The 57,671-nt window shown below is 42.8% G+C and carries 61 protein-coding genes (1 of these 61 running past the window's edge); 27 read left to right on the forward strand and 34 right to left on the reverse strand.

The window, feature by feature from the left end; genetic code table 11:
- Nucleotides 1–17: 17 nt before the first annotated feature.
- Nucleotides 18–599, reverse strand: coding sequence for a carbon starvation CstA family protein (locus ACTNBR_RS01965; protein WP_441042656.1), 582 nt, complete (start codon nt 597–599; stop codon nt 18–20).
- A 355-nt stretch (nt 600–954) separates the two neighbouring features.
- Between ACTNBR_RS01965 and ACTNBR_RS01970 the strand changes: the two genes are divergently transcribed.
- Both ACTNBR_RS01970 and ACTNBR_RS01975 read left to right on the forward strand, forming a co-directional pair.
- Complete coding sequence (locus ACTNBR_RS01970) at nt 955–1,197, forward strand: hypothetical protein (protein ID WP_441015817.1); 243 nt, start codon at nt 955–957, stop codon at nt 1,195–1,197.
- Nucleotides 1,157–1,729: a hypothetical protein gene (locus tag ACTNBR_RS01975; RefSeq protein ID WP_441015814.1), complete on the forward strand. Its 573-nt coding sequence runs from the start codon at nt 1,157–1,159 to the stop codon at nt 1,727–1,729. The genes ACTNBR_RS01970 and ACTNBR_RS01975 overlap by 41 nt, the downstream gene beginning before the upstream one ends.
- 157 nt (nt 1,730–1,886) lie before the next feature.
- Here ACTNBR_RS01975 and ACTNBR_RS01980 read toward each other — a convergent pair whose 3' ends face one another.
- Nucleotides 1,887–2,201: an ADP-ribosylglycohydrolase family protein gene (locus ACTNBR_RS01980; protein ID WP_441042665.1), complete on the reverse strand. Its 315-nt coding sequence runs from the start codon at nt 2,199–2,201 to the stop codon at nt 1,887–1,889.
- Between the two features lie 444 nt (nt 2,202–2,645).
- Between ACTNBR_RS01980 and ACTNBR_RS01985 the strand changes: the two genes are divergently transcribed.
- Nucleotides 2,646–3,584: a hypothetical protein gene (locus ACTNBR_RS01985; RefSeq protein ID WP_320855396.1), complete on the forward strand. Its 939-nt coding sequence runs from the start codon at nt 2,646–2,648 to the stop codon at nt 3,582–3,584.
- Between the two features lie 142 nt (nt 3,585–3,726).
- Here the strand turns inward: ACTNBR_RS01985 and ACTNBR_RS01990 are convergent, their stop codons facing one another.
- A complete protein-coding gene (locus tag ACTNBR_RS01990; RefSeq protein ID WP_441042657.1) occupies nt 3,727–4,044 on the reverse strand; it encodes a GHKL domain-containing protein in 318 nt (105 codons plus the stop codon).
- Between the two features lie 52 nt (nt 4,045–4,096).
- On the opposite strand from ACTNBR_RS01990, the gene ACTNBR_RS01995 reads away from it, so the two are divergent.
- The 18 genes from ACTNBR_RS01995 (at nt 4,097) to rsfS (ending at nt 19,184) form a co-directional block, all read left to right on the forward strand.
- Nucleotides 4,097–4,534 (forward strand): hypothetical protein, encoded by a 438-nt coding sequence (locus tag ACTNBR_RS01995; RefSeq protein WP_320855398.1) that lies wholly within the window; start codon nt 4,097–4,099, stop codon nt 4,532–4,534.
- Nucleotides 4,535–4,537: 3 nt separating this feature from the next.
- Nucleotides 4,538–6,142 carry an ATP-binding cassette domain-containing protein gene (locus ACTNBR_RS02000; RefSeq protein WP_441042658.1) on the forward strand — a complete coding sequence of 535 codons (1,605 nt, stop codon included), beginning with the start codon at nt 4,538–4,540 and terminating at the stop codon, nt 6,140–6,142.
- Nucleotides 6,139–7,731 carry an ABC transporter ATP-binding protein gene (locus ACTNBR_RS02005; RefSeq protein WP_320855400.1) on the forward strand — a complete coding sequence of 531 codons (1,593 nt, stop codon included), beginning with the start codon at nt 6,139–6,141 and terminating at the stop codon, nt 7,729–7,731. The genes ACTNBR_RS02000 and ACTNBR_RS02005 overlap by 4 nt, the downstream gene beginning before the upstream one ends.
- A gap of 232 nt (nt 7,732–7,963) precedes the next feature.
- Complete coding sequence (locus ACTNBR_RS02010; RefSeq protein WP_320855401.1) at nt 7,964–8,491, forward strand: hypothetical protein; 528 nt, start codon at nt 7,964–7,966, stop codon at nt 8,489–8,491.
- A 227-nt stretch (nt 8,492–8,718) separates the two neighbouring features.
- On the forward strand, nt 8,719–10,584 hold the full coding sequence (locus ACTNBR_RS02015) for a TIGR03960 family B12-binding radical SAM protein (RefSeq protein ID WP_441015802.1): 1,866 nt from the start codon (nt 8,719–8,721) through the stop codon (nt 10,582–10,584).
- On the forward strand, nt 10,568–11,281 hold the full coding sequence (locus ACTNBR_RS02020) for a TIGR03936 family radical SAM-associated protein (RefSeq protein ID WP_427820322.1): 714 nt from the start codon (nt 10,568–10,570) through the stop codon (nt 11,279–11,281). Before ACTNBR_RS02015 ends, ACTNBR_RS02020 begins: the two co-directional genes overlap by 17 nt.
- Before the next feature lie 3 nt (nt 11,282–11,284).
- Nucleotides 11,285–12,475 (forward strand): ribonuclease E/G, encoded by a 1,191-nt coding sequence (locus ACTNBR_RS02025; RefSeq protein WP_441015799.1) that lies wholly within the window; start codon nt 11,285–11,287, stop codon nt 12,473–12,475.
- The gene (gene ybaK, locus ACTNBR_RS02030) at nt 12,468–12,950 is read left to right on the forward strand and encodes a Cys-tRNA(Pro) deacylase (protein ID WP_427805700.1); all 483 of its coding nucleotides are present in this window, start codon (nt 12,468–12,470) and stop codon (nt 12,948–12,950) included. The genes ACTNBR_RS02025 and ybaK overlap by 8 nt, the downstream gene beginning before the upstream one ends.
- Before the next feature lie 22 nt (nt 12,951–12,972).
- Complete coding sequence (locus tag ACTNBR_RS02035; protein WP_427820324.1) at nt 12,973–14,292, forward strand: aspartate kinase; 1,320 nt, start codon at nt 12,973–12,975, stop codon at nt 14,290–14,292.
- A 71-nt stretch (nt 14,293–14,363) separates the two neighbouring features.
- Nucleotides 14,364–14,801, forward strand: coding sequence for a CBS domain-containing protein (locus tag ACTNBR_RS02040; protein ID WP_427805702.1), 438 nt, complete (start codon nt 14,364–14,366; stop codon nt 14,799–14,801).
- 137 nt (nt 14,802–14,938) lie between these two features.
- Entirely contained in the window at nt 14,939–15,247 is a 309-nt protein-coding gene (gene rplU, locus ACTNBR_RS02045; RefSeq protein ID WP_427805703.1) for a 50S ribosomal protein L21, read from the forward strand.
- Nucleotides 15,248–15,259: 12 nt separating this feature from the next.
- Nucleotides 15,260–15,592: a ribosomal-processing cysteine protease Prp gene (locus tag ACTNBR_RS02050; RefSeq protein ID WP_427805704.1), complete on the forward strand. Its 333-nt coding sequence runs from the start codon at nt 15,260–15,262 to the stop codon at nt 15,590–15,592.
- 3 nt (nt 15,593–15,595) lie between these two features.
- Complete coding sequence (rpmA, locus tag ACTNBR_RS02055; protein ID WP_008975781.1) at nt 15,596–15,880, forward strand: 50S ribosomal protein L27; 285 nt, start codon at nt 15,596–15,598, stop codon at nt 15,878–15,880.
- Between the two features lie 67 nt (nt 15,881–15,947).
- Nucleotides 15,948–17,231, forward strand: coding sequence for a GTPase ObgE (gene obgE / locus ACTNBR_RS02060; RefSeq protein ID WP_427805705.1), 1,284 nt, complete (start codon nt 15,948–15,950; stop codon nt 17,229–17,231).
- Between the two features lie 33 nt (nt 17,232–17,264).
- On the forward strand, nt 17,265–17,555 hold the full coding sequence (yhbY, locus tag ACTNBR_RS02065; RefSeq protein ID WP_427805706.1) for a ribosome assembly RNA-binding protein YhbY: 291 nt from the start codon (nt 17,265–17,267) through the stop codon (nt 17,553–17,555).
- A 42-nt stretch (nt 17,556–17,597) separates the two neighbouring features.
- Nucleotides 17,598–18,239 (forward strand): nicotinate-nucleotide adenylyltransferase, encoded by a 642-nt coding sequence (gene nadD, locus ACTNBR_RS02070; protein WP_441015796.1) that lies wholly within the window; start codon nt 17,598–17,600, stop codon nt 18,237–18,239.
- A complete protein-coding gene (yqeK, locus tag ACTNBR_RS02075) occupies nt 18,211–18,825 on the forward strand; it encodes a bis(5'-nucleosyl)-tetraphosphatase (symmetrical) YqeK (RefSeq protein ID WP_441015793.1) in 615 nt (204 codons plus the stop codon). The genes nadD and yqeK overlap by 29 nt, the downstream gene beginning before the upstream one ends.
- Nucleotides 18,825–19,184: a ribosome silencing factor gene (rsfS, locus tag ACTNBR_RS02080; protein WP_427805709.1), complete on the forward strand. Its 360-nt coding sequence runs from the start codon at nt 18,825–18,827 to the stop codon at nt 19,182–19,184. Before yqeK ends, rsfS begins: the two co-directional genes overlap by 1 nt.
- An 86-nt stretch (nt 19,185–19,270) precedes the next feature.
- Here rsfS and lexA read toward each other — a convergent pair whose 3' ends face one another.
- Nucleotides 19,271–19,888, reverse strand: coding sequence for a transcriptional repressor LexA (lexA, locus tag ACTNBR_RS02085; protein WP_427805710.1), 618 nt, complete (start codon nt 19,886–19,888; stop codon nt 19,271–19,273).
- A 266-nt stretch (nt 19,889–20,154) separates the two neighbouring features.
- Between lexA and ACTNBR_RS02090 the strand changes: the two genes are divergently transcribed.
- The 4 genes from ACTNBR_RS02090 (at nt 20,155) to ACTNBR_RS02105 (ending at nt 23,475) form a co-directional block, all read left to right on the forward strand.
- Complete coding sequence (locus ACTNBR_RS02090) at nt 20,155–20,577, forward strand: LysM peptidoglycan-binding domain-containing protein (protein WP_427805711.1); 423 nt, start codon at nt 20,155–20,157, stop codon at nt 20,575–20,577.
- Nucleotides 20,578–20,722: 145 nt separating this feature from the next.
- Nucleotides 20,723–21,697, forward strand: coding sequence for a signal peptide peptidase SppA (gene sppA, locus ACTNBR_RS02095; protein ID WP_441015790.1), 975 nt, complete (start codon nt 20,723–20,725; stop codon nt 21,695–21,697).
- On the forward strand, nt 21,687–22,334 hold the full coding sequence (locus ACTNBR_RS02100; protein ID WP_441015787.1) for an RDD family protein: 648 nt from the start codon (nt 21,687–21,689) through the stop codon (nt 22,332–22,334). The genes sppA and ACTNBR_RS02100 overlap by 11 nt, the downstream gene beginning before the upstream one ends.
- Before the next feature lie 76 nt (nt 22,335–22,410).
- A complete protein-coding gene (locus tag ACTNBR_RS02105; protein WP_427805714.1) occupies nt 22,411–23,475 on the forward strand; it encodes a tyrosine-type recombinase/integrase in 1,065 nt (354 codons plus the stop codon).
- Nucleotides 23,476–23,584: 109 nt separating this feature from the next.
- Here ACTNBR_RS02105 and pepV read toward each other — a convergent pair whose 3' ends face one another.
- On the reverse strand, nt 23,585–24,949 hold the full coding sequence (pepV, locus tag ACTNBR_RS02110; protein ID WP_427805715.1) for a dipeptidase PepV: 1,365 nt from the start codon (nt 24,947–24,949) through the stop codon (nt 23,585–23,587).
- 49 nt (nt 24,950–24,998) lie between these two features.
- Nucleotides 24,999–25,448 (reverse strand): D-aminoacyl-tRNA deacylase, encoded by a 450-nt coding sequence (dtd, locus tag ACTNBR_RS02115; RefSeq protein ID WP_441015784.1) that lies wholly within the window; start codon nt 25,446–25,448, stop codon nt 24,999–25,001.
- A 203-nt stretch (nt 25,449–25,651) separates the two neighbouring features.
- Between dtd and ACTNBR_RS02120 the strand changes: the two genes are divergently transcribed.
- Entirely contained in the window at nt 25,652–26,386 is a 735-nt protein-coding gene (locus tag ACTNBR_RS02120; protein ID WP_427805717.1) for a tRNA 2-thiocytidine biosynthesis TtcA family protein, read from the forward strand.
- A gap of 52 nt (nt 26,387–26,438) precedes the next feature.
- Here ACTNBR_RS02120 and ACTNBR_RS02125 read toward each other — a convergent pair whose 3' ends face one another.
- The 9 genes from ACTNBR_RS02125 to ACTNBR_RS02165 all read right to left on the reverse strand — a co-directional run bounded on the left by ACTNBR_RS02125 (nt 26,439) and on the right by ACTNBR_RS02165 (nt 35,069).
- The gene (locus ACTNBR_RS02125) at nt 26,439–28,322 is read right to left on the reverse strand and encodes a fructose-1,6-bisphosphatase (protein ID WP_427805718.1); all 1,884 of its coding nucleotides are present in this window, start codon (nt 28,320–28,322) and stop codon (nt 26,439–26,441) included.
- Between the two features lie 30 nt (nt 28,323–28,352).
- A complete protein-coding gene (locus ACTNBR_RS02130) occupies nt 28,353–28,997 on the reverse strand; it encodes an AAA family ATPase (RefSeq protein WP_427805719.1) in 645 nt (214 codons plus the stop codon).
- A 62-nt stretch (nt 28,998–29,059) separates the two neighbouring features.
- On the reverse strand, nt 29,060–29,977 hold the full coding sequence (locus ACTNBR_RS02135; protein ID WP_427805720.1) for an RluA family pseudouridine synthase: 918 nt from the start codon (nt 29,975–29,977) through the stop codon (nt 29,060–29,062).
- 35 nt (nt 29,978–30,012) lie between these two features.
- Nucleotides 30,013–30,534, reverse strand: coding sequence for a signal peptidase II (gene lspA / locus ACTNBR_RS02140; protein ID WP_441015781.1), 522 nt, complete (start codon nt 30,532–30,534; stop codon nt 30,013–30,015).
- A 32-nt stretch (nt 30,535–30,566) separates the two neighbouring features.
- Nucleotides 30,567–31,343: an RNA-binding protein gene (locus ACTNBR_RS02145; protein WP_427805722.1), complete on the reverse strand. Its 777-nt coding sequence runs from the start codon at nt 31,341–31,343 to the stop codon at nt 30,567–30,569.
- An 18-nt stretch (nt 31,344–31,361) separates the two neighbouring features.
- The gene (locus ACTNBR_RS02150) at nt 31,362–31,904 is read right to left on the reverse strand and encodes a cell division protein SepF (RefSeq protein ID WP_427805723.1); all 543 of its coding nucleotides are present in this window, start codon (nt 31,902–31,904) and stop codon (nt 31,362–31,364) included.
- 30 nt (nt 31,905–31,934) lie between these two features.
- Complete coding sequence (locus tag ACTNBR_RS02155; protein ID WP_427805724.1) at nt 31,935–32,627, reverse strand: YggS family pyridoxal phosphate-dependent enzyme; 693 nt, start codon at nt 32,625–32,627, stop codon at nt 31,935–31,937.
- 13 nt (nt 32,628–32,640) lie between these two features.
- Nucleotides 32,641–34,065, reverse strand: coding sequence for an HlyD family efflux transporter periplasmic adaptor subunit (locus ACTNBR_RS02160; RefSeq protein WP_441015779.1), 1,425 nt, complete (start codon nt 34,063–34,065; stop codon nt 32,641–32,643).
- A gap of 32 nt (nt 34,066–34,097) precedes the next feature.
- Nucleotides 34,098–35,069, reverse strand: a complete 972-nt coding sequence (locus tag ACTNBR_RS02165) for a TIGR01212 family radical SAM protein (RefSeq protein WP_427805726.1) — start codon at nt 35,067–35,069, stop codon at nt 34,098–34,100.
- Nucleotides 35,070–35,179: 110 nt separating this feature from the next.
- Here ACTNBR_RS02165 and ACTNBR_RS02170 point away from each other — a divergent pair, with 110 nt between their 5' ends.
- Nucleotides 35,180–35,386, forward strand: a complete 207-nt coding sequence (locus tag ACTNBR_RS02170) for a DUF378 domain-containing protein (RefSeq protein WP_427805727.1) — start codon at nt 35,180–35,182, stop codon at nt 35,384–35,386.
- Nucleotides 35,387–35,423: 37 nt separating this feature from the next.
- On the opposite strand, the gene ACTNBR_RS02175 is transcribed toward ACTNBR_RS02170, so the two are convergent.
- The 19 genes from ACTNBR_RS02175 to ACTNBR_RS02265 all read right to left on the reverse strand — a co-directional run.
- The gene (locus tag ACTNBR_RS02175; protein ID WP_441042659.1) at nt 35,424–36,395 is read right to left on the reverse strand and encodes a D-alanyl-D-alanine carboxypeptidase family protein; all 972 of its coding nucleotides are present in this window, start codon (nt 36,393–36,395) and stop codon (nt 35,424–35,426) included.
- Nucleotides 36,379–36,774 (reverse strand): methylglyoxal synthase, encoded by a 396-nt coding sequence (locus ACTNBR_RS02180; RefSeq protein ID WP_427805729.1) that lies wholly within the window; start codon nt 36,772–36,774, stop codon nt 36,379–36,381. Before ACTNBR_RS02180 ends, ACTNBR_RS02175 begins: the two co-directional genes overlap by 17 nt.
- Before the next feature lie 13 nt (nt 36,775–36,787).
- Complete coding sequence (locus tag ACTNBR_RS02185) at nt 36,788–37,912, reverse strand: FtsW/RodA/SpoVE family cell cycle protein (protein ID WP_427805730.1); 1,125 nt, start codon at nt 37,910–37,912, stop codon at nt 36,788–36,790.
- Nucleotides 37,909–38,139, reverse strand: a complete 231-nt coding sequence (locus tag ACTNBR_RS02190) for a cell division topological specificity factor MinE (protein WP_427805731.1) — start codon at nt 38,137–38,139, stop codon at nt 37,909–37,911. The genes ACTNBR_RS02185 and ACTNBR_RS02190 overlap by 4 nt, the downstream gene beginning before the upstream one ends.
- Nucleotides 38,140–38,150: 11 nt before the next feature.
- On the reverse strand, nt 38,151–38,942 hold the full coding sequence (gene minD / locus ACTNBR_RS02195; protein WP_427805732.1) for a septum site-determining protein MinD: 792 nt from the start codon (nt 38,940–38,942) through the stop codon (nt 38,151–38,153).
- 11 nt (nt 38,943–38,953) lie between these two features.
- Entirely contained in the window at nt 38,954–39,610 is a 657-nt protein-coding gene (locus ACTNBR_RS02200; protein WP_427805733.1) for a septum site-determining protein MinC, read from the reverse strand.
- 5 nt (nt 39,611–39,615) lie between these two features.
- Nucleotides 39,616–42,486, reverse strand: coding sequence for a penicillin-binding transpeptidase domain-containing protein (locus tag ACTNBR_RS02205; protein WP_441015840.1), 2,871 nt, complete (start codon nt 42,484–42,486; stop codon nt 39,616–39,618).
- Between the two features lie 61 nt (nt 42,487–42,547).
- Nucleotides 42,548–43,075, reverse strand: a complete 528-nt coding sequence (gene mreD, locus ACTNBR_RS02210; RefSeq protein WP_441015773.1) for a rod shape-determining protein MreD — start codon at nt 43,073–43,075, stop codon at nt 42,548–42,550.
- A gap of 2 nt (nt 43,076–43,077) precedes the next feature.
- Complete coding sequence (gene mreC, locus ACTNBR_RS02215) at nt 43,078–43,938, reverse strand: rod shape-determining protein MreC (protein ID WP_427805735.1); 861 nt, start codon at nt 43,936–43,938, stop codon at nt 43,078–43,080.
- Nucleotides 43,939–44,961, reverse strand: a complete 1,023-nt coding sequence (locus ACTNBR_RS02220) for a rod shape-determining protein (protein WP_427805736.1) — start codon at nt 44,959–44,961, stop codon at nt 43,939–43,941.
- 20 nt (nt 44,962–44,981) lie between these two features.
- A complete protein-coding gene (gene radC / locus ACTNBR_RS02225; protein WP_427805737.1) occupies nt 44,982–45,692 on the reverse strand; it encodes a RadC family protein in 711 nt (236 codons plus the stop codon).
- A 70-nt stretch (nt 45,693–45,762) separates the two neighbouring features.
- A complete protein-coding gene (locus ACTNBR_RS02230; RefSeq protein ID WP_427805738.1) occupies nt 45,763–46,023 on the reverse strand; it encodes a DUF4321 domain-containing protein in 261 nt (86 codons plus the stop codon).
- Between the two features lie 81 nt (nt 46,024–46,104).
- A complete protein-coding gene (locus ACTNBR_RS02235) occupies nt 46,105–47,796 on the reverse strand; it encodes an NAD(P)/FAD-dependent oxidoreductase (protein WP_441015837.1) in 1,692 nt (563 codons plus the stop codon).
- Nucleotides 47,789–49,027, reverse strand: coding sequence for an NAD(P)/FAD-dependent oxidoreductase (locus ACTNBR_RS02240; RefSeq protein WP_441015770.1), 1,239 nt, complete (start codon nt 49,025–49,027; stop codon nt 47,789–47,791). The genes ACTNBR_RS02235 and ACTNBR_RS02240 overlap by 8 nt, the downstream gene beginning before the upstream one ends.
- A complete protein-coding gene (locus tag ACTNBR_RS02245; RefSeq protein WP_427805866.1) occupies nt 49,027–50,286 on the reverse strand; it encodes an aminotransferase class I/II-fold pyridoxal phosphate-dependent enzyme in 1,260 nt (419 codons plus the stop codon). The genes ACTNBR_RS02240 and ACTNBR_RS02245 overlap by 1 nt, the downstream gene beginning before the upstream one ends.
- A gap of 35 nt (nt 50,287–50,321) precedes the next feature.
- Nucleotides 50,322–51,305: a tRNA (adenosine(37)-N6)-dimethylallyltransferase MiaA gene (gene miaA / locus ACTNBR_RS02250; protein ID WP_441015767.1), complete on the reverse strand. Its 984-nt coding sequence runs from the start codon at nt 51,303–51,305 to the stop codon at nt 50,322–50,324.
- A gap of 49 nt (nt 51,306–51,354) precedes the next feature.
- Nucleotides 51,355–53,493, reverse strand: a complete 2,139-nt coding sequence (gene mutL / locus ACTNBR_RS02255) for a DNA mismatch repair endonuclease MutL (RefSeq protein ID WP_441015764.1) — start codon at nt 53,491–53,493, stop codon at nt 51,355–51,357.
- A gap of 34 nt (nt 53,494–53,527) precedes the next feature.
- A complete protein-coding gene (mutS, locus tag ACTNBR_RS02260; protein WP_441015761.1) occupies nt 53,528–56,197 on the reverse strand; it encodes a DNA mismatch repair protein MutS in 2,670 nt (889 codons plus the stop codon).
- A gap of 237 nt (nt 56,198–56,434) precedes the next feature.
- Nucleotides 56,435–57,671, reverse strand: the 3' portion of a protein-coding gene (locus tag ACTNBR_RS02265; RefSeq protein ID WP_441015758.1) for a hypothetical protein. The gene runs 668 nt beyond the window's last position; the window shows 1,237 of its 1,905 coding nt (coding positions 669–1,905); its start codon lies off the right edge, out of view; the stop codon is at nt 56,435–56,437.

Here is a 57,671-nt window from a genome sequence, read left to right on the forward strand (position 1 = left end):
AAAAAAGCGCGCCGTAATTACAGGCACGTACAAAGAGACATCATTATGGAACTGATATAATAATTCGCTGTTTTTGTGCAGGAGACAGGAACTTTATTTTGCGAGACGACAATAAACAATACCAGCAGTATAACAGCGATACTGACACCAAGATATTTTGAAATAGGAGGGAAGAAGGAAATTCTTCCCAGATACAATTCGCTGTTTAACACGAAAGAAAGGGTGACTGCGGTCATAAATGCTGCGGGCACAGCGCAGATGTATGCATTCTTTCCCTCATGAGTCAGATACATGGCAGCAGTCCACAGGACAATGGCAGCCAGAATCTGGTTCGTAGAGGCAAAATAGTTACAGATGGAAGTATAGTCCAACTGAGAGACCAGAACACCAAGAGCCAGCAGAGGAATGGTCACCAGCAGGCGATTCCTGTAACTCTTCTGATCCAGTTTAAGAGCATCAGCAATGGTCAGACGAGCTGAGCGGAATGCGGTATCACCGGAGGAAATAGGGCAGGCTATAACCCCCAACATAGCCAGAATGACACCCAAAACCGCCCATGGTAGTGGAACAGATGTTATAAACACAGCTGGACTGACCAACGGCCATAGCTTCCTTAAGACCGGTCATGAGTCCCCCTTCGACAGGGAATAGTGCGCAGGATGCAGCGGCCCAGACCAAAGCGATGATCCCTTCACATACCATGGCACCACAAGCCACAGAGATAAACATGGCCGGGAATATGGTTGTTCCATCGGGATGCATATTGCGCAAAGGCAGAATTTCGGGGATCACATAGCCTTTCCCGATCGTTCCGATGCCGACACCAATCGCCATCTGTTCTGCCATGGCAGCAACAAACGTATTTCCGGCTTTTGCCGCAGATTTGGCACATAAGTATACCTATCAGGGTGCAAATGGAACTATGCAGGATGTCTTGATACAAATGGCGTGTTTTTGGCTGCATCCAAAGATCCGTCGCAAGGACAGGATTCTTTCCATGTGATCGCAGACATGAATGACCTGTTCAATTATCCGGCATACCACCGGAACGATGTAAATGGCGGCGGCGGTATTTATCAGGTAATCGAATATAGTGGTGCCCTTTACGTAGTGATCTGCACGGGTACGCCAGAAACCAAAAAGCGAATCAGGAACTTTGCAGACTTTTGCTATCGTAAAAGGCGTCTGCAATGGTGATGTTACAGATAAAGATGCATGGTCATGGTCCGTACTTGCAGGCGATAAAGAGGACGAGGCAAAATATCCGTTCGGTTTGGGTGAAGAGAGAATCAGTGCCGTCGCGTGCACGTTGCAGGAATATGACGGATATTTATATATCGGTGAATATAACGATGTGTCCAGTGCACTTCGGAAGTTTGCACTTAGAAAAGATTTCACGACCCAGGCGACCAATTTGGAGCAGTCCATCAATCTTTATCGTATGGATGCGGACGAACATATTGAAAAGGTAGTCGGCGATCCGACGGAAGCATTTCCGACCATTTTAACAGGGCTTGGATCTGGATATACATCGTCAAACGGCGAAAAACTTGGCACTCATATGAACCAGTATACCTGGCAGACGACAGTCTACAATGATAAATTATATGTTGGCACCATGGATACCACAACGCCTCTGGAACCGATTGCCCAGTTCACGAATGGGGACCTTCTGGATATGAACGCAGAGGAACGGACTTTTTCAGCTTCGATATGGCGAATGAATTGATTGATATAAACGAATCTGTAAGCGAGGTAAAAGATTGTATCGACTCAAAAGACAGAGCCGGATTAGAGGAATCTTACAAGGAACTGTTTGAACAGTATCAGGAGTTGAAAGATCAGCTTCCGGAAAATATTTCTTCCAAATATGATGTATTACTGAACTATGCAACGAAAGCCGTGTTAGTAGAAACACCCATATCGAACACTTCGTCTATTGCGGTGTACGCGGCCTTTGTTTTCCAGGCGCAGAACTTACTCATGATATCATCATAATCGATGCCTGCAGTAAGGCTGTCCAGCGTAGCAATAGCCATGCTCGTATCGTCAGACCATGTGCCTGCAGGAACAGGATGTGTACCATAACCCGTCATGTCCTTCACGGGATTTGACTTCAGCTCCTGCCGGGACTTAAACTCAACAGGGACGCCGAGAGCATCTGCAATAGCGTGTCTAATGATGAGAGAATCAGCAGAAATTTATACAGATTTATGGGGGAGCATGTAAAAGATTACATGCCTCACGGAGTGACGGAGAATGAATTTCTGGAAAGATTAAATCCAAAAGAATTAGAGAATATTCAGCAAAATATTGTAATTTGTGCTAGTATGCAATGTGGATAACTCAAGACATTTTCGCATGAAATATTGAAGATAGGCATTTCACAGAAATGGCAGGCTGTAAAATGAATTTACCTTTCAATGCTGGTCGTATGAAATAGAAATTGTATTTTGTGGTGACGTGTGCTAAAATACATACAAAGCATTTAGTTCTATTTGTCTAAACGAAAGCGTCTGATTTCATTTCATACATCAAAAATTATTAGAATTCTCAATGCTTGATTACCCAAAAACAGGCAGAGGATTTCTAAGTAGGTACGATAGCGAGAGACCCTCTGCACTATTTTAAACAGGAGGTCTTTTATGAAGAAGAGAAGAACAAAACGCAAGAAAGCAGTCAGGACAACTGCACCCAATCGTACTTACAAAGCCCGCATTTTCGAAATGGTATTCAGTGACAAAAAGGAATTACTTGCACTTTATAATGCAATCAACAAGACCAAGTATGATGATCCGGAGCTTCTGGAAATCAATACATTGGAAAATGCAATCTATATGTCAATGAAGAATGATGTGTCCTTTATCATTGATTCCAGATTGTCCTTGTATGAGCATCAATCTACTTACAGTCCGAATCTTCCAATACGATATTTGTTGTATGTTGCAGATATTTATGCGAATGTTACCCAAAATGAGAATCTGTACGGAACAAAGAAAGTTATGATACCACCGCCTAGATTCTTAATCTTTTACAATGGGAGAGCCCCTTATCCAGAACGAAAAGTCTTAAAACTATCGGAGTTGTATGTGGTAGAGGAAGAAGAAGTCTCTCTGGAATTGACTGCATTACAGCTGAATATTAATCCAGGGTACAATGAAGAACTGATGAATACGTGTAAGACCTTGCGTGACTATTCTGAGTATACGGAACGAGTACGAAGGTACGCAGAGACTATGAAACTGGAAGAAGCAGTGGAACGAGCGATAACAGAGTGTATTAGGGAAGGAATTCTATCAGAATTCCTGTCAAAAAACAGAGCGGAGGCGAAGCGGATGAGTATATATGAATATGATGAAGAAAGACATATGCGCCAGACCCGCGCGGAAGGATATGAAGATGGCGAAGCCGCTGGAAGAAAAATCGGCGAAGAGATTGGAAGGCAACAGGGCGAGGAAATCGGAACAAATCGGATAAATCAATTGACCATCATTCTTGCAAAGGAAAATCGGACAGAGGATATCATAAAGGCGGCGAGTGATCCGAAATATCAGAAGAAATTATTGGAGGAGTTTTCCTTATAAAGATTTTGCTGAAAGAATAGCACATATCTTTTTCGGATATTGTAATCTGGTGAAGCATTACAATATCCGAATAGTGTAACTATAATCACACCGATTCAAGCATATTTCAATTTTTACAGCAGAGAAATTCTATATGATTCTTTTATGATTGAAAGCTGATTTTAACAGTAAACCACTGTTCGTCGTATTCATAATCTAAACATCCGTCATGCCGCTCAACAATCTCTTTTACAATCTTAAGCCCTAGTCCTTTGTGCCCCTCCTTTGTTGATTTGATGGTTCCATCAGCTATCACAATTGGATTTGGCAAATTATTTTTCAAATTTATGACAATATAGTCCTGATGCCGGTGGATTCTTAGTATTATCTTTTTGAGAGTCTTACCTTCATAGCCTTCGCATGCTTCTATTGCATTATCAAGAAGATTGGAAAATAGTGAAGTAATTTCGATATCTGTCATGAATGTCCAGTTTATCTCTTGAATCAAAATCTGCAGGTCAATTCCGAATCGTTTGGGAGGTGAAGGCGTAAAAAGTCTTGATTTACTCCATGCAACCACTGGAAAACAATTAATTAGAGATCACATTAAATATATAGATAAATTGAAAATCAGGTGCGATAATACTATCTCAGAAAGAAATATAGGATTAGGTCATCAAATGTGTTATGCATCATATAAAAATGGTTTTATTATTAGAGCCAGCGGTAAAGTTGAAAAATGTACAGTTGCACTAGATAAACCGCAAAATGAAGTGGGGTATTTGGATATAAATGGTAATTTGAATGTATATTGTGAAAAAAATAAAGAATGGAGCGAGAGAGCTATGCATAACAAATGTTATTCTTGCAATAAAGTTTTTTCGTGTTTAAATAAAATGTGTCCATACAAAAGCGTAATGAATAGAAATTATGTCTGTGAAAATTACCGAAATTTTGGAAATGAGGGATAAAGATTGAAAGCTTTTATGAACCACTACAAATTTGAAAATTTCATAATATTTCTGGAACTGTTATTTCAAAATTTGCTTCTTCTGGGAAGCACGCTTATTACTATGCATATGGCAAAGCTTGTTATGGAGGGAGATTTACAAGGAATTCTAATCTGTTCGGCTGGAATTATTATCCTCTATCTGACACTTCATCTTTTGTTTTGGAGTTATGACGTTCATCTCGCGAAAGTCACTGCTAAAATCAATCAAGAAATGCGTGAGCGCCTGAACCTTCAAATGTGGGGAAAAACCACAGAAGAGATGAAAAAAGGTGATTCGGGAGAATATGTATCCTGGTATATTAACGATTTAAAAGAGGCGGAGGAAAAAGGCATTCTTAGTTTCTACGATGTCATGGATAACGTTATCAAACTGGTGCTGGGAATTGTTGTACTGGGCGTGATGAAATGGCAACTTTTACTTTGTACATTGCTTACAACGGGAGCAGTTTATGTACTGTCTCGACGTTTTGGTGATAACGTGGAACAAGAGGCTGGGAACGTCTCTATGTCATGGGAAAAATTTACACAGGCAGTAAAAGAGCAGATAGGCGGAGTGAGAGTCCTCAAGTATTTCGGGTATCAGGATCGGTTTGAAAGTCAGATCAATGAGAAATCGAAAGAGTTAGAAGAGCAAAGATGTATCTATGTGAAAACACAAGGAAAAGAGGCACTAAGGATAAAAGCGGTTAATTCGATGGCAAGTTTTATCAATAATATGGCGTTATTCGGAATGTGTGCGCTTCGTGTGATTCCGGCAGAAATATTTTTTGGAGGAGGAAATTTGACCAATCAGGTAAAAAATTCCATTCTCGAACTTTCTGAACTGCGGCTTGTCATGCGTGGTGCCAGACCATATTTTGAAAAAATAAACAGAATTGCAGAGGAAAAGAAAAGAAGAAAAGAACTTCCGGTTATTGCAAATGAAATTGAACTACGAAATTTAAGCTTTTCATATCCAGAACATCCGGTGTTTGAAAATTTGAATTTGAAATTTAAAGTAGATGGAAAATATGCCATCATAGGAAAAAGCGGAAGTGGTAAAACAACCTTATTAAAAATTCTTTTAGGCCAATTAACTTCGTACAGTGGAGAACTACTTTTTGACGGTGTAAATGCTGCTGTGTATGATACAGAATCGTTTTACCGCCATATGGCGTATATTGAACAAAACGTATTTTTATTTCACACAACAATTCGGGAGAATATCACGCTTGGAGAGGTGTTTAAAGAGGAAGAATTAGAAGAGGCATTGCGAAACAGTGCCCTATATGAAGAGCTAAACTCATTTCCACAAGGGCTTGATACGGATGTGGGAGAAAACGGAGAATATCTTTCCGGAGGACAAAAACAAAGAGTTGCAGTGGCGAGAGCGCTTATTCATAACCGGAAGATCCTAATTGTGGATGAGGGGACTTCGGCTCTTGACAAAACAAATGCAAAGAAGATAGAAGAGGCTCTTTTAAAGTCCAAAGATGTGACCTTGTTGTTTGTAAGCCATCATTTGGAAGAAAAAGATATGCAGCAATATACAAATGTATACTGTTTGGGAGAGAAGGTGGCACGATGAAAAAGTATCTGTTACGCTATAAAAAAGAAAATGCTATATTACTCTTCTTGTTGATTTTTATAAATGGAATAGAGACAAGTTCCGCATTTTTGCAGATGTACATAGGAAAGCAGGTCATGGAGAGCAAATTTGAAAAGGTGCTAGTTGCTGTGGCCTTTAGCTCGGCTCTTATGTACATTTTAAATGTTCTTTTATATATACGGAAGAATTACCAGACCCATCTTATTGCCCGTATGAATACGGATTTCCGAAATGATATTAGTAAAAAGATCCTGCGGGAATCTTTTGAAACGAATGCAGGAACGGATACCGGCGAGTATTTATCCTGGTATACAAACGATGTCAGAGAAGCTGAAAATCAAGGATTCCAAGTATTTTACAGCTGCATGAATACCGCACTTAGTCTTTTGATGGGATCCATTTCTCTGATTTTTATTAAGTGGGAATTATTGGCAGTGACGCTGACCGTATCCAGTATTTCTATGTATGTAAGTACAAGATTCAGTGATAAGGTGGAAAAATATGCAGGTAAAGTATCGGTGGCAATGGAACGGTATACGGACAAAGTGAAAGAGCAGATTGCAGGTATCGGCGTATTAAAAGCCTTTGGAAATCCGAATAAATTTCATAAAGAAATCATGGATGCAGGAGAAGCGTTTGAGAAAGAAAAGTGTGATTTTGCAAAGAATAAGGGAAAAGAAAATTATAAATCAACGGTAATCAGTATCTTGGGAATCAATGTAATTAATATCCTGACTTTTGTTCTTTGCGTACTGAGGATCATCTCACCTGAAATCATTTTCGGAAGTCTGAATCTCACAAATCAAGTAGGAAATGCTTTTGATCAGCTGATTCAAGCAAGATTACAAATTGCAGGTTCAAGACCATATTTTGCAAAAGTTGAATGTGAAAATATTTTAGCAGAAAAAAGGTACAAGCAAAAGCTTCCTGCACTCGAGAAGGAAATTGTCCTTGAAAAGTTAACTTTTTCCTATGGGGAGAAAAAGGTATTCGAAAATATCAATTATACATTTGAAAAGAATGGGAAATATGCCCTTGTAGGGAAAAGTGGAAGCGGAAAAACTACACTTATGAAGATTTTGCTCGGGCAGCTGGGAAATTATCAAGGAAAAGTCTACTATGACGGAGTAGAAATGTCTTCTTTTGATGTAGATACTTATTATGAGCAGATAGCATATATCGAACAGGATGTATATCTTTTTGATTGTTCCATAAGGGAGAATATTACCCTTGGAAGTGATTTCCCAGAAGAAAAAATGCAGGAAGTCTTAAAAATGAGTGCATTGCAGAATGATATGAATGCATTTCCGGACGGATTGGATACGAAAGTAGGAGAGAACGGTAAAAACTTGTCCGGAGGGCAGAAACAGAGAGTTGCCATAGCACGGGCATTGATTCATAATCGAACCATTCTCTTTGTAGATGAAGGAACATCGGCATTAGATAAAGAAAACGCTGCCGTCGTGGAGGAAGCTTTACTGGCGTGTCCGACACTTACACTGATTCTAATTACCCATCATTTGAAAAAAGACACTATTCCTTTATATGATAAAGTTTACAGCCTTTAGCCGAGGGGACGATCCTTCCGTCACGACCATCGCCCATTGGTTTGAGCTACAGCGATACAGGAATTATATGACGTCAACTATATTCTGGGTGGAATTGGGGCAGCATTCTATGATACAATAAAAATGGTATTAAACTATTTTATTTTGGCGATAGAAAATTATTGCACAGCCATTATAATGGCTCTTTATAGTATTGATATCTATTTGCAATCTTGGATTTGAGGGATATTCAATGGAAGAAATGTGTGTAAATAAAAAATCATTTAAAATTATCAAATTATTAGGTCATGGGAAAGGGGGATATTCCTATCTTGTAACAGATGGGAAAAAAGAATATGTACTAAAACAAATTCACCATGAACCATGTGACTATTATCAGTTTGGAAACAAAATCGAATCGGAAATAAAGGATTATGAGCGTTTAAAAGAGATTGGAATCCGAATGCCAACGATGTTGGATGTTGACATCGAAAAGGAACGAATTTTGAAAGAGTACATAAAGGGAGACACCATATTTGATTATATACTACGAAATGAGATGAAACCGGATTTTATAGAGCAGATGAAAGAAATGTGCGCATGTTTGTATGCAGCAAATACGAATATTGATTATTTTCCAACTAATTTTGTGGTACAGGAAGATAAATTATACTATATTGATTACGAATGTAATGATTATATGGAAGAATGGAATTTCGAAAATTGGGGAATAAAATATTGGTCACAAACAAAGGAATTTTTGGAATATGTTAATAAGTAGAAAGATTAAGGGCAGATTTCACTACTTCTCTCGGAGTCATTCCCATTCGGATTGCAGATGACTATGCATTTCTCTGACATCTGAGGAAAGATTCATATTTACAATATTGCTTTTTCTATAGTACAATTTATCAGAATGAAGTATTCTAATATTGACTTTGCAATAAGTGTAAGATATATTGGAAGACAATTGGATTACGAATTGTATAAATATGAGGTATTTAAACCATGAGAAAACTAGCTTTAAGCGATGATATTTTATTAAAAGTGGACAAACCCGCAAGATACATCGGAAACGAAGTGAATTCTGTAGTGAAGAATCCGGATGAAGTTACAATTAGGTTCGCCTTTTGCTTTCCAGAGGTTTACGAAATAGGCATGTCACACCTCGGTCTTCAGATCCTCTATGACATGTTCAACCATCGTGATGACGTCTGGTGTGAGCGTGTCTTTTCGCCGTGGGTGGATCTTGACAAGATCATGCGGAAGGAACATATTCCGCTTTTTGCTCTGGAATCCCAGGATCCTGTGAAAGACTTTGATTTTCTTGGCTTTACACTCCAGTTCGAGATGTGCTATACTAACATTTTACAGGTGCTGGATCTTTCCGGGATCCCGCTTCACACCGAAGAACGTACTCTGGATGATCCTTTTGTCATCGGAGGCGGTCCCTGCGCCTATAATCCGGAGCCGCTGGCGGATTTCTTCGACATGTTCTACATCGGAGAAGGAGAAGTGGTTTATGATGAGCTTTTTGATGCATATAAGGAATGGAAACATTCCGGCAAGGACCGGACTTCATTTCTGGAAATGGCTGCGGAGATTGAGGGGATCTATGTGCCTTCTTTCTACCGTACCGACTACAATCCGGATGGAACAATCGCTGCATTTACACCGGTAAATGCACATGCGAAGGAGAGAATCCGCCGTCAGGTAGCGGCAGATATGAGTACAACAACCTACCCGCTGAAGCCCATCGTACCATTTATCAAGGTAACACAGGACCGGGCGGTTCTTGAGATTCAGAGAGGATGTATCCGAGGATGCCGTTTCTGTCAGGCAGGCATGGTGTATCGTCCGACGAGACCGCGGGATATCAACATGCTGAAAGAGACCGCAAAAGCGATGCTCCGCAATACGGGACATGAAGAAATCACTCTGAGTTCATTAAGCTCCAGTGATTATAATGAATTAGAAGAAATCGTTAATTTCCTGATTGATGAATTCCATGGGCAGGGTGTGAATATTTCCCTTCCTTCCCTTCGAATTGATGCCTTTTCGCTGGATGTCATGAGCAAAGTTCAGGATATTCGCAAGAGCAGTCTTACGTTTGCCCCGGAAGCCGGTACGCAGCGGATGCGAAATGTGATCAATAAAGGTCTTACGGAAGAAGAAATTCTGGAAGGAGCGGGACAGGCCTTTGAAGGCGGCTGGAATAAGGTGAAGCTTTATTTCATGCTGGGGCTGCCCACCGAGACAGAGGAAGATATGGAAGGAATCGCGGTCCTTTCTGATAAAGTTGCCCGCAGATATTACGAGATTCCGAAGGAACAGCGCAATGGGAAATGCCAGATCACGGCCAGCAGTTCGTTCTTTGTACCAAAGCCGTTTTCTCCGCTTCAGTGGGCTCAGATGTGTCCTGCCGACGAATATGTTCGCCGAGCTGGAATCGTTCAGGAAGCGATGCGCAACCAGCTGAACCGGAAAAGCCTGCGCTATAACTGGCACACGGCTGAGCTCACGGTGCTGGAAGGCGTATTTGCCCGCGGGGACCGGAAGATGGGCACGGTTCTGGAAGAGGCCTACCGTCTTGGATGTATTTACGATTCCTGGAATGAATATTTCCGCTATGATCTGTGGATGCAGGCGTTTGAAACTACAGGAATCGATCCGGATTTCTACAATCTGCGCAAACGGGAAGCGGACGAGATCTTCCCATGGGATTTTATCGATTGTGGCGTGACCAAGTCCTTCCTCAGAAAAGAGTGGGAGAGAGCCATGAACGGGGAAGTGACCCCGAACTGCCGCAGACAGTGTTCCGGCTGCGGCGCTGCAAGCTATGGAGGAGGTGTCTGCTATGAAGGCAAGAATTAAATTCCGCAAAAACGGTATCATGAAATTCATCGGACATCTGGACATTATGCGCTATTTTCAGAAAGCGATCCGCCGTGCACAGATACCGATCGCATTTACCGGAGGCTACAGTCCGCATATGATCATGTCCTTTGCAAATCCGCTCGGCGTCGGTCTTACAAGTGACGGAGAATACTTTGACATCGAGCTCACCGAACCGATCGCCAGCAAAGAAGCCATCCGCCGTCTGAATGAGCAGATGGTAGAAGGTATGGAAGTGACCGGCTTTGTGGAAATTCCGGATGACAAGAAAAGCAAAGGGATGACGATCGTTGCCGGGGCAGACTACCTTTCAATAGTAAAAAAAGGCGTTCTTCCGGAAGGATGGCAGAAGCATCTCGAACACTTTTATGCGCAGGATGAAATCTTTATCCTTAAAATAACAAAGAAAAGCGAAAAGGAAGTCAACATACGTCCCATCATTTATGATCTTCATCCTCAGGGTGAAGGAATCTACATGCGGGTTGCGGCCGGAAGTGTGCAGAATCTGAAACCGGAACCTGTTCTGGAAGCCTTCCTTGAATATATGAATATGCTCGGTGAAGAAACGGATGGGATTGAATTTGCCCATCATCGGCTGGAAACGCTGGCCAATACCGGAAGTGAAGAATATCCGGACTTTGTGCCGCTTTCTGCTCTTGGAACGGAGATTATCTGACCAATGGAACGAAAATTATTGATAACCGAATGTCGGGGACACATCCTGACCGCACTTCAGGAGGACGGGAAAATTGCAGAATTGCATTACAGTCCCTTACGTGATACAAAAGCATGCAGAATCGGTGAGATCTATATCGGAAAAGTCCGGAAGATTCTTCCGAATATCAACGGTGCATTTATCGAAATAAAAAATGGTGTAGAGTGCTACTATTCACTCGAAGAAAAAGCAGAGCCGTATTTTACGGACAAACATGGCAAAAAGAACCTGAATGTGGGAGATGAGCTTCTGGTTCAGGTGCGCAAAGAGGCAGTCAAGACAAAGCAGCCTACGGTGAGCGGCGATCTGAATTTTGTCGGGAAATATGTAATCCTCAGTTCCGGGAACCGTCAGATCGGCGTTTCCGCAAAGCTTTCCCGGGATCAGAGAGAACGGCTGCTTGCACTTGGTCAATCATTTGCCGACAAGGATTATGGAATGATTTTTCGAACCAATGCCGGCGAGGCACCGGATGACAGGATTCTTTCGGAAATACAGATGCTGGAAGAAGAGTTTCACCGCGTTCTTACATATGGTAAAAACCGTACCTGTTTCAGTTGTGTTTCCCATGTGCCGGATGATTGGCTTTTATCGCTTAAGAATCTTTATCGACAGGGGCTTACGGAAATCCTTGTCGATGCCGTTACCCAAAATGGACTGCTTTACAATAAGACAGAAGCATTTCTTACGCAGGAACAGCCGGAAGACCTGAAGCTTCTTCGCGCGTATACGGATGCGTCCTATCCACTATGCAAGTGTTACAGTCTCGAGAAAGTGACTGATGACGCGCTTTCGGAAAAAGTATGGATGCCCTCCGGAGCCTATCTGGTGATCCAGCCAACGGAGGCACTTACTGTGATCGATGTGAATTCCGGGAAATGCCTGAAAAAGAAAAAACTATTTGCAGACATCAACCGGGAGGCTGCAAAAGAAGCCGCAAAACAGATCCGGCTTCGCAATCTGTCCGGTATCATTCTCATAGATTTCATCAACATGGACACGGAAGCGGAAAAAAATGAATTATTACACGAACTGCAGATGCTCCTTTCCATGGATCCGAATCCCGGTCATGTAGTGGAAATGACTAAACTGCAGCTCGTTGAGATTACACGAAAAAAAATCAGGAAAACACTGAAGGAGAGTTTATATGGCTAAGAAAGAAATTAAAACGAATGCGATGCGTATTCTGGACCGAATGAAGATTCCATATAAGTTCCAGGCGTATGAGTGTGATGAATTTACAGACGGGATCGAGACGGCGGACAAACTGAATCTTCCCCATGAACAGGTATATAAAACCATCGTCACGACCGGCAAAAGCGGACAGCATTATGTCTTCGTACTTCCAATCGAGAAGGAAATTGACTTTAAAAAAGCGGCCAAAACCGTTGGCGAAAAATCTCTGGAAATGTTACATTTAAAAGAGCTGACACCCCTGACCGGCTATGTCAGAGGCGGATGCACCGCAATCGGTATGAAGAAACAGTTTCCAGTTGTTATAGATGAAACGGCATGTGCTTTTGAGGAAATTTATGTAAGTGCAGGCCGGATCGGTGCACAGCTCACCCTTGCGCCGGAAGGATTAAGAAAAGCGGCAAATGCAAAATTTGCAGATGTCATTCATACATAAGAGGAAAAGGAGGAAACCTTCAATGAAAAAGGTTGTAAAATTCGGTGGAAGCTCATTGGCTGATGCCGCACAATTCAAGAAAGTCGGTCAGATTATTCATGAGGATGAATCCAGACGATACGTGATCCCTTCTGCACCGGGTAAACGTTTCCCGGAAGATGTGAAGGTCACTGATATGCTTTATAAATGTTACGGTGCTGCGGTGCGTGAGAAAAACTTTACCAAACAGCTGGAAGAAATTCAACAGCGTTATCAGGGAATCATCGATGGCCTCGGGTTGGACCTTTCTCTGGATAAAGAGTTTGAAATTATCCGACAGAACTTCGGTCAGAAAGCAGGAAGAGAGTACGCCGCTTCCCGCGGTGAATACCTGAACGGTATTATTATGGCACACTATCTTGGATTTGAATTTATCGATGCGGCGGAAGTAATCGCCTTTGACGAAAACGGCAGTCTTCTTGTGGATCAAACGAATGACCTTTTGTCCGAACGTCTTTCGCATACTGAAAAAGCTGTTATTCCGGGATTTTATGGTGCAGATCCGAACGGTAATGTAAAAACCTTCAGCCGCGGAGGCTCAGATGTAACCGGCTCCCTTGTTGCAAAAGCGATCCATGCGGATATGTATGAGAACTGGACTGACGTTTCCGGATTCCTGATCGCAGATCCCCGTATCATCAAGAACCCAAAAGGGATTGAGACAATCACCTATAAAGAATTACGAGAGCTTTCCTATATGGGTGCGACCGTACTTCACGAGGATGCGATCTTCCCGGTACGAAAGGAGGGTATTCCGATCAATATCCGTAATACCAATGCACCGGAAGAAAAGGGGACGCTGATTGTAGAGGGCACCTGCCGCAAACCGAAATACACGATTACCGGTATAGCCGGAAAACGTGGTTTTGCTTCCATAACGATTGAAAAAGCAATGATGAACTCGGAAGTGGGATTCGGAAGAAAAGTCCTGGAGGTATTTGAAAACGAGGGAATCTCATTTGAACACATGCCTTCCGGAATTGATACCATGACGATTTTTGTTCAGCAGGATGAATTCGAAGAACATGAGCAGCGTGTCATTTCCGGAATACACCGTGCAGTAGAGCCGGATGATGTTGAACTTGAATCCGATCTTGCGCTGATCGCAGTTGTTGGAAGAGGAATGAAACAGACCAGAGGAACAGCCGGGCGTATTTTCTCTGCACTGGCTCACGCACACGTAAATGTGAAAATGATCGACCAGGGTTCCAGTGAGCTGAATATCATTATTGGCGTGAGAGAGCATGACTTTGAAGCAGCTATTCAGGCAATTTATGATATTTTTGTTAACACTCAAATCTAAATCTACAATTTTCTTGTAAAATATGCTATTCTTATTTCAGATAATATTTCTGGATAAGAAAGGATTTACAAATGAATATATTATTTTTTTTGAAACCAAAAGCAGAGCTTGCATTCGTCTATGATTATCATACACTCAGACAGGTAATGGAGATCATGGAATACCACAAATATTCGTCCATACCGATGATCAATCGGGACGGAAAATACATAGGCACCATTACAGAAGGAGATCTTCTCTGGGGAACGAAGTCCTTGAAACTTATGAATATCAAGGAAGCGGAGACCATCGCTATTACAAAGATTCATCGCAGACTTGACTACCGTCCTGTTCGGGCAGACTCGGATATGGAAGATCTGATCGAGCGTGCCATGGAACAGAACTTTGTTCCTGTTGTTGATGATCAGGATAATTTCATCGGTATCATAACCCGGAAGGATATCATCGGTTTCTGTTATGATAAATTAAAGGCATGCAGGATTGCTCTTTCTGAAAAAGCAGAACAGTAAATTTAGTATTTTTTCTAAAAACACTTGACTTTGTGCGGCATACTGGTATATAATTTACCAGTATGCCGCACAACGAGGTTAAAGCCCTGATTTTTCAGGCACCGTAGTTGGCGAGTAATGATAATAGGAGGTGCCATATGTACGCAATTATAGCAACAGGTGGTAAACAGTACAAAGTAGCCGAAGGCGATATCATTAAAGTAGAAAAGCTTGGTGTGGAAGCCGGACAGACTTATACATTTGACCAGGTTCTTGCAGTAAGCGGTGATGAGATGAAAGTCGGAACACCAGTCGTAGAAGGAGCAACAGTAGAAGCATCCGTAATCGGCGATGGAAAGGCTAAAAAGGTAATCGTTTACAAGTATAAGAGAAAATCAGGTTACCACAAGAAAAATGGTCACAGACAGCAGTACACAGCAGTTAAGATCGAAAAGATCAATGCTTAATTCTTATCTGTCATGATCAAAACAACAATTTATAAAAACAAGAGAAATGAATGCGTTGGTTTTAAGACATTCGACCATGCAGGAGCCGGAGACAGCGGACAGGATATCGTCTGTGCAGCCGTTTCCATGCTCGTAATCAATACCATGAATTCCATCGAAAGGTTTACGGATGCCCAGACATCCCAGGTTTCGGATGATACGAAGGGCATCATCGAATACAGACTGCTGAGCCGTCCGACGGAAGAGACAGAATTACTTCTGAATTCCATGATTCTTGGTCTTCAAAGCCTGGAAGATGACTCTGATTATACCACGTATATTGATTTAATATTTGAGGAGGTGTAAACCATGATGAAATTAAACCTTCAGTTTTTTGCTCATAAAAAGGGAGTTGGTTCTACAAAGAACGGACGTGACTCTGAGTCCAAGAGACTTGGTGCCAAAAGAGCAGACGGACAATTTGTAAAAGCCGGAAATATTCTTTACAGACAGCGCGGGACAAAGATTCACCCGGGTGTGAACGTTGGACGCGGTGGAGACGATACATTATTTGCATTAGTTGATGGTGTGGTTCGTTTCGAAAGAAAAGGAAGAGATAAGAAGCAGGTTTCTATCTATCCGGTAGCTGAATAAGCAGATTTTACATGAGGCTTCAAACTTTTGGGTTTGAGGCCTTGTTTTGAATTGGAAAGGAGTATTTATGTTTGCAGACAGAGCTAAAATATATATCCGGTCGGGAAAAGGCGGAGACGGACATGCCAGCTTTCGACGGGAATTATATGTTCCGAACGGCGGTCCCGACGGCGGCGATGGCGGACGCGGCGGGGACGTAATCTTTGAAGTAGACAAAGGATTAAACACCCTTGCAGACTTCCGTCACAAAAGAAAATTTACAGCTCAGGACGGAGAACCGGGCGGCAAGAGACGCTGCCATGGAAAAGATGCGAAAGACATCGTTTTAAAAGTACCTGAAGGGACGATCATTCGCGAAGCTGAGACCAATAAGATCATTGCGGATATGTCTGGCGATAACACACGCCAGATCGTACTGAAGGGCGGCAAGGGCGGTCTTGGAAATATGCATTTTGCCACCGCCACAATGCAGGTTCCCAAATATGCGCAGCCGGGAAAACCGGCACAGGAGCTTTGGGTGAATCTGGAACTGAAAGTCATCGCAGATGTAGGACTGGTCGGATTTCCGAATGTCGGAAAATCAACCTTTCTTTCCCGCGTGACAAATGCACAGCCTAAGATCGCCAATTATCATTTTACAACGCTGACTCCGAATCTTGGTGTTGTGGATCTGGAAGGCGCAAAGGGATTCGTAATCGCCGATATTCCAGGTCTGATCGAAGGTGCATCCGAGGGTGTTGGACTTGGACATGAGTTTCTCCGCCATGTAGAGCGTACCAAGCTGATGATTCATGTCGTGGATGCCGCGGGAACCGAAGGACGTGACCCGGTGGATGATATTTATAAGATCAATGCGGAATTGAAAGCATATAATGAAGAAATTGCCTCCCGCCCACAGGTAATTGCAGCGAACAAGATCGATCTGATCTATTCGGAAGATGAAGATCCTATAGAACGTCTTCGCAGCGAATTCGAGCCACAGGGAATCAAAGTATTCCCTATCTCCGGTGTAACCGGCGAGGGCTTAAGCGACCTTTTGTATTATGTGAGCAGCGAACTCCAGAATATGGACGAGAAACCCATCGTATTTGAACAGGAATACTTCCCGGAGGAAGAGCTGATTCATATCGATCTTCCATATACTGTCGAAATAATTGATGATATGTACGTTGTTGAAGGTCCAAAAATAGAGAAGATGCTGGGTTATACAAATCTGGATTCTGAAAAGGGATTTGCATTCTTCCAGAAATTCCTGAAAGAAGCCGGCATCCTTGAAAAGCTGGAAGAAGCCGGTATCCAGGAAGGTGACACGGTTAAAATGTACGGGCTTCAGTTTGAATATTATCGTTAAATTTCGTTGACTTTATTAAGAAAGGGGATTACTATGACATCTAAGCAAAGAGCATATTTAAAAAGTCTTGCCATGACAATGGATCCGATTCTTCAGATCGGGAAATCCAGTGTAACGCCGGAAGTGACTGCATCTGTGGCAGAAGCACTGGAAGCTCGTGAACTGATCAAAATTCATGTACTGCAGAACTGTGCAGATGATGTTCGTCAGCTCGCCGAGATTCTTGCAGAACGTACCCATTCTCAGGTAGTTCAGGTAATTGGCAAAAAAATCGTATTGTATAAAGAAGGCAAGGACGAAAAAAAGAAGATCGTTCTTCCTTAATTGTATGTTTATAAAATGATGAATGCAATGGAGAAATAAAGTATGAAGATAGGGATAATGGGTGGGACTTTTGATCCGATTCATAATGGTCATCTAATGCTGGGAGAGTACGCATATCGTGATTATGAGCTGGATGAAGTATGGTTTCTTCCGAACGGGAACCCGCCTCACAAAAATAATCCGGCAATTTTAAAAAGCACAGATGATCGTGTAAAAATGACAGAACTTGCAATTGCAAATGTGCCGTATTTCCGCATCAGCACCTATGAAACTGACCGGACGGAACCTTCCTATTCCTATCAGACAATGGAGCATTTCCGTAGTGTTTACCCACAACATGAATTCTATTTTATTTTAGGCGCGGATTCTCTGTTCGACATTGAAAAATGGAGGAATCCAGATCAGTTTCTGAAGCTTGCAACCATACTTGCTGCTTACCGTGATGATGCGGATAACAGCCGGAAATTGAATGGAAAGATTGAATATCTGAATCGAAAATACGGAGCCGATATTCGTCTTCTCCGAACTCCATTACTGCATGTTTCCTCCCATGAAATCAGAGAAGCAATAAGAAATGGTAATATGAAAAATATTCCTGTTCCGAAAGCAGTACTGAATTATATAGAGGATCAACATTTATACCAGGGTGATGAATATGACAGAAACATTAATGAAAATGAGTAAAAAACTTAAAGGAGATTTGGATAAAGAGCGTTATGAACACACGATCGGCGTGATGCATACAGCTGGATGTCTTGCAATGCGTTATGGATGTGATTTAGACCAGGCACTCACGGCAGGTTTATTACATGACTGTGCCAAATGCATTCCAAATGAAAAAAAGATTGAAATGTGCAAAAAATATCACTTGCAGATTTCCGCTGCCGAACTTGCGAATCCCGGACTTCTTCATGCAAAACTCGGTGCATATGTCGCATGGAAAAAATTTCAGATTGAAGATGAGGAAATTCTGCGCGCAATTGCTTCGCACACAACAGGTCGTCCCGCTATGAGCCTGTTGGATAAAATCATATACATTGCAGATTTCATTGAGCCCGGACGTACAGAAGCACCGAATCTGCCGGCAGTAAGAAAACTGGCTTTTTGTGATATAGACGCATGCCTTTACAGAATATTGGAAGATTCTCTCTCATATCTGGAGAATAAAGGTGTAACCGTAGACCCTATGACTGAAAAGACTTTTTTATATTACAGAGATTTAAATAAAGGTGAATCTTCTGATGATTCGCCGGAAAGGATGGAAAACTGATGCAACAGAAAGATATATCCAGAAATATGGCGAAAATTGCCTGTAATGCGATTTCAGATAAAAAAGGAGAGGATATCCGTGTAATCGACATCTCACAGATATCCGTGCTCGCTGATTACTTCATTATTTCAAATGGTTCCAATGAAAGCCAGGTCCGTGCAATCGTTGATAACGTAGAAGAACAGATGTATAAAGCAGGGTATCAGATCAGGCAGAGAGAAGGATATGGGAGCGGAGGATGGGTTCTTCTTGACTTCGGCGATATTATCGTCCATGTCTTTGATAAAGAAAACCGTCTGTTCTATGATCTGGAACGAATCTGGCGTGACGGAAAGCAGATCAGTGTAGATGATCTATAGACAATAAATATATATCATATATATAGAAAAGAGCTGGCTCCCGGCGGAATAAAGCCCGGATCCAGCTCTTTTTCAAACATTTCTTATTATTTCATAAACCGCATAACGGCAATTACTTTTCCAAGGATCTCAACATCCTTTAAGATAAATGGCTCCATATTATCATTCTCCGGCTGGAGACGAATCACACCTTCTTCTCTGTAAAATGTCTTGACCGTAGCACCGTCATCTACTAAGGCTACAACCATATCTCCGTTAGAAGCAGTGTTCTTTTTCTCGACAACAACATAATCACCGCTCAGGATTCCTGCATTGATCATACTTTCCCCGCGAACCTCCAGCATGAACACCTCATTATTCGGCATACGTTCGACCGGAAGCGGGAAGTAGTCCTCAATATTCTCCTGTGCAAGAAGCGGCTCCCCTGCAGCCACACGTCCCAGAATCGGCACCTGTACCATCTCACGTCTGGTAAGATTGAAATTCTCATCCAGTATCTCAATTGCTCTCGGTTTTGTAGGATCTCGCCGAATATAACCGTTCTTCTCAAGGGTTTCGAGATGAGAATGAACGGAAGAAGTGGACTTTAGTCCCACTGCATCACAAATTTCACGGACTGAAGGCGGAAAACCGCGTACAAGTATCTGCGATTTGATATATTCCAAAATCTCCTCCTGTTTCTTCGTTATTCTACCATTACCCATATGTAAACCTCCTTAAATCCGTCACTCATTTGTAAGTTCAAGTACGCCTCAGCAATCCGCCGGAGGCTTTGTCTTCTTACATGATAAATAAATAATAACATATTCTCCGCCAAAAAGCAAACAAATGTTTTGAGAAAATATGTTCGATTAATTATTGACAAACATTTGTTCATGCGATATATTATTTACAGAACTTCTGTTCGGAACGTATTTTCGTATCAATAGACAAATAATGGAGTATAAGATTAGATCAGGGGGAATTTCAGATGAGCAGATATCAGGAAAAGCAGAATAGCGGAGCAGAAAGAAAAAAAGTCACCAACAGCCATAAGAAAGTTGCAGTCTCAAGAGGCAGAAGATCAAGGAACAGTGCCGGACGGTTCATGGTTGGAGTCATTGCCGTTTTGCTGATACTGGCATGCAGTTTTTCGTTCGGAAGCTTCTTTTCCAGTGCGCATGATGTGCAGGCGGAGACGGGTTCGGATCTGAAGTATTTCAAAAGTGTCCGGATTGAAAAAGGAGATACCCTCTGGACCATCGCTCAGACCTACTGCACAAGGGAAGAGGATTCCATCTATGATTATATGAATGAATTGGCACAGATCAATGGAATTGATTCTGCTTCCATGGATTATCTGCGGGAAGGAGATTATCTTACAATCGTATACTATGAAGCAAATCCGCTTTAATTTATAGACAAAAGATTGACAAGCTGCCATAATCAATCCTATACTGTTATGTATACAAATTTCGTTGGTTTAATATAGAAAAATACATGTATTATTTTATATCATGCATTGATTCAGATTTATCGAAGCAAAGGAGAAATTCATCATGAAGAAAAAACAAATCATAGCACTGGCAGTGGCAGCCGCTTTGTTCATCGTGACAGGTGCTGCAAGCGTTCTTACTCATGCGGCGGCAGGTCAGTTATTCGACAATTCTATAACAGATATGATTTTTAACACAGAAGACATGGGGTATGATTTCCCTGCCGAATCATTTATTGCTGTTGTTCGTGTTGAGGGGACAATTGAAGAACAGACAGAGACAAGTGCATTTGAAGCGTCTCAATCCTACCAGCATCTTACCACACTGGATTACATTGATGAACTGATGTATGATCCGGATAATGCCGGCGTCATGCTTTACGTAGATTCCCCGGGAGGAACTGCATATGAGTCCTCCGAACTACACGACAAATTAAAGGAGTATTCCGATACAACAGGACGTCCTATATGGGCTTATATGGCTCATATGGCGGCTTCTGGCGGTTATATGGCATCAGTGGCCGCAGATTATATTGCAGCCAACCAGGAGACGATGACAGGCTCTATCGGAGTAATCATATCAACATATGACATGACCGGACTTTATGAGAAACTCGGGATCCGTTATATCAGTATCACGAGTGGTCCAATGAAAGACAGCACAAAGATGACCGATGAGCAGATTCAGATGTATCAGTCCATCGTTGACGAATCCTATAACAGTTTTGTCGATAAAGTTGCTGAGGGACGTAACATGGCCCGTGAGGATGTTCTCACTCTTGCTGACGGAAGAATCTATTCAGCTGCTCAAGCTCTCGATAACGGCCTGATTGACGCAATAGATACCTATGACAATACACTAGACCGGATGATGGAAGAAATGGATTGTGAGATGATTTACGAGCTTCCAGAAGAATCTGATATGTTAGCAGGACTTTTTGCAAGAATCGAATCTCTAATACCGAAATCAGAAGCACAGACACTCAATGAGATAGCAGCGGAGAAAGAAAGTGGGGTATTGATGTATTATGCAGAATAAAAATACCGATTTCTCTGGAACAGATCAGGAATATGTCTACGCTGGTTTCTGGGTACGCTTTGCAGCATTTACGCTGGACAGCCTGATTCTTTTTGCCGGAACTTTGATTATCAAATTATTATTTTCTTTGATTTCATTGCTTACCGGCACATCTATATTTGATACGGAAATATTGTTTTCGTATACATTAAAGGACATCATAGTTTATGGATGCCATGCCACATACTTTGTACTTTTGACCTATTATACCGGAGCAACTCTTGGAAAAAAAGCTTTCAATTTAAAAGTAATTCCTTGTCGTTCTTTAAAAGACGAAAATAATGTTGATGATAATAATACAAATGAACAGCTTACACTGATCAATGTGGTTTACCGTGAAACAATCGGCAGATATCTTTCCGGAATCATTCTATATATTGGTTATCTACTTGCCGGATTAGATCAGGAAAAACGAGCTTTACATGATATTCTCTGTGATACACGTGTGATCTATACTAAAAAAGTAAAAATCTATCCTGAATATCAGCCACCGATTATGCCTGACCCCGGTTACAACATATCAAGTCAACAACCACTTGTAAATACAAGTGAATATGATAATTTTGATTATGATATTAATAACAGACCACACGAGTAGGGTGTGGTTTTGCGGGATCAATCTATACGACAAATACCGATTTTTCCAAAAGATTAAGATAAGGAGGAACCTATTTATGGCATCAGAGCCAAAAACATACCAGGATCAGCTCTATATAGATAATACTTTGCGTCTGCGTGAAATATTGCAGACAATGCCAGAATTTGCAAAGGATTATTTCCGTGCTGTAGAGCCAACAACATCACCTAAAACAAGGATTTCCTATGCTTATGATATCCGTGTTTTCTTTCAGTTTCTTCTGGACGAGAATCCGGCTTTTAAGAATTATAGTATGAAGGATTTTACACTTAGTGATCTGGATCGACTTACACCGATGGATATCGAGGAATACCAGGAATATCTGAAGGTTTATCGTCCCAAAGACGGGCGACGCATCACGAACGCTGAGAAAGGCCTTTCACGCAAAATGTCGGCGCTCAGAAGCTTCTACGGATATTATTTTAAACGGCAAATGATCAGTAATAATCCGACTTTATTAGTCGATATGCCTAAACTCCATGAGAAGGCAATCATTCGTCTGGATACAGATGAAGTTGCTTCCCTTCTGGATTATGTGGAATCCTGCGGCGTGAAGCTGACCGGCCAGGCCCGTGTTTATTATGAAAAGACAAAGGAGCGTGATCTTGCCATTCTTACCTTATTGTTAGGTACCGGAATACGTGTTTCGGAATGTGTTGGTCTTGATCTGGGCGATGTGGATTTTAAGAATAATGGAATCACAGTAACCAGAAAAGGCGGAAACCAGATGGTGATTTATTTTGGCGAGGAAGTGGAAAAAGCCCTGCGTACTTATATGGAATCCAGCAGGAAAGCCGTTAATCCTCTGCCAGGACACGAAAATGCCCTCTTCCTCTCCACTCAGCGGAAAAGGATGGGTGTACAGTCTGTGGAGAATATGGTCAAAAAGTATGCCCGTCAGGTAACACCGAATAAGAAGATTACCCCTCACAAGCTCAGAAGCACCTATGGAACCGCTTTATACAAAGAAACAGGCGATATTTATCTGGTTGCTGATGTACTTGGCCATAAGGATGTAAATACGACGAAAAAGCATTATGCGGCCATTGACGAAGACCGGCGCCGAAGTGCTGCTGACATCGTGAAGCTCAGAGAGCCGTAATGTTGTATTACACAAAAAATTCTTCCCAAATTACGTGAAAAAAAACAGCACCACTCCTGTTTCCAGGAATGATGCTGTTTTTTTTTCACGAAAGTCCCAAAATCAATGATTATTTCTTAGCCAGTTCATACATTGCAGCTGCTGTAACCTGTGCTGCACGGATCAGCTGCTCAACGGCAACTCTTTCGTTCGGCTGATGGATCACATCCGGTTCTCCCGGGAATACTGGTCCAAAGGCAACCATATTCGGAAATTCTTTCGCGTAGGTACCGCCTCCGATGGCGATCGGTTCTCTTTTATCTCCTGTTTGTGCCTCGTAAACTTTCACCAGTTTTGAAACAAGCTCTGAGTCCTTCGGAACATATAATAATTTATTGTTTGTTTTTTTCAGAACATCAAAGTTGTAACTGTTGATCCGATTGATTACTTTATCGTCGATCACTTCGGCATCTCCGTTTTTCGGATAACGGATATCCAAAGTAAAGGACATTTCTTCCCCATCATATTTTACAACACCAAGATTGACTGTCGTTTCACCGGTTTCCTCATCCTGATACAGAATATCGAGTGATTTTCCATTTGTTTCATTTCCGATTTCTTCTAAAATAAAATTAACAAGCTGCTGGAAATCACCTCCAAAGTCATTTTCTTTGACTGCATTCAATAATTTTACTACAGCATTAACACCAAGTTCAGGTGTACTTCCATGTGCACTGAAACCGGTAGCTTCCACGATCGTCTTTCCGTTTTCTTCTGTGACAGTAATTCCTTCCTCAGGAGTAACTTTCAGCGGGCCATTTACAATCAGCTTGCATACCGGCGGAACAACGTTTGCGGCAACTCCGCCGCCAAAATATTCAACATCAATCTCGCCTTTGTTGTAAATCTTCGTTCCTGCAAGGAAATTGGACGTGCCTTTTTCACAGAAAATTGCCGGGAACTGCGCATCCGGCGTGAAACCGATCGTTGGCATTTCATAACCATTTTCTACATAGTATTTCACGCAGGAAGAACCACATTCTTCGTCAGAGCCAAATAACACACGGATTCTGCGGTCAATTGGAAGATTCAAATCACGAATTGCTTTTAGCGCATAGACAGCCATGATGACCGGTCCTTTATCATCCAGACATCCTCTGCCCCAGAGAACGCCGTCATGGATCTCTGCACCAAATGCCGGATGAGTCCATCCGTCTCCGGCAGGTACGACATCCACATGTCCGAGGATACCAACCATCTCTTCGCCTTCCCCATACTCAATCCATCCGACTCTGTTATCAGCCTGTCCTGTACGAAATCCCAATTTTTCACCGAGCGCCAGCACATCATCAAGGGCAGCCTTCGGTCCTTCTCCATAAGGAGCACCGGGAGCTGATTCTCCTCTCACACTCTCAATTCTCATATTCTGCTGGATAGACGCAATCATATCGTCCTTTAATTCCAGTACTTTCGCATTCAATGTTTCATAACTCATTGCAATATCCCTCTCTTTCATTCTTTCTTATTTTACCACATTTCTTATTTTACGCAAGCTGGGCTGAATCCAGAATTATTGTAAACGGTCCATCATTTATGAGGCTTACTTTCATATCCGCTCCAAACTGTCCTCTTTCAACGACGGGAACTACTTTTTTACATTCTTCTATGATATATTCATACATCTCATTCGCTTTATCCGGAGCGCCCGCCTCGATAAAGCTTGGACGATTTCCCTTCCGGCAGTTTGCGTACAATGTAAACTGCGAAATAAGAAGCATCTGTCCGCCCACATCTGCCAGAGACAGATTCGTCTTCCCATTCTCGTCCTCGAAAATACGAAGTCCGGTCATCTTCTTAACCATCTTATCCGCTATTTCTCTGGTATCATCTTCACCGACTCCGATCAGAACCATGAAGCCTTTGCCGATCTCGCCGATGATCTCACCATCCACTTTTACATTCGCTTCCGTCACTCTTTGAATTACGAATTTCATCTTGCTATCCTCTCATTATTTGTACTTGGCTGACTTTTAGAACTTCAGTCTATAGCTCTATCTTAACACGCCCGACTTGTTCAGGCAATCCTTCTTTCAAAAGAATTTCCCAAAGAATTTAGCACGCATTTATACTTGTAATTCTTTTATAAATGCGGTAACATTAGGGCGATATGTTTATGAAAATAAGGTGGTGATTGACAATGAAATTACAACAATTACTGAGTTATACAAGGAAAGCTGTTGACGAATATGATATGATCCAGGAAGGCGACCACATTGCAGTAGGGATCTCTGGCGGGAAGGACAGTCTCACACTCCTTTACGCAATGCAGGGACTTAGAAGATTCTATCCGAAACATTTTGAACTGAGCGCAATTACTGTGGATCTCGGATATGAGAAATGCGATTTCTCGCAGGTAACGGAACTGTGCAAAGAACTTGATGTTCCATATCAGATCGTGAAGACAGACATTGCCCGCATTTTGTTCGATGAGCGTAAGGAGTCCAACCCCTGTTCGCTCTGTGCAAAAATGCGGAAGGGTGCTTTAAACGAAGCGGTAAAAAAGATGGGATGCAATAAAGTTGCCTACGCGCATCACAAGGATGATATCATTGAGACGATGCTGCTCTCCCTCATTTTTGAAGGAAGGTTCCATTCCTTCTCTCCGAAGACTTATCTGGACCGAATGGATTTAAGCGTCATCCGCCCGATGATGTTTGTGGATGAGATGGATGTGATCGGTTTTCAGCATAAATACAATCTGCCTGTTGTAAAAAGCCGATGCCCGGTCGACGGATTTACCAAGCGTCAATATGCAAAAGATCTGGTTCGAGAACTGAATCAGGCTCATCCGGGTGCGAAGAATCGCATGTTTACGGCGATTCTAAACGGAAATATTGAAGGATGGCCGCCGCGAACGCCGCATACCCGTTAATCTTTAAAGAGGAACCTCTCACAGTGTGTGAAATGTTCCTCTTTGTAGATTTTTAGAATAATTCTTTTTTCCCTTTTTTGTACGATTCCAGAAGATGTGTCAAAACCTGAATATCTTCCTTGATCTTCTTTCCGTCATCCGTGTCTCCCACGAGGAGCCGGTGCGGTTCAGTCTCAAACATCTTGGATGTAGACTCGATATCTTTGTTCTCCTCCAGAACCTTCTCCACACTTTCAAACGGTTGATGTGCCTTGATTCGCATTCCATGAGAATTATAGATCAAAGTATATCCTGCAATACCGGTCGTTTTATGATAAGCTTTGCTGAATCCTCCGTCAATCACGATCAGCTTGCCGTTCGCGCGTACAGGCTTCTCTCCTTTTTCTGTCTTAACCGGTGTATGTCCGTTAATGATATGCGAAATGTCGGAATACAAGTGAAATTCACGCAGGATCATATTGCAGGTCTTTTCGCTATAATAATGCTTATAGTATGGATTCGTCTCCTCATGCCATGCTTCCTTATCGGCAATAAACGTACGCTCAAAGGTTTTTACATTTCTGCCTGATAGAGGAGATTTTCTTCCGCACCACAGGTACCACATGAAATCAAGGTCCCACTGGGATGCCTGTGCTGACCAGGCCTTTCTGGCAATCTTTTCTGCGTAATCCAGATAGGATTTGCCGGTATAAATGCAGCCTCCGAATTTGACTCCATCAAAGTTTCCCTCTTCATCCAGAGGAATGCATCCGTGGTAGAGCAGGTTTCCGTTGTAACATTTGTACATGCATCCTTTGTCATATAAAAATTTCACATGCTCATGCAGGCGGTGGCTGTTTACGAAAGCAAACCTTAGATTATCCATGACTTCCTGTTCTGCCTCTGAAAGCACATATGCGTTTGTCGGGTCGACAGTCGGAAAGAAGGTATCCTTCATTTGATAGACCGTTCCCTCACTTTCAATCGTCCCATTCTCATAATTTATTTTATCAAGAAGCAGGCGTCCCTCCATCTCATATTCCGGACGGCGCATGATGATCTGGCCCTCCAGCTTAAACAGAATCACCGAAATCGCCTTCAGTGCAGCTTCCATCGGCGGCAGATCAGGATAAGTCTTCTCCGCGAATAAAGTCAGCGATCTCAGACTAATCCCATATCCGTTCTCCAACGTTTCAATACAACTGTATTTGATATTATTCCGTACAACAGATGCAATGCAGGCATCGCTTCCACAGGCTGCACCCATCCAAAGAATATCATGATTGCCCCATTCCAGATCAAGCGAATGATACTTCATGAGCAGATCCAGAATCTTATCTGCATTCTCTCCTCTGTCAAAGATGTCGCCTACGATGTGCAGATGATCTACCGCAAGACGTTTGATCAGTTCTGCAAGAGCAATAATAAATTCTTCCGAGCTCTCAATTCCGATAATGGTATCCAGTATTTTTTTGTGATACAGGATCTGGTTGTTGTCTTCATCCGGCATAAAATGCAGAAGTTCATCAATAATATATCCAAATTCCTCCGGAAGTGCTTTACGTACTTTCGAGCGCGTATATTTGGAAGAAACCACTTTTGCCAGCTCAATCAGGTAGTTCAGCATCAGGCGGTACCAGTCTTCCGTAATTCTTCCCTCCCGCTTCATACGGTTCATCTTCTCACGGGGATAATAGATTAATGTGCAGATCTCATCGCGCTCTTTCAAGCTGAGCGAATCTGCCCAGAGTGCATCAACCTTTTCGCGTATGACCCCGGAACAATTATTTAAAATATGGAGAAACGCTTCGTATTCGCCGTGCAGATCACTCATGAAATGCTCCGTACCCTTTGGCAGATTAATGATTGCATTCAGGTTAATAATTTCACGACAGACCGCCTGCCTGGTCGGATATTTTTCTTGTAAAAGATTTTTAAACAAATTCTCTGTTTCCATTCTCACTCCTATATGTATATTTGATCTCAATCAGATTCTTGGATCTGTTACGGATTCTCGAAGCTCGATCAATGCTTCAAGTGCTTTCACAGTTCCTTCAATTCCTAATTCAGAGCTGCAGATACTGATGTCATAGCTTTCTGCATCTCCCCATTTTTTATTCGTAAAATAATTATAGTAACTTGCACGCTTTTTATCTGCTTTCAGAATCATATCCTTGGCTTTTGCATCCGTGATGTCATACATTTTGGCAATTCTCCGGACTCTGCTTGTTAAGTCCGCATGAATGAAAACACTCATGACATTATCATAAGATTCCAAAGCATAATCTGCACATCTTCCAACAAGGACACATGGCCCTTCATCTGCAATCTTCTTGATTGCTTCAAATTGTGCTAAGAACACTTTATGATTCAGCGGCATATCTGCAAAAGCTCCTGTTGCATAGCCTCCAGAATAAGTATCCATTACCAGCGAATACAAAAAACTGTTCGTCGGTTTTTCATCATGAGTCTCAAAGAGTTCCTGACAGATTCCGCTTTCCTTTGCAGCAATATCCAGCATCTCTTTATCATAAAGCTTTACTCCAAGATCTTCTGCCAGACGTGTACCAATCTCTTTACCGCCACTTCCAAACTGTCTTCCGATTGTAATAATTGTATTCAGGTTTTTCATATCAGTCACACTCCTTTTCTTATGCATATTATATAACAAAGTGCGAATATTGTATAGACATTTTATCTATTTTGACGCATTCGTCCGAGTAAATCTTCAAAATATTCCGGAAGCGGCGCGTCAAATTCCATATATTCACCGGTTGTAGGATGTGTAATGCCCAGAATCTTTGCATGCAGCGTCTGTCCCTGCAGCTTAAAGGGACACTTCTGTGGACCGTATACGTTATCTCCGAGCAATGGATGCCGGATACTGGCCATATGAACACGGATCTGATGTGTTCTGCCAGTCTCAAGTCGGCAGGAAATATAGGTATAGTCTCCAAAGCGCTCGAGAACCTGATAATGCGTGACAGCCTCTCGTCCGTTCTGGTAATTAATACTCATCTTTTTCCGATCGACCGGATGTCTCCCGATAGGCGCGTCAATCGTACCGCTGTCTTCCTTCAGATTCCCGCAGACAATAGCATGATAGACCCGCTTGATCGAATGCACTTTTAATTGCTCTGCAAGTTTCTGATGAGCCTGATCATTTTTACAGACAAGAAGGGATCCGGTTGTGTCCATATCGATCCGGTGTACGATTCCGGGACGCATAACTCCGTTGATCCCTGAAAGGCTCTCGCCGCAGTGATACATCAACGCATTAACCAGTGTTCCGCTATAATGTCCTGCAGCCGGATGGACTACCATCCCTTTAGGCTTATTTACGATCAATATGTCATCGTCCTCGTAGAGAATATCAAGAGGAATATTCTCAGGAACAATATCAGGCTCAACTAGATCCGGGATTTCCACAGTGATCATATCGTCATAAGCCAGCTTATAATTTGCTTTCACTGCTTTTCCATTTACGTATACATGTCCATCTTTCATTAGTTTCTGAATATAAGAACGGGAAAAGCCGCTCATCTCATTTGAGAGATATTTATCGATTCTTTCCCCGTTTTCTGTTTCAATTTGAAATTCTTCTAACCGCATTTAAAAATCCTGCTTTCTCTGAATGAGATTCTTTTCTATATCTGATGTTCTTTCCGATATTGCCTTGAATAAATCATCAAATCTTCTTCCTTATAATAGAAAAAGATCAACAATACCAGTACAAAAAATGTGACGGTTACATAAATGTCGGCAACATTAAAAATCGGAAAATCGATCAGTGAAAAATAAAAGAAATCCACAACATATCCGCGCAGTAACCGGTCGATAAAATTCCCCGCCGCACCGGCTGCAAGGAAAACCATACAGAGCCTGAGCGGAAGATACCGACGTGTGACAGGTGTAAGGCTGTACAGATACACCATGATTCCAAGCACAACGACCGTAATAATCAGGAAAAAAAATCTCTGGTTCTGCATCATTCCAAACGCCGCACCTCTGTTTTCCAGATACTGCAGTTCAAAAACACCTTTCAAGATAACAACTGCCGGCTGATCTTTCAAAAATCGAAGTGCCAGAATCTTCGTATATTGATCCAAAAGCAGAAGTGCCAGAACACCGACCGCGGCACTGATATATTTTTTGAGTTTCTGATTCATGATGATGCTCCTTTTCCATTTACAAAATATAGCTATATATATTTATATACCAGGACATAGCATCTGCCCTTTTTCGTCTCTGAAATCATCCCCATATACCGGAATCTTCCCATCCCTCTTACGGAAATGATGTCGTTTTCTCTGACATGATATCCATTGCTTGTTATCAGCTTCCCGTTGACATATACACGAGCCTCTTCTATCAGAGGGGCCATTTTACTTCTGGAAGAATTCCACGCCAGGCTCAACAGTGAATCCAGACGCACGGATGCAACCGTACCTCTGATTTCCTCGTACCTTGGTTCATAATCAAATTCCTCTCTCTCGATCCGGACAGCCTGGACCGTTGTATGCCTGACACGAGTCAGTTCATTACAAATAAAATCTACCATACCGTCACAAGCAAAAAGATACGCCATTTTCTCTTGAATCAGAATATCTCCCAGCTTAGAACGTTCAATACCCAGATTCAACAATGCTCCAAGATAATCGCGATGCCCCAGATCTTCGGCAAATTTCCCGTTTAATGGAGAGATCTGTATTACGCTCATGGGATATTTTTCCAATATTTCGTCTTCATCAGTATACAAATAAAAAGCATCAGGTAGAAATGCAGCCATCTGACGCTCAGCAAATGCATAACCGCCAAAGGTTCTGAAGGGAACAGCCAACAAATTCTTTGGCGTTGTATGCAAAATATTTAATTCATTCAAATTCAGGAAATCGGTATACATTACGATTCCCCTTTGAAATGCCTGATTGGAAAGTTCCAAAAAACGTTTGCGAAGTAATTCTTCTTCCTTGTCCATTTCCATAATTCCTATGTATTAATAGCGATTCTGAATCGGAACATCAAAAGATGAGGTGTTCAGAATATCCTGAAGATCTCCGGAAATATCTACATTCGCCGGTGTGACAAGGAATATGAAGTTTGAGATCTTCTGAAGATTTCCATCAATTGCAAAAGTTGATCCTGATGTGAAATCTATGATTCTCTGAGCGACCTCAAGATCCATGCCTTCAAGATTCAAAATAACTGTACGTCCACCAAGAAGCGTCTCAGTAATCTCTCTGGTGTCTTCCATGTTGTTCGGTTTGATTACGCATACTTCCATAGCAGGTGCACTTTTTCTTGATGGCTGACGCATTGGAGTTACTTTATTATTGGTCGGACGAGAAGATCTTCTAGGTTCAAATTCTTCTTCCTCTTCATAAGAAGTATTGGCTTTTTCTTTCTTAAAAATTCCACGCTTCGGTTTTTCTTCTTCGTACTCGTCTTCAAAGTCATCTTCATCGAAGAAGTCATCCTCATCGTAATCGTCATCACCGTCTAATTTCATTACTTCCAAGAACTTATCTAAAACTCCCATTTTTACACTCCTATCTGTTGTATCAGTTTCTTATTGAACATAATTTCTTTCACCAAAAATTGCAGTACCAACTCGTATCATAGTTGCTCCCTCTTCGATTGCAATTTCAAAATCATTTGTCATACCCATGGAAAGAATGCTCATATTCACATTATCAACTTTTTCCTTTCCAATGTCAACAGATAATTTTCGTAAGTTTGCAAAATATTTGCGATTTTCCTCTGGATCACTTACAAAAGGAGCAATTGTCATTAAACCTTGTACTTTTATGTGCTGAAATCCGGCAATTTGCCTAACAAAGTCCGGAACCTCTTCCGGCATCAATCCGAATTTTGTTTCTTCTCTTGCCATATTTACCTCGAGAAGCACATTTGCAACGATACCTTTTTTCTCGGCTTCTCTGTCAATAGTTTCCGCAAGACGAATAGAATCAACGGAATGAATCAGCTCCGCCTTATCAATAATATACTTCACCTTATTGCGCTGAAGATGACCGATCATCTGCCAATGGATATCCTTCGGCATCACTTCATATTTATCCACCAGCTCCTGAACTTTATTTTCACCGAAATATCTGGTACCTGCACCATACACCTCTTCCAGCATTTCCACCGGTTTTGTCTTACTCACTGCGATCAAAGTCACCTCGTCACGGCTTCTCCCGGCACGTCTGCAGGCTTCACAAACGCGTCGTTCTACATCCATTAAGTTCTCTGCTACCATGTTTTGTCACTCCTTACTGACTTACTATATCATTTTCCCGGACGGAAGCTCCATCCAGAGCAATGTGATCATAATTGGACAGCCCATAGCTGTTTCCTTCTTCTATAATATAATACTCTTCGCTTTCACAGAGGATCTCAACCTGTTTAAATACGGCGTATCCCTTATTAACATTGTAAACCCCTTTTAGCGTTCCCGTTTTACTTAATGTAAAAGTCTCGGTTGACTCCGGACGTACCAGAACATCTCCGGCTTGGAAATCTCCCGGATCAAGATAAACCATACTATTTTCCACATCACGATAACACACATTTACATCAAGGAATTCTACAATAGAATCTCCTTTTTTATTTTTTGTCTGCCGAAGAACTCCTTTATTGTTAGAAGCCCCGCCTGTAGTCAGATAATCCTCAGGAACCAGATAGAATTCCTTTTCCGTCACAGCGGATTTCGGAATCTTAAGGCCTGATTCATCCTCAAGAATCAGTTCAATATCGAGATATCTGTCCTGTGCATATCGAATCATGGAATCAGTAAACTGGATATAACCGTAAGTCTCATCTTCTCCTCTTTTAAAAATACGCAGACTTCCCCACATCGTCTTATTATCTTTATCAAAACGGATTTTTACAGACAGCTTATCCTTATCGCCCATCTTTTTATACAGCATCTCTTCTGTCTCTTTATTGAGCTTAAATACAATACTCCACGCCTCACCGGTAACCAAACGATAAGCAGGCGAACCGGCACTGATTTTCGTGTTATTCAGAATCTCAGTCTGTGCATATCCTTCTTTAGAAAACTCATCTTCCGTGAGATCCTCCATGGACAATCCTTCATAACCGTCATAAGAATACTCGATAATACCGTCATCCTGAGTTTGGAATACCTGAAGTCCATCAATGCTTCCCTCTCCCAGTAGTGTATTGAGCTGGGTTACCCTGTTCTGGTTTGTATTACTTTGAAGCAAAGCTGTGGTTTCTTCCTTAAGGACTCGTACATCTTTAAAATTCTGCAATCGAAAATTTTCATGAAACGACTGAACTTTCATCAGTATACTGTTCCACTCATCCGTAGACAAATCCACTTCATCATTCGATTCCGTCGAAGAAGTATCTGCAATTTTATTCGTGCTCAGCGTATAGACATTGTTTCCGACTGCTACTTTCTGTCCGGCTTCGACAAAATAATTCACATATCCTTCCTGATCGGCATATACCAGATTTTCATCACGCAGTGCAATGCATGTAAAAGAAGTATTTTTTAAAATACTGCCTTCACGCACCTCATAAACAGCAATTCTGTCTTTGGTAAGATAGGTAAGAACCGTGACAACAAGGTAAATAAAAATGACACCAAAAAGTATCGTTCCAATATTCCAGGTTCCTTTTCTTTTATAGCGTTTCAAACTGATAACATCTTTATTCCTTCCAGCCAATACTTCAGCCTCCTCAATACCATAATGTCAAATTATTGATCTAATTTTTTCAGGGCAGCTCCGTTAAGGTAATTACATAGTCTTCCCTGATATCGTCCCTCTTGTTTCATTTTTGCAAATAATTCGTCCCTGAGTTTCCACCAGCTGTTTCCCCAATTGCAAAAAACAGAATCCTTCTCCGGAATCCTTGAAAAGAGCCGTTCCACAGCCATATTTTCAGGAATCAGTTCTAGAAAAGAAGCAACCCTTTCCAGGTATTCTTCTTTGGAACACAAACATATTCTACCATTTTCATACCAATCACACAATAAGGTATTTTTTGCAATATATAAAGAATGCAGTTTCACGATATCTATCCCAAGCGCAGTGAGAACACGTGCCGTTTCGCAGGCATCGTTCCTGTCATCTCCGGGAAGATTCAGAATCACATGGGCACAAATAGTAAACCCTTTGTATTCCTTAATCATCAAAACGGCATCAAGGAATTCCGCCAGCCCATGTCCTCTTCCTATTCGATCCAGTGTATGGTAATTAACGGTCTGCAGCCCCAGCTCAATGTTCATCTGGATCCCGGTCTCACGTTGAATGGCATCCATTACATCCAAATATTCTCTGTTCAAACAATCCGGTCTGGTAGAAACAGATATTTCCACGATATCCGGCACCGCCGCAGCCTCCCTAAGATACTTAGTGAAATGCTCCAACGGCTGAAATGTATTCGTATAATTCTGAAAATAAGCTATAAATTTATGTGCATGATATTTTTCTTCAATTCGTTCCTTGGTACGGAGAATCTGCTCAGAGACGCAGATCTGTGCGTCCATTGCTTCAAATCCCGTACCGGCTCCTGCACAAAACGCACATCCCGGCCCATCCACACGGTTCGGACAGGAGACCGGCAGATTTACGGGCAGTTTATAGACTTTTTCATGATATTTTTCTTTTAAATAATCAGAATAAGGATAATACAATCCTTTATTTTCAAACTTTCTTTCCTTTTCCATTATTCTTTCCTGTAGTTACTGTTTATAGAAACTATTTGCATCAGAGTGGTATAACTGCATTATTTACTGTACATACTAGTAGACAGAAACCATATAAGGAGGAAACTGTCATGAAATGGTTTGATAACACAGCTTTAACAATCGTAATTATTGGTGCACTTAACTGGCTTCTCGTCGGTATATTTCGCTTTGACCTGGTAGCCTACATCTTCGGCAACCTGTCATGGCTGTCACGAATTATTTATACGCTGGTCGGACTGTGCGGTCTTTATTTAATCAGCCTGTTCGGTCGTATAAACAGCATATCTGAATCATAGTAAAAAGGGGTATCCCACCAAATGGATGCCCCTCTTTTTATGTGATTTTCTCAATTAAAGATGTCATATCCTCATAAAGTGTTGATTTATCAGGTGCTCCCATCACGATGGATATATAAGGACGATTCTGTGAATCCCTTACAAGGAGGATTAGACAACATCCGGCTTCATCTGTTGTCCCTGTCTTACCGCCAACGATCGTAACATTATCCGGTTCTTCAACAACCCCTTTTGCATACAGATTGGTAGGCGTAAACGTCATCTCCTGCTGAGAACCGTCTGCCGCGGTATAGACTGCAGTATAAGAATCGCTGCTGATAATCTCTACAAAATGTTCATTTTTAATACATTCATTAAAAATCAAATATAAATCGTAAGCAGTAGTATAATGTTCATCATCATGCAGGCCATGCGGATTGGTAAAATGCGTATTATTCGCCATTAATTCTCTGGCACGGCTATTCATCATATTTACAAATGATTCTTCAGTTCCTGCTATATGTTCGGCGATGGCAGAAGCGGCATCATTCCCTGAATACAGAAGTAGTGCATTAAGAAGATCTTCTAATGTCCAGACTTCTCCTTCTCTCAGACCACACACCTGTGCATCGGAAGGAAAACTTGCAGCAGCGGCTGTTTTACTGATCGTAACCGTATCTTCCAGATTTCCATTTTCCAGTGCAAGAAGGGCTGTCATGATTTTTGTCGTACTTGCCGGATACAGTCTTTCATGGGACTGCCAGGAATAGAGAACATTTTTATTCTCCAGGTCAAACAAGGATGAAGCGTGTAACGCTGTATCCCCTTCATATCCTTCAAGCACCACATCCGTTTCAGCTACGCACAACTCTTCTGCATAAAGGGTGCTCTCATATAATTCTGCATTATAATGAGCTTTCTCAAATTCTGTTACGAGCGCTTTTGGTTCCCCCGAACAACCACTCAAGTACAGAAATGCGAAAGCCATACATCCGATCAAACATAGTCTGCCTTTACTTGTACATCTCACGCCAGTCTAAATCTCCTCTGTCAATTGCTAAAATCAGGATCTCCGCTGTTGCAAGGTTCGTAGCCATCGGAATATTGTGCATGTCACACAAACGGATAACATCGTTTACATCCGGTTCATGCGGCTTTGGATTCGATGGATCACGAAGGAAAATCAACGCATCGATCTCATTCTGTCCTATCTGTGCTCCCAGCTGCTGTTTTCCGCCAAGCGGCCCGGCGAGATACTTATGGATAGAAAGATTCGTGACCTCTTCTATCAAACGTCCGGTAGTGCCGGTAGCAAATAATTCGTGCTTACTTAAAATTCCTCTGTAAGCGATGCAGAAATTCTGCATTAAAGTTTTTTTGGAATCATGAGCAATAAGTCCTATGTTCATTTTCACCACTCCTTTATTGGTATTTTTTCGGCTGAAGGCCAACATTTAACACAAAACCGATTCCCATAAACATACTGACAAGTGATGTCAGCCCGTAACTGACAAAAGGTAACGGAATACCTGTATTTGGGAAAATTCCTGTAGCCACGCTGATATTGACGAACGACTGCACCGCTATCTGCGCGGCTATTCCGCAGCAGATGATTCGCCCCGCCATATCCTGTGCTTTAATCCCTATCAAAATACACTGTATTACTATTAATAATAACAGACCAATCACAATACAGCAACCCACAAAACCTAATTCTTCACCAACAATTGCAAAAATAAAGTCTGTCTGGGGCTCCGGTATATAATTTCCATTCTTCACAGATGTCGTCGTATTGTTGTTCAGCCCTTTCCCCGTGAGCTGTCCGGATCCAATCGCCATCATAGAATTGTTCTGCTGAAATGCCTGATCACTGGCATATTTTTCCGGCTCAAGCCATGCCAGAATTCGCTCCTGCTGGTAGTCTTTTAGGAACGGCTGATTCGGCTGTACCGCAATACTGATAAAAATCACTGCCGTTGGTATGAGGATTGCCAGCATTGTACCAATAAATTTATAGCTCAGTCCCGCGATATACATCATGACACAGAACACCAGAACAATCGATATCGTAGTAGACAAATCCGGCTGCATTACAATCAGAAGTGCGGTTGGAGCAAACAGTAATACAGCAGTTATAATCGTGCGAAAACTGTTGAGATCTTCCTCATGATTCATAAGAAATTTTGCAAAAAACAGAACCATCAATATCTTAGTGAGTTCCGAAGGCTGGAAATTGGTAAAATACAGATTGATCCATCTCTTCGCACCGTTTACTTCTGTGCCAAAAATCAATGTGATCACCAGCATCACAATATTAATCGCATAGATCATCCAGTATAAGTTCAAGACCCATACATAATCAATAAGTGATACGATGACCATAACGATCAGTCCCAGTACAAGACCAATGATCTGCTTATTCTGCACTGATTTCTGGGCACTTCCGATAACCAGAATTCCCAGAATTGTCAGCGCAACAACAGAAATGATCAGATTAAATTTGTAATCCTTCAAATGATAAGGTTTCGTTTTTTTTGGTAATCTCACGATTCGTCTCCCGTTAAATCAATAGTAATCCTTGACCGTGTGATATCCACGTCAAATTGTTCTTCAGTTACTTTCATGTACTTTGAAACTGTGCGGAATAATTCCCGGCACAGAAACTCATATGTATCCGGCTGACATTGCATACGATCTGCTACGATCAGTGCTTTCAGCCTGTCTCTTGCAATCGAAACAGATGGTTTCCGATATTTTGTTTCAAATACATACATAAGCCTGCCTCCTAATTTTTCCGAAATCTGCGAATAAACTTATGCAGCATACTATTCTGTTTATCAAAATCCAGAAACGGAACATCTTCTCCCAAAATTCTCCGGCAGATATTCATATAGGCTTTTCCTGCCAGTGAATCCATATCAATAACCGGCTCTCCCTGGTTGGTACCGACAACGACCTGTTCATCATCCGGGATCGCCCCCAGAAGGTCAATGGAAAGTATTTCAGTCACATCGTCAATGGACATCATATCCCCCCGTTTTACCATATCGATCCTGATACGGTTTATGATCAGATTCATCTTTGCCATATGATGAGCTTCCAAAAGTCCAATGATCCGGTCAGCATCACGAATCGATGAAACTTCAGGAGTAGTTACAACAATTGCCCGGTCAGCTCCGGCAATCGCATTCTGAAATCCCTGTTCGATTCCAGCCGGACAGTCCAGAAGCACGTAATCATATTCTTCCCGGAGTTCCGAAGTCAGCTTGATCATCTGTTCCGGGGAAACAGCAGATTTGTCTTTTGTCTGAGCAGAAGGAAGCAGATGCAGATTCTCATGCCTCTTGTCCCTAATAACCGCCTGTTTCAGTCGGCAGCTTCCTTCAATTACATCTACGAGATTGTACACAATCCGATTCTCCAGTCCCATAACTACGTCCAGGTTCCTGAGCCCCAGATCTGTATCAATTACAAGTACCTTCTGGCCAAGACTTGCAAGTCCCGCTCCAATATTTGCTGTAGTGGTCGTTTTTCCGACTCCGCCTTTTCCTGATGTCACAACAATAATCTCGCCCATAACACGTCCTCCTACCAAATTTGATTCTTAAGCGGACCAATAGAAATGTGTTCTTCGTCCAGCCGTGCAATCCGCGCTTCCGGCTTTTCCCCTTTACGCAAATACACACGATTTGCACCGACTCCTGCAATCTTCAGCATCTGAGGCTTCATAGCCAACGCAACGACAAACGCATTTTTATTTCCTGCCGCTCCTGCATGTACAGTACCACGGATCGTACCGAGCACCACAATATTACCGCGTGAAACGACAGTCGCTCCAAATTCTACATCGCCTAATATAATGATGCTTTTTTCCGTTTCCAGTACCTGCCTCTTCTTCAGTGTCCCCCGGTAAAACTGTCCTTCTCTTCTGGGCAAATCTTCAAGACATTCTTCCACCACGCTTTTGTACAATCTTTCTGTATTCTCGTTTTTGTCGAAAATACATACAATATGGATGTGCGCAATATCTGTGATCAAATCTATGATTTCTTCTTCCTGCGGCTTGGTAAGCACTCGCCCCTCAAAGGTAATCGCCATGCTTGCATCTTTAAAAAATTTTGCCGATTCAGTGAAACTTGTCCTAAGTTCCTCAAGGATCTGCTTATATTCTGCCTCAGGATCCATATGAACGATCAAGCCGTATTTATTACTTTTAATTACGACTTTCTGATTCAAGTCCCCCACTCCTTCTAATCTCCGTGAACTCCTGTCACAGTAATTTCTGCAGCATGACCGGTGATAAGTTCATTACGATCAGCCAATCCATAATAATACCGCATCAGATCACGTCCAATTTCAGAAACATACAACGATTCATATCCGTTTTTAATTCGGATTGCAAATGCAATCTCTGGTTCGTCACTCGGCGCGAATCCAACAAACAGACCATGGTTCGCATGCGATTTACTTTGCTGGGCAGTACCCGTTTTACCGGACATCGCAAATCCATTCAAAGAAGAATAGGTACTGCTGCTGGTGACAACGGCACGCATTCCCTGATGCACCGCATCCCAGGTGTTGTTGGAAACATTTTCAATCTGATTCAGAGCACTCGGCTCAGACTGTTCAATCACATCGCCTTCCACAGTTGTAACTTTGTCGATCAATGTCAGATTATATACGGTTCCACGGTTCGCAACAGCAGTAATATATCTGGCAAGCTGTGTCGTTGTATAGTTATTGGTTCCTTGTCCAATCGCAGACCGGACCGCATCCTGATCGGAAATCTGAGGCTCCGATTCTGGTATCTCTATACCTGTTTTCTGCCCGAGACCAAATAAAGTCGCATACTGCTTCAAAACCGCAAGGCCTTTATCGGACGAATATCTTGTAGCTGTAGCTTCGCCACTTGTATCCGAAAGATCATTCTCATTAAGCGCATCGTTCGTAAGTCCCAGACGATATCCCACCTCATAGAAAAACAGGTTACATGATTTCTGAATCGCACCGGATACATTCAGTGATCCATGGGAGCTCGGATAAAACCAGCACTTCGGATTCGGTGATACTTTTTTATAAACACCGCTGCAGTTCAGATATGTATCAGAACTAATCACACCCTCTGTCAATCCTGCAGTCGCAACCAACGGTTTGTAAGTAGAACCCGGTGCCGTCCGCTCCTGTGTGGCATTGTTATAAAGCGGTGCCGCCTGATTCTGCCGCAGCTGGCTATAATAATCAGAATCCATACTGTTCGCCAGACGGTTATTATCATATCCCGGATAAGAGACGCATGCCAGCACTTCTCCTGTATTGACATCCGTCACTACAACAGATCCTGTACATGGTTCCAGTCCAAGCTGCCCCGGAGTGATTTCAAGCGTTTGAATCTTACCGCGAATAAAATCATAAGGACCGGTCGCACCACTTACAAGGTTATTGTATTGGGTTTCATCATAATCCAGGACTTCCTGTTCATACAAGAGCAGACAGATCTGCGTACCTGTAATCCGGCCTGTCTTGATCATATATTTATAAATCAGTTTCTCAAATCCGGAATCCGTCGACAGTTTCTTCCCAATGAAGTTCACGAGTCCCTGGTAAGTCTCACCAAGATCAGAATAACTGCTCTCCTCATCCATGTATTCCTTCAGTTTCGATGTATCGATCCAGTTCTGGGAAATTGCATAGTTCAAATATGTATATAAGCTGATCGTCTCATCTTCTTCCCAGGCAAGGTATGTCTTGTCCTTCGTATCAATCTTATCTGTCTGTAATATCTTTGCATTGGTTGTAAGAAGATCACTGATCACATAGCTCAAATAAGCCTGCATTTCTTTTGAACATTCTTTATATGCAGGAGCATTCGGATTTCCCAGCTGTTCCAGAACTTCTGAAATCACTTCTTCATGTCTCGTAATGTATGCCTGATACACAGCCTGTTCTGTCGATTTGGCATCCGGATCTTCAAAATGTCCGGTATCCAGGATCTCATTTGAAATAAATGCATTGTAGACGTCATCGATTGGAATGATAACATCACTCTCATCTGTAACCTGACTCCGATCATAGTTCATGACATTCGCCATCTTTGCAACCACAATTCCGGCAATCTTTTCTTCCAGCAAGTCATAAGCTGCTTTTTGTAGATTTGCATCGATTGAAAGATAGACATCATTTCCTGCTTTTGCCTCGGAAACTTCATCTGTTTCTATGATTTTCCCCACGCTGTTTACGTAAAGCTTGATTTCTCCTTTCGGCCCCTGGAGCGTCTCGTCCAGAACCTGTTCCAATCCAGCTTTACCAACAATATCTGTAAGGGAATATCTTTCCTGCGTTTCTTTGTCCATGGAGTCATACTCTTCCTGGGAAATGGTACCGGTATATCCGAGAATAGATGCAAAATACTTGCTGTCGGGATAAACTCTCAGAGAATCTTCTGCGATATTGACGCCCTGAAGTGTATCAATATTCTCCATAATGGCTGCTTTTGTTTCTTCACTCACATCACTTGCTACCGTTGTAGCGACATATTTCTGATACCGGTTCAGACTCATGGCATAACGGATATTGACCATTTTCAGAACCATCTCTTTCGAAAATTCTTCCTGATCAATTCCATATCCCCATCGTTTATCCGTACAGAGATAGTTGATGATATCTTCTGCGGTATATGCCTTCTGTTCATCAGAAAGCTTGTCAATTGTGGCATATCCGAAAATATCCGCAAGAAAACGAAGCTTCTGAGTCGAATCTTCATCCATCGTATATTGATATTCCCCGTTATCATTCAGAACAATCTTAAAATTATTGATGATGGAATCCCCGTTAGATTCTACAATATCAATTACTTTCAGAACCGTCTCATTGATAATCTGATTCTTTTCGGCAGTAGTACTGTTGCTGTAATCCCCGTTGTCTTCTATTGTGACAGAATAGGCAAGCTTATTGTCGGCAAGAACCACACCGTTACGGTCCAGAATCCGGCCTCTTGTTCCTTGTACTTCTTTTGTCTTCTGAATCTGTAATTTATAGTCATCCAGATACTCCTGTCCTTTTACGATCTGCAGATAAAAAACTCTCTGAACAAGAATTGCTGACATCACACAAAACGCGATCATTACAACAAAAGCCCTGGATTTAACTATCTCGATTGCCCATGCCTTCAGGCGTTCCCATAATTTATACAAATTTACTTGCACTCCTTTTTTCTTCCTCTTCCAGTCGTCGATTCGTATGCAGGATCACCTGATATAAGCCCAGTGTGATCAGAATGGTGTAAACAAGTTCCGGCATTATGATATGATTGAAATAATACCAGAAATTAAAATCGCTTTTCAGCATAAAAAGGAAAATATAAACAACCAGGCTGTAAACCAGTTCACTCGCCGAAATCAGCGCCAGCGGAAGCTTGATGTCTTCATCATAAAATACCCTGCTGAAAAATCCGTTGCAATATCCAATCACCATATACACCAAGGCATAAAATCCAATTAAATCGCCACCCAGAATATCTTTGAGTAATCCGCAAAAGAATCCGATGAACAGACCTTCCTTTCTTCCGCGCATAAAACCAAAGGAAGAAGTGACTACGATCAGTAGATTCGGGATGACCGATGCCAGGGCCAGATATTGAAATATTGTCGTCTCCAGTATGAAACAGATCAGTATGATAACGGTACAGACTGCAATCCGTTTTAATTTCTTCATCCTTACTCCTTTTTATCAATCAAGTCTTTCTTTGTGGTAGTGATAACCAGCACTTCATTTAATTCATGAAAATCCGTAGCCGGGATAATATATCCAGAACGTGTCAGATTGTTTGCATCAACCGTAACCTCGGAGACATATCCAATCAGAAGCCCCTGAAGATATTTGTCACTGATATTGGAAGTTACGACCTGAGTGCCTACCTTAACTTCATTCTCATTGTTTGCAAGTTGCTCGAATTTGACAACACCTTCACCTATCAGCTTCAGATCGCCGCTGACAATACATTTGTCAAAAGTTTCCAGCATCATGGCACTCACATTTTTATCATCAATGATGGAACTTACAATGGAATAATTCGGCCCGACTTCTGTAACGATGCCGACAAGCCCTGCACCTGAAAGCACATTCATATCCACTTCAATACCGTCGTTGCTTCCCTTGTCGATCGTGAATCTTGAAAACCAGTTGCTGTTTTCACTGGCAATAACATTCGCCCCGACCTTTGGATAATCTGCCGTATCCTGATGCATTTTAAAAAGTTCCTGAAGTCGTTCCAGCTCTGCGGAATTCTGTTGAAGCTGATTATTTTCAATCGTCAGCTCCGCAACTTTTTCTTTCAGTTGTTTATTTTCTTCTCTCACTTCCTGAAGCGTTGCAAAATTATCGGACACATCACTGATCCACATCCCCACACGGTTGATGCCCTTCTGCATTGGTACCACCGTATATCCGGCTACCCATGCGAGCGGCCCTTTCCCGGTATCTGCAAAACCGGAAAGTCCCATTAATATAATACAAATTATTGCAAGGATCAGAAGCCAGTATTTGCTTGCAAGTGAAAATTGGTTTTTTGCTTTCATCTATCTCATCCACCTATAATTCTCGTCTAGCATTGAATATGCGTGTTTTCTAAGCTCTTTGGACCGGATAATCTGACTCAGTCCTTCCACCGCGCAAATATCCGGATGACGCGCAGTGTGAACCCGGTAACCAGTTGCCCCTTCTATGTAACTGGAAAGACCCGGAAGATAGGAAAGACCTCCTGTCAGAAAGATACCGTTCTTCTGTATGGCCTTCAATACTTCCGGAGGCGTTCTTTCAAGCAGAAGGTTGATCTGCATGATACATTCCGAAAGCGGCTCCTTCATGGCGGCACGTACCAGGCTGATCGGAATTTCCTGCTGTTTCGGAACTCCGGTTACCAGATTTCTTCCGGCAACGACCATAGTCTCACTGCTCTCTCCGCCAAACACACCGAAACGCCGCCTCAGTGTTTCTGCCGTAAGCCTTCCAATCAGGAAATCATAATTATGCCGCACCAGATTCGCCACAGCATTGTCAAATGTATTCCCACCGATTTTGATCAGTTTATTCAGCACCATACCACCGGATGCGACAACCGAAATTTCCGTCGTCTCACCTCCGAAATCTGCAATCATAACCCCTTTTGTATTCTGAACATCCATTCCGAGTCCGATGCAGTGTGCAATTCCCCGTTCTACAATATTGACCTCCCGGGCTCTTGCGGTCGAATGGACCACGAGATCAAAGAAAGCCCGTTTCTCCACCTCAGTAACATCGGTCGGAACAGCGATCACGTATTCAGCACCTCTTGCAAACTGGCGGTCTTTTTTCAGCAGATTCTGAAGCAGATACTGCATATCGTTAAATCGGCTGATGACCCCTTCCTTCATAGGAAACACAACCTGTATATTTCCCGGGGCTTTTTCATACATTTCATATGCTTCATCACCGACAGCAAAAATTGTTTTCTGATTGGCGATTGCAATGACATTCTTTTCCTTCCATATGGTGTCCTTTTTTTTATCATAAACTTTGATCTCATAAGTTCCAAGATCAATACCGTAAACATTTCTTGCCATTTGCTATATTCCTTTCACAGCTACGCATTCCCTAAATACCCCTCAAGGGCAAGACTGACATAACAGTTGTCTCCGATAATAATATGGTCAAGGAGCTCAATTCCCAGGATTTCCCCTGCCTCCTTCACCCTTCTGGTCACCAGAATATCAGCCCGGCTCGGCGACGGATCACCGCTGGGATGATTATGCATAAGTATGATGTATACTGCATTTTTCATAAGAGCTTCCACAAAAAGCTCACGCGGGGAAACCAGCGACATATTGATCGTTCCTTTGGATATCTCACTTTCACCGATCAGTTTAGATCGGGTATTCAGCATAAGCAGCTTCATATGCTCCTGCCTGCGGTGACGCATATCTTCCATATAATAGTCCGCTATGGTATCCGGTTTGGAAAAATCCAGTTCTTTCCCGGCAGAAAGCTGCGCCATTCTTTTGGAAAGTTCACAAAGGCAAAGAATCTGTATCGCCTTTACCCTGCCGATTCCCTGCACTTTCATCAGTTCTTCTTTGGTCCAGTTCTGCAGATGAGTCTCATCCTTATTCTGTACACCGGTATCCGGGTACAAAAGTTTTCTGGCCAGTTCAAGGGAATTTTCTCCCTTTGTACCTGTACGCAGCAGAACGGCAAGCAATTCAATATCTGTCAAACTGCCCGCACCAAAACGCTCGCATTTTTCATACGGGCGTTCATCTGCTATCATGTCTTTCATGGTTTTGTTTTGATTCATAATCCTTATATAGGATTCGATAATTCGAAAAAAGACGTTCTCATACAGCACAAAAAATGCCTTACGGCATCTATAAGAAACGATAAATAAATATGGCAAGCACTACACCGATGATGCTCGCTATCGTAATCTTGATGCTAAGCCCAAAGGTAATTACCACCATACCGAGATTTAGAATGATCGGACTGTCAAATCCGAATGTCTGTCCATAGGACAGCCAGCTAAGTGCCGGTACATTCTCTGTCATCATGGCAATAAAACCTCCCAGCACAATTCCTGTTAAAACAAACAGAAACAGAGCCCATGTATTCTTGCTTCCGGCTCCCTTCATCTGTACTCCTCCTCTTTTTTTGAATCACAAACTGTGATTATTTTAGCATATTTTAAAAAACGTGTATAGCCTTTTTAGACATTAAATTTTTCTTAAAGCATCTTCATTTTTGTCGAATGAAGCATATTTTTTGCGGATCGTTTCCGCGATCTTTATGCCGTCCACTGCGGCTGACGTAATCCCGCCTGCATATCCGGCGCCTTCTCCACACGGATATAGTCCGCAAATACGGCTCTCCATCGTTTCATTTCTGAGAATTCTGACCGGGGAAGAGGTTCTGCTTTCCACCGCCGAAAGAATCGTATCCGGATGCGAAAAACCTCGGATTTTCGTATTAAATTCTTCCATTCCCTCAACCAGAGATCTTGCAATCTGCTCCGGGAAAATCTGTTTTAGCTCCGCTTTTTTCCAACCGCCTTTCATACACGGAACCATTTCTCTGAATTCCATGCACACAGGACGTGTGTCCAACTTCCCGGCATCCAATTGAAGACTTTGGCAAAAATCCCCATAGCGCTGAACCGGGATCCTGCCATTTCCCGCTTCATAGGCCGCCTTTTCCAGTTTACGCTGAAATTCCACACCAGAAAGCGGATGCTTGGAACCAAAATCTTCCGGAGATACGGTTACGACGATAGCACTGTTGGCGTTCCGGCTGTCTCTCGCGTGATAACTCATTCCGTTTACCGCCAGGTGTCCTTCTTCCGATGATGCATTGACCACATATCCACCCGGACACATGCAGAATGAATACACACCACGCCCATTCGGTAGTTTTGCTGTCAGTTTATAAGCCGCAGCCGGGAGTGAATCCGGATATTCTGCCCCGTACTGGGAACGGTTGATCAGTTCCTGAGGATGCTCCGCACGCACCCCCACCGCAAATGATTTTGCTTCCATTGGGATCCCGGTCTCATAAAGCATGCCAAATGTATCCCTCGCACTGTGTCCCGGCGCCAAAACCAGAACTTCGACCGGTAATTCCCTCACGTTATTTTTCTCTTCGGCATCTGTTTCTACCCAGATTCCCTTCAATTTTCGTCCGGACTCATTCAGGATAAGTGACGTCATTTTCGTATGAAAATGAACTTCTCCTCCCCATGCAAGAATCTGCTCGCGCATATTCCGAATGACCGTACACAGAATATCCGTTCCGATATGCGGTTTTGCGTCATACAGGATCTCCTCCGGCGCTCCGTGTTTGACGAAGGTTTCCAGCACGGCCCGGATCCTTCCGTTCGGGTCTTTGACCAGTGTATTGAGTTTTCCGTCGGAAAATGTTCCGGCTCCTCCCTCTCCGAACTGAACATTGGAATCCGGCTTAAGCACTCCGGTTTCCCAGAATTTCTTCACATCCTCCTGTCGTTCTTCCACAGGAGCTCCCCGCTCGATCAAGATCGGACGCATCCCACACTTGGCCAGAAAATACGCGCAGAAAATCCCCGCCGGACCGCATCCGACTATGACCGGCCTTTCTTTCAGACGGCAGGAGCCCTCTTCGGGGAAATGATACCGTTCTTCCCGGCAGACGCTGACATCTGAATTGCCTTTCTTCTTCGACACCCGTTTCCAGACAGCCTGCTCATCGTTTACTTTCACATCAATGGTGTATACATAATAAAGTTCCGGCTTGCGCCTGGCATCCAGAGATCTTTTCCGAATGGTAAGATCCAGCAACTGCATTTCCTGAATTCCGAGACGCTTCCGTACCTTCTTTTTCAATTCTTCTTCGGTATGCCCCACCTGCATTTTTAACTGACTGATTCTAAGCATTCGCTGCTCCTTTCCCTGCCAGATATCCGCTTGCCCATGCCCAGTGCAGATTGTATCCTCCGCAGATTCCGTCCACATCGACCAGCTCACCCGCGAAATAAATACCTTTTGCAATGCGTGATTCCATCGTCTGAGCAGAAAGTTCCGCTGTCGAAACACCTCCTGCGCAAATCTGAGCCTGTTCAAATGGATTCGTATCTATAATATCTGTCCGAAAATGTTTCCCTTCTTTCACCAGGCGTTCCAGTTCAGCCTCCGTAAGTTCCCCCGCCTTTTTCATCCGCGGTATCCCTGAAATTTTGAGCAGCACCTCCGACAGTTTCTTGTGAAATACTCCGGTAAAAAAGACACTCATTTCCTTTTCTGGATGAAGCCTTTTCCTCTCTTCAAGCATCTGTCTCCATGCATCGTCCGTTAACTGCGGCATAAAATCAACTTCTGCACAGACAGATTGTTTCCGGTAAAGTCCTTTCGCCGCGATCCTGCTGATCTGAAAGACCGGAATTCCGGAAATACCGTAAGCATTCATCTGTAGCTCGCCCGTATCCTCTCCATGCTTCTTTCCGTCAATCCATATAGAAACTTTTCCGTTCACACGCACGCCTGCTAAAGAGGGATAAAAGTTTTCCCGGCATTTGAGCTGTACAAGTGCCGGGACCACAGGAATGATCTTATGCCCCAGCTTCTTCGCAAGATCGTAACCGCTTCCGTCATTTCCGAGCTTTGAAGCTGCTCTCGAACCGCAGGCAAGAATTACGGAATCACAATTCATTTTTTCTTTCTTTTTACCACCTTGGAGAATTTCAACCTGCCAGCCTTTTTTTGTTCTTAAAATATCCGACACATGGGCCGATGTCACAATGCGGATCCCGCATCGATCGAGTTCCATACGAAGTACATCCAGCACCGCACTTGCCTGTTCGGAAAACGGATAAATGTAGCCATTTTTGTCTTTTGGCATAACACCCATTTCTTCAAATTTACGAATGACCCACTCTGCCGGAAATCTGCTGATGATCTTCCAGGGGAAATCGTTCTCATCGCTTCGGTAGCACTGTGGGCTCTGGAACAGATTTGTATAATTGCATCTTCCGTTTCCGGTAGAAAGAATCTTCCTGCCGACGCGATCATTGTGTTCCACGATTGTAACGCTTGCCCCTTCTTCCGCAGCGGAAAGTGCAGCCATCATACCGGCAGCACCTCCTCCTGCAACCACAATCTGTTTTCCCATTATGGAAGCTCCTTTACGATTCCAGCGTCATAGAGTTTCTGAAGTGACATCAGGATTCCGAATTTAGCATGTTCCCAGGTCAATCCTCCCTGGAAATAAACGGCATACGGTGGTTTGATCGGTCCATCGGCGCTAAGTTCGATCGAGGATCCTTGCACAAACGCTCCGGCTGCCATGATAACTTCGCTATCATAACCCGGCATCGCCCACGGAACCGGTGTCACATAGCTTTCAACCGGTGCAGCAGCCTGGATTCCCTGGCAAAACGCAATCACGCCTTCTGGTGTTCCAAGTGTCACCGCCTGAATAATATCATGACGCGGTTCACTTCCGTTCGGAATGACCGGATATCCGAGTTTTTCATAAATATTCGCTGCAAAAACAGCTCCTTTTAACGCGCCTGCCACTACGGTCGGTGCGAGGAAAAGCCCCTGATAGAAGGACTGCATTACACCAAGAGAGGCACCGACCTCTTTCCCCAGTCCCGGTGAGGTAAGACGGTACGCACACTGCTCGATCAGATCCTTTCTTCCCGCAATATAGCCTCCGATCGGCGCAAGGCCTCCGCCGGGGTTCTTGATCAGGGATCCGACAACCATATCGGCACCGACATCACTCGGCTCCTTCTCTTCTACGAATTCACCGTAGCAGTTATCCACCATGCAAATAAGTTCCGGCTTTATTTTTTTCACAAACGCAATCCCTTCCCCAATCTGATCTACCGAAAAGCTTGGCCGTGTCTGATACCCTTTCGAACGCTGGATCGTAACCAGTTTGGTTTTTTCATTGATCGCCTCACGTATCTTATCATAGTCGAAACTGCCATCCTGCAGCAGATCCACCTGGCGATAGGTAATTCCATATTCAGCAAGTGAACCGGTGGAAGGACGAATTCCGATCACTTCTTCCAGCGTATCATAAGGTTTACCTGCAATCGAAAGAAGTTCGTCTCCCGGCCTTAAATTGGCTGAAAGCGCCAGCGCCAGCGCATGGGTTCCACATGTAATCTGAGGACGCACCAGTGCATCTTCAGTATGAAATACATTTGCATACACTTGTTCTAATGTATCTCTTCCGAAATCACTGTATCCGTATCCGGACGCATAATTAAAACATTCCGAGCTCACCTTCGCCTCCTGCATTGCATGCAGAACCTTGAGCTGATTAAATTCAGCCATCCGGTCGATTTCAGCGAACCGATCCTTCAGTCCTGCTTCGATTTCAAGTCCGTACCGCAGCACGTTCGGGTCAATTCCCATCTGAATATAAAGTGATTCTGTTTCTTGATTTAAACTCATGATTCTATTATTTTCCTTTCTCTTAAGATTCTCAGCATTGCTTCCAATATCGCAGTTTCATCATAATTGTACTGATCCTTGGGCAGCCAGATTACATCACGCTCCCGCTTAAACCAGGTAATCTGCCGTTTTGCGAAATGTCTGGTGTCCCGTTTTAAAATATAAACAGCCTCTTCAAGGGAACACTCCCCTTCAAGATATGACAGAATTTCTTTATAGCCCAGCCCTTGCATAGACACCATTTTACGGTCATAGCCTCGCAGCTTTAGTGCCCGGACTTCGTCCACAAGTCCCTCATCGATCATCTGATCTACCCGCCTGTCTATCCGTTCGTAAAGCCGGCTTCTCTCATCATTCAGAACAAAATATGCAAAAGAATACGGAGATTCTTTCTTACGCTCTTCTTCATTATGCTGAGAGATGGGCATCCCCGTCTGATGGTAAAATTCCAGTGCCCTTATCACACGCTTCACATTATTCGCATGAATCTCATCGGCAGATTTCGGATCCACCTCGCGCAGACGATCATGCAGCGCATTTGCACCATTTTCATTTGCAAATGCTTCCAGTTCCTTTCGATACGCAGTATTTTCTTCTCCTTCGGAGAAATCAATGTCATACAGAAGTGCCTGTATATAAAATCCTGTTCCGCCCACCACGATCGGGATATGTCCGTTTGCATAAATCTGCTCCATCGACTGCTTTGCCATCTGTTGAAATCTGGCTACATGAAATTCTTCGTCTGGCTCAAGTACGTCCACAAGATAATGAGGAATTCCTTCCATTTCATCCCTGCGGATTTTTGCGGACCCAATATCCATATGCCGATATACCTGCATAGAATCTGCAGAAATGATTTCTCCACCGACCGCCTTTGCCAGTCCGATCGAAGCTTTCGTTTTTCCCACAGCGGTAGGTCCGGTCAATACAATAAGCGGCGGTTTTGTGACATCGTCCGTTTCTTTCCGTTTTTCTTCCATTACGGACACCTCCTCTACATTTCTTAATTCATTGAAAAATATGCGCTTATTAAATGATACGCTTAAACTTTTTCTCAAGTTCCCGTTTGGTCATTGAAATAATCGTGGGCCTGCCGTGTGGACAATGGTATGGATTATCCAACGTCAGAAGTTCACCGATCAAAGCCTCAACCTCTGCAGCAGACAATCTGGAATTACCCTTGACCGCTGCTTTGCAAGACATGGATGCAATTTTCTCATCAATCAATGAAGGTTCCAGATTAGAAGCCAGGCCTTCAGACAATCCATCCAACATCTCAAGCAAGAGCTCCTTCTTAGCAATCCCGAATAGATTATCAGGAACTGCTCTCACAGCATACTCATCGCCGCCGAATGGTTCCATCTCAAATCCAATCGATGTGAACCGGTCTTTGTAAGTCTCCAGTACATCAATTTCCTGCATAGATAAACTTAAGATGATCGGAGGACTCAGGTACTGAGAAGTATACTCCCGATTTTTCATTCCTGCAAGTGTACGTTCATACAATACTCTTTCGTGTGCAGCATGTTGATCGATAATATAGAGACTATCCCGAAATTGTACCAACCAATAAGTATCAAACACTTGACCAATAATTTTATACTCCTGTTTTACTTCTTTTTTGAGTAAATTTTCCTCAAACAAATCTAATTGTTTGCTTTTTTCTGACTTTTGTGGATTATTATGTGAAAATTGTGGATTGTTTTGCAGATCGCACTCTGTTTTTTGGGCATCACTATTGTCTTTTTGCAGAGCTCGCTCTGTTTTTATTGGATCGTACTCTGTTTTACTTGTCTTATTTTGAAGAGTGCGCTCTGTTTTTGAAGGACTGTTTTGTAGAGTGTACTCTGTTTTTTCGGAATTCAGGCGCCTTTTTACAGCTTCTTTTACCTTGTCCGTTTCCTGTGCCTTTTTCGATATGTCTTCCGTGCTTTCCACTTCCGCATGCGAAACCTGATTATGATAAGCCTGTACTCTCTCCTTCATTTTTTTCATGAAATAATCAAGATTCTTCTCTTCATCGCTCTCTTCTTTTTTTACTGGTTCCGGATTCAAATTCCCGTAAGGCCGTTTTGGGACCTCCTGTACCAATACAGCGTTTTTCCTCGCACCTGCTCTCCGGTCATTTATTTTATTTTCAAGCGACGGCGGTTCCGGTATCTCCACTTCCGGGATCAGATTCTTTTCGTGCAGGCCGTCACTGACAGCCTGATAAATCCGGTTGTAAATCTCCTGCTGATTGCTGAAGCGAAGTTCCATTTTTGTCGGGTGTACGTTGACATCGATCTTCTCTGGATCCACCTGAATGTGAAACGCTACAAACGGATATTTATGCTGCATCGTAAAATCTTTGTATGCGTCTTCAATCCCTTTCGCCAAGATGTTACTGCGGATATATCGTCCGTTTACAAAATAGTTTTCAAAATTTCGATTTCCGCGGGAGATAAGCGGTTTTCCAAGAAATCCATTAACACGCATCCCTTCACAATCATATTCCAGCGGGAGCAGATTATTGGCAATCTCTCGTCCGTAAATATGATAAATCACATCTTTTAGACGTCCGTTTCCGGATGTATGTATCTTCGGCTGATGGTTATTGATGAACTGGAAGGAAACCTCTGGATGCGAAAGTGCAAGCCGTGTCAGCAGATCGCTGATATGGCTTGCCTCTGTCATTGGTGTTTTTAAAAATTTTCTCCTTGCAGGTGTATTATAGAAGAGCTGACGTACCAAAAACGTTGTTCCGTCGGGAGCTCCCGTTTCTTCCAGAACCTTTTCCTGTCCTCCTTCTATAACATATCGGGTTCCAAATATATCATTCGCCGTTTTTGTCACCAATTCAACCTGAGCAACAGCGGCAATACTGGAAAGCGCCTCACCACGAAATCCAAGCGAAGAGATGTGCACTAAATCATCTGCGCTTCGAATCTTACTCGTCGAATGGCGTAGGAATGCTTTTCTAACATCGTCCCTCTCAATCCCACATCCATTATCGGTGATCCGCATAAATGTGATACCACCATCCTCTATCTCTACTACAACCGCCGTTGCACCGGCATCAATTGCGTTTTCCACCAGTTCTTTGATCACCGAGGCCGGCCTTTCTATCACTTCCCCGGCTGCTATTTTATCAATTGTGATCTGATCCAACAATTCAATATGCGGCATATTGTTCTCCTTTATTCATTCTAAGTATCTTATCTTACCATCGATTTTTCAGTTTATTCTGGAGCTGATACAATTTGTTCATCGCATCGATCGGAGTCATATGACTGATATCCAGTTCTTTTAATTCTTTCAGAACATCATCATCCTTTACCGTATCGAAAAGAGAAAACTGTGCCAGATCAACTTCATCCAGCTTCTTCTGTGGCTTTTTCTTCTGGTTTTCTCCCTGTACGGCGATTTCCTTCACCCGCGCCGTAATATCTGCATTGACCAGCTCTTCCACGATTTCTTTCGCACGATTAATGACAGAATCCGGAACCCCCGCCAGTTTAGCAACCTGGATTCCGTAGCTCTTATCCGCACCGCCTTTTACTATTTTTCGAAGGAAGACGATATCATCTCCCTTTTCCTTTACAGCAATACAGTAATTATTGACATTATCGATTTTCCCTTCCAGCTCCGTTAATTCATGATAATGTGTAGCAAATAATGTCTTCGCCCCCAGAAGCTTACTATTGCTGATATGTTCCACGACCGCCCATGCGATACTTAAGCCATCGAAGGTACTGGTTCCTCTTCCGATCTCGTCCAGGATCAGAAGGCTTTTGCTGGTTGCATTTCTCAGGATATTCGCCACCTCGTTCATTTCCACCATAAAGGTACTCTGTCCGGATGCCAAATCATCGGAGGCACCTACTCGCGTGAAAATACGATCTACAAGTCCGATATTCGCGGACGATGCCGGGACAAATGAACCGATCTGTGCCATCAATACGATCAATGCAGTCTGACGCATGTACGTCGATTTACCGGCCATATTCGGTCCGGTGATAATCGAAATGCGGTTCTTTTTATCATCCAGATAGGTATCATTGCAGATAAACATATCATTAGGGATCATTTTCTCCACCACCGGGTGACGTCCGTCTTTGATATCAATGACACCTTTCTCGTTAATTTTCGGGCGGACATAATTATTTCTCTCCGCAACCAGGGCAAGGGAGGCAATCACATCCAGCTTGGCAATCGCTTTTGCAGTCGTCTGGATACGAAGGATTTCTCCGGCGATTTTGTTCCGCACTTCACAGTACAATTCATATTCCAGTGCACAAAGCCTGTCCTCAGCTCCCAGAATCGTGTCTTCCAGTTCTTTCAGCTCCGGGATGATATAACGTTCCGCGTTGGCCAGCGTCTGTTTTCTCACATAGTAATCGGGCACCAGATTTTTGAACGAATTCGTCACTTCCAGATAATAGCCAAACACCTTGTTATAACGGATCCTCAGATTTTTAATTCCCGTCTTCTCCCGCTCTTTTGCTTCCAGCTCAGCAAGCCAGCCCTTTCCATCCGATTTAGCTCTGCGCAGACGGTCTACTTCTTCGTTGTAGCCTTCACGAATAATGCCGCCTTCCTTCATTGCAAGCGGCGGATCCTCCATGATTGCTTCCTTGACCAGAGTGCAAAGCTCCTCAAGTGTATCCATTTCCCCGTAAATCTCTTTCAGAAGCTCTGACTGCATATCCTCCAGGATGCATTTAATCGGAGGCAGCATGGAAAGGGAGCTCTGAAATGCAATCAGATCACGCGGATTTGCAGACTGGTAGGTGATCTTTCCGACCAGGCGCTCCAGATCATACACAGGACCTAAGTACTCCCGTATTTCCTCTCTGCAAATAGCGTTGTTCTTTAATTCTTCTATCGCATCCTGTCTCTTTTTAATAGAAGCTTTATCGATAAGTGGCTGCTCCACATATTTTCGAAGAGTTCGGGCACCCATTGCTGTTTTCGTCTTGTCCAGCACCCACAGAAGCGAACCTCGTTTCTGCTTCTCCCGCAACGTCTCAACCAGTTCCAGATTTCGACGCGTCGAACTGTCAAGGACCATATAATTTCCCGTCGTATAGGTGGTAAGCCGACTCAGATGGGACAGCGAATTTTTTTGTGTTTCTTCCAGATATTTCAACAATGCGCCCGCTGCAATCATACCACAGTCATAGTCTTCAAGGCCGAGTCCCTGCAGCGATTTCACTTGAAAATGCTCCATCAGTGTCTTTCGACAGAGTGCATCGTCAAAATACCAGGCGTCCAGAGAATAGATGGTGATTCCAAGCCGGTTTTTCAGATCATCCAGATTCATTCCGCTCATATAGAACGCCTCATTACAAATGATCTCCGAGGGCATAAATTTCGTAAGTTCGTCCATCATTTTTCCGGAAGATTCGATTTCTGTGACCATGTATTCACCTGTCGTTACATCAGCAACAGACAGCCCGAAACGATCTGCGATGTATACGATACTCATGATATAGTTGTTTTTCGTCTCATCCAGTGCCTGCATGTCAAGATTGGTACCTGGGGTGACGATACGAATAACGTCCCTTTTAACTATTCCCTTCGCAAGCTTCGGATCTTCCATCTGCTCGCAGATTGCCACCTTGTATCCTTTTGATACAAGACGATTCAGATAACTGTCCACAGCATGATAAGGGACTCCACACATGGGAGCCCTTTCCTCGAGACCACAGTTTTTTCCTGTCAGTGTTATTTCCAGTTCTTTTGATGCGGTTATTGCATCGTCAAAAAACATTTCATAAAAATCGCCAAGTCTGTAAAAGAGGATACAGTCTGGATATTCTTCCTTCGTTTGAAGATACTGCTGCATCATTGGGGTCATTTTCGATGCCATGTTGGTTTTATCTATCATATTTCCAAATTCTCCTTATTTTTCAAGGGTTTTCACAGTTTTGAAAGTAGTTGCTTCCCACGTTACTTCACCTATCCTTTCGCATTTGCAGCCAAATGGATAGGGGCATTTGTCACATTCAAATCTTAACAAATTTATGGAGGCATTTCAAGCAAAAGCTGAAATCGCCCCCACAAACAATGGACTGTTTTATCGAGAATCTGGATGGTTGTCCTTTTCTTGTTTTCCTCGATAATATTATTTAAGCTTAACTAAATAAATGTATGATGGATTCGTAACAGGAGTAATCACAGATATCTGGTTTCCGCTTCCCGGTTTTGTAGAAGAATGCCAGAAACGATTATCGGAAGAATCGTTTCCCCAGAAAAAACCGATGTGACAATCCGCACCGCTTTGGCTCCAATCCTTGGGATCGCAGAAAATGATATCTCCTTTTTCTGCTTTCCCACTATTAAGTAATTCTCCTACTGTTGAATACTGATAGTAGGTGACATTATATTTTTTGAAGTATCTCAACCAGTTGGAGGCATTGCAGTAACTTCCTCTAAGACCCATATTCCCGATTGTTTCCAGATTTGCTCCACACTTCTGGAAAACGAATGCTACAAAGCCGGTACAGTTCATTCCGGGGTTATTGTTCGCATACTCACCATACGGGCGCATACATAATTTGAAATCTTTATTTGGGTTGAGTCCAACATATTTTGTATTCAAATAGTAATCATCAAATTGATGCATTATCAGTTCACTTACGATTGCGTTTGGGTTTACGCCAAGCTTACTGGACAGGCTGGATTTCGATGCGGATCCGCCCTGCTGGAATGCGTTTTCTGTGCTTCCCGGAGCGGACTGCCCTTTTATTCGGAGGGAAATCTGGATGGCTTCCATCCGGTAAGAACAGCTCTGGCTTCCTGCCGCTTCTCCATTCTTCGCCCATCCCATCCATCCAATGTTCTGGACATGGGTTCGATAATAGATGTCATAATAATCGGCTGCTTCACCGGTTAATTGGATCTTAATTGCTTCTAACCGGTAACTCTGCCCTTTTGTTCCGGAATATTCGCCATTTTCTTTCCATTCCTGCCAGCCGATATTCTGTATATGTGTACAATACCGGATACTTCCATCCAGTACATCCGGATCGCTGGTATCCAGTGTGATTGTAATACCTTCCATCCGAAGCCCTTTTCCGGTTGTTCCCTGTATCTGTCCGTTCGATACATTTGCCATGTCACCGATATTCTGCGCATGTGCCGAATACTGTAAATTACTGTCCGAATATGCTTTGCAGAACCCCCGACTTCCCGTTTCCGGATGTTCCGCGCCCTTTTCAACGAAATGGATCTGGATTGCTTCCATACGTTTCGAGAATCCTTCACTTCCGGCACGCTGTCCGTCCTGAACATAATCCAATGTACCAAAATCCGAGATATGTACCTGATAGTAAATCTCATGCGTCTCACCAAGAGATCCT

The organism is Bariatricus sp. HCP28S3_F11 (assembly GCF_052065395.1).
Taxonomy (GTDB): domain Bacteria; phylum Bacillota; class Clostridia; order Lachnospirales; family Lachnospiraceae; genus Allocoprococcus.

Excerpts from the sequence above, each read along its gene's own strand:
- ACTNBR_RS02145 (WP_427805722.1), bottom strand. The coding sequence starts at position 31,343 with ATGGACAAGGAAGAAGAATTACTTCGCAAACGTTTTTTGGAACTTTCC.
- ACTNBR_RS02090 (WP_427805711.1), top strand. The coding sequence starts at position 20,155 with ATGAGCAGATATCAGGAAAAGCAGAATAGCGGAGCAGAAAGAAAAAAA.
- ACTNBR_RS01985 (WP_320855396.1), top strand. The coding sequence starts at position 2,646 with ATGAAGAAGAGAAGAACAAAACGCAAGAAAGCAGTCAGGACAACTGCA.
- mutS (WP_441015761.1), bottom strand. The coding sequence starts at position 56,197 with ATGATAGATAAAACCAACATGGCATCGAAAATGACCCCAATGATGCAG.
- minD (WP_427805732.1), bottom strand. The coding sequence starts at position 38,942 with ATGGGCGAGATTATTGTTGTGACATCAGGAAAAGGCGGAGTCGGAAAA.
- ACTNBR_RS02130 (WP_427805719.1), bottom strand. The coding sequence starts at position 28,997 with ATGAAAAACCTGAATACAATTATTACAATCGGAAGACAGTTTGGAAGT.
- ACTNBR_RS02020 (WP_427820322.1), top strand. The coding sequence starts at position 10,568 with ATGAAGGCAAGAATTAAATTCCGCAAAAACGGTATCATGAAATTCATC.
- ACTNBR_RS02010 (WP_320855401.1), top strand. The coding sequence starts at position 7,964 with ATGGAAGAAATGTGTGTAAATAAAAAATCATTTAAAATTATCAAATTA.
- pepV (WP_427805715.1), bottom strand. The coding sequence starts at position 24,949 with ATGAGTTATGAAACATTGAATGCGAAAGTACTGGAATTAAAGGACGAT.
- ACTNBR_RS02170 (WP_427805727.1), top strand. The coding sequence starts at position 35,180 with ATGAAATGGTTTGATAACACAGCTTTAACAATCGTAATTATTGGTGCA.
- ACTNBR_RS02205 (WP_441015840.1), bottom strand. The coding sequence starts at position 42,486 with ATGATCGCGTTTTGTGTGATGTCAGCAATTCTTGTTCAGAGAGTTTTT.
- ACTNBR_RS02230 (WP_427805738.1), bottom strand. The coding sequence starts at position 46,023 with ATGAAGGGAGCCGGAAGCAAGAATACATGGGCTCTGTTTCTGTTTGTT.
- dtd (WP_441015784.1), bottom strand. The coding sequence starts at position 25,448 with ATGAAATTCGTAATTCAAAGAGTGACGGAAGCGAATGTAAAAGTGGAT.
- yqeK (WP_441015793.1), top strand. The coding sequence starts at position 18,211 with ATGACAGAAACATTAATGAAAATGAGTAAAAAACTTAAAGGAGATTTG.
- sppA (WP_441015790.1), top strand. The coding sequence starts at position 20,723 with ATGAAGAAAAAACAAATCATAGCACTGGCAGTGGCAGCCGCTTTGTTC.
- ACTNBR_RS02105 (WP_427805714.1), top strand. The coding sequence starts at position 22,411 with ATGGCATCAGAGCCAAAAACATACCAGGATCAGCTCTATATAGATAAT.
- radC (WP_427805737.1), bottom strand. The coding sequence starts at position 45,692 with ATGAATCAAAACAAAACCATGAAAGACATGATAGCAGATGAACGCCCG.
- ACTNBR_RS02190 (WP_427805731.1), bottom strand. The coding sequence starts at position 38,139 with ATGTATGTATTTGAAACAAAATATCGGAAACCATCTGTTTCGATTGCA.
- ACTNBR_RS02100 (WP_441015787.1), top strand. The coding sequence starts at position 21,687 with ATGCAGAATAAAAATACCGATTTCTCTGGAACAGATCAGGAATATGTC.
- ACTNBR_RS02155 (WP_427805724.1), bottom strand. The coding sequence starts at position 32,627 with ATGGTAGCAGAGAACTTAATGGATGTAGAACGACGCGTTTGTGAAGCC.
- mreC (WP_427805735.1), bottom strand. The coding sequence starts at position 43,938 with ATGAAAGCAAAAAACCAATTTTCACTTGCAAGCAAATACTGGCTTCTG.
- lexA (WP_427805710.1), bottom strand. The coding sequence starts at position 19,888 with ATGGGTAATGGTAGAATAACGAAGAAACAGGAGGAGATTTTGGAATAT.
- ACTNBR_RS02050 (WP_427805704.1), top strand. The coding sequence starts at position 15,260 with ATGATCAAAACAACAATTTATAAAAACAAGAGAAATGAATGCGTTGGT.
- mutL (WP_441015764.1), bottom strand. The coding sequence starts at position 53,493 with ATGCCGCATATTGAATTGTTGGATCAGATCACAATTGATAAAATAGCA.
- ACTNBR_RS02165 (WP_427805726.1), bottom strand. The coding sequence starts at position 35,069 with ATGGAAAAGGAAAGAAAGTTTGAAAATAAAGGATTGTATTATCCTTAT.
- ACTNBR_RS02220 (WP_427805736.1), bottom strand. The coding sequence starts at position 44,961 with ATGGCAAGAAATGTTTACGGTATTGATCTTGGAACTTATGAGATCAAA.
- ACTNBR_RS01990 (WP_441042657.1), bottom strand. The coding sequence starts at position 4,044 with ATGACAGATATCGAAATTACTTCACTATTTTCCAATCTTCTTGATAAT.
- ACTNBR_RS02040 (WP_427805702.1), top strand. The coding sequence starts at position 14,364 with ATGAATATATTATTTTTTTTGAAACCAAAAGCAGAGCTTGCATTCGTC.
- lspA (WP_441015781.1), bottom strand. The coding sequence starts at position 30,534 with ATGAATCAGAAACTCAAAAAATATATCAGTGCCGCGGTCGGTGTTCTG.
- ACTNBR_RS02235 (WP_441015837.1), bottom strand. The coding sequence starts at position 47,796 with ATGCTTAGAATCAGTCAGTTAAAAATGCAGGTGGGGCATACCGAAGAA.
- ACTNBR_RS02015 (WP_441015802.1), top strand. The coding sequence starts at position 8,719 with ATGAGAAAACTAGCTTTAAGCGATGATATTTTATTAAAAGTGGACAAA.
- mreD (WP_441015773.1), bottom strand. The coding sequence starts at position 43,075 with ATGAAGAAATTAAAACGGATTGCAGTCTGTACCGTTATCATACTGATC.
- miaA (WP_441015767.1), bottom strand. The coding sequence starts at position 51,305 with ATGGAAGAAAAACGGAAAGAAACGGACGATGTCACAAAACCGCCGCTT.
- ACTNBR_RS02120 (WP_427805717.1), top strand. The coding sequence starts at position 25,652 with ATGAAATTACAACAATTACTGAGTTATACAAGGAAAGCTGTTGACGAA.
- ACTNBR_RS02240 (WP_441015770.1), bottom strand. The coding sequence starts at position 49,027 with ATGGGAAAACAGATTGTGGTTGCAGGAGGAGGTGCTGCCGGTATGATG.
- ACTNBR_RS02035 (WP_427820324.1), top strand. The coding sequence starts at position 12,973 with ATGAAAAAGGTTGTAAAATTCGGTGGAAGCTCATTGGCTGATGCCGCA.
- ACTNBR_RS02125 (WP_427805718.1), bottom strand. The coding sequence starts at position 28,322 with ATGGAAACAGAGAATTTGTTTAAAAATCTTTTACAAGAAAAATATCCG.
- ACTNBR_RS02150 (WP_427805723.1), bottom strand. The coding sequence starts at position 31,904 with ATGGGAGTTTTAGATAAGTTCTTGGAAGTAATGAAATTAGACGGTGAT.
- rsfS (WP_427805709.1), top strand. The coding sequence starts at position 18,825 with ATGCAACAGAAAGATATATCCAGAAATATGGCGAAAATTGCCTGTAAT.
- nadD (WP_441015796.1), top strand. The coding sequence starts at position 17,598 with ATGAAGATAGGGATAATGGGTGGGACTTTTGATCCGATTCATAATGGT.
- ACTNBR_RS02025 (WP_441015799.1), top strand. The coding sequence starts at position 11,285 with ATGGAACGAAAATTATTGATAACCGAATGTCGGGGACACATCCTGACC.
- ybaK (WP_427805700.1), top strand. The coding sequence starts at position 12,468 with ATGGCTAAGAAAGAAATTAAAACGAATGCGATGCGTATTCTGGACCGA.
- rpmA (WP_008975781.1), top strand. The coding sequence starts at position 15,596 with ATGATGAAATTAAACCTTCAGTTTTTTGCTCATAAAAAGGGAGTTGGT.
- ACTNBR_RS02245 (WP_427805866.1), bottom strand. The coding sequence starts at position 50,286 with ATGGGAATTGACCCGAACGTGCTGCGGTACGGACTTGAAATCGAAGCA.
- ACTNBR_RS02135 (WP_427805720.1), bottom strand. The coding sequence starts at position 29,977 with ATGCGGTTAGAAGAATTTCAAATTGAAACAGAAAACGGGGAAAGAATC.
- obgE (WP_427805705.1), top strand. The coding sequence starts at position 15,948 with ATGTTTGCAGACAGAGCTAAAATATATATCCGGTCGGGAAAAGGCGGA.
- yhbY (WP_427805706.1), top strand. The coding sequence starts at position 17,265 with ATGACATCTAAGCAAAGAGCATATTTAAAAAGTCTTGCCATGACAATG.
- rplU (WP_427805703.1), top strand. The coding sequence starts at position 14,939 with ATGTACGCAATTATAGCAACAGGTGGTAAACAGTACAAAGTAGCCGAA.
- ACTNBR_RS02180 (WP_427805729.1), bottom strand. The coding sequence starts at position 36,774 with ATGAACATAGGACTTATTGCTCATGATTCCAAAAAAACTTTAATGCAG.
- ACTNBR_RS02005 (WP_320855400.1), top strand. The coding sequence starts at position 6,139 with ATGAAAAAGTATCTGTTACGCTATAAAAAAGAAAATGCTATATTACTC.